Here is a 56412-nt window from a genome sequence, read left to right as displayed (position 1 = left end):
TCGAAGGGTGCGTCCGTCTCGAAGGTGGCCTCGCGCTCGCACAGGGCGGCGAATCCCCGAACGAGTTTGAAGTCGGGTGCGTCGGCCTCGAGGTCGGCCAGTGCGTCCTCGAGCGTTCCCCGCTGCTCCCCGACGTGACCCTGGAACGTCCCGATGACGCGGGCGGCCAGGGGTCGGTGCTCGCGGTCGGCGAACTGGAGGTGATAGCCACCGCCGGCCCGGGAGACGCGGAGCAGTTCCTTGCGCAGCATTCACTCGAGGTGGGTGGGCAGGGGGCAAAAATCGTCCGTTCGACGCCACGGAGGCGGAAACGACAGATCGGGGTGAATCGATTGCATCTATTACTATAAAATCTATATCCATAACCTGATGCCGCGTTTCGCATGTCGGAAACGATTGAGACTAGCCGTCCCAACGACTCGCTCCCGACGGATACCCAAAACGTTTCCTCCGTTCGTGACGTTCGTCTCGAGCACATGAATCGCCGAGTTTGTCGTCGCGCTCCGCAACGCGGACCCGCCGGCCGAGTCGCCTCGCGGTCGATCACTCCCGTCACGTCAACGACCGACGCTCGAGTCGAGGAGGCCCGGTGACGATGCGACCGACACAAATCGACGCCGCGGTGGACATCGCCTACGGCGTGTTGATCTTTCTGGCAATCGCCCTCATCGCGACGCTCGAGAACTCGCGAATCGGAATCGCGTTCGGGATCGGGGTCTTCGTGGCCTACGTCGTGCACGTCGTCTGGAAGATGGCCCGGTTCGACCCCGAGTGGATGACCGAGGTCGTCGAGGAGACGGTCGAACAGACTGTGGGTGAGACAGTCGAACAGACGGTGGGCGAGACGGTAGAGGAGACGGTCGGTCAGCAAGTCGGCCAACAAGTCGAAGCGTCGCTCGAGGAGACCGTCGAGAAAACGGTCACTCCGCAGGTCGAACGGACGGTCGAGCAGACCGTCGAGGCACAGGTCGGCCAGCAGGTCGAAAAGAGCGTCGGAGCGGCCGTCGAGGAATCCGTCGGCAAGCAGGTGAGCGAGGTGCAGGCCCAGGTCGAGTCGGTCGAAGAGCGCGTCGACCGGCGACCACGCGAGGACCAGGTCGAGGAGCTAATCGAGGAGTCGGTCGACAAGGCGAACGACGAACGGAACGACGAGGAGCGGTAGGCGCCTCGAGTTCGCAGAACGAGTGCGTTGGATCTACCCCTCCTCCCTGTAATATACCACCACTTCGGGACGCTGGGGCTCGACGAGCGACCCCGTCGGAAGGCGTATCGCTGATTCGGTGTGAATGCTCTCTCGAGATTGCAGCGCTTCGGCGACCTGTGGCGGGTCGGTGCCGACCGGATAGCCGACCGTGACGACGACGCGTTCCGGTTGACGAGGTGGGACCGGATCGGTGTATTCGATCGTCACGTCGATGAGCGTGAGGTCGGCATATTCGGGCGAATCGAGCACGGCGGCCACGTCGCTGGTGACGTCCTCTTCGTACATCCCGGTTCGGTAGGTATCGTAGGTTACCCCGCCGAGAATCACCGAAAGCGCGACGATCGTGACGACGAGTACGACGGCGCGTTTTTTGGTGGAAACGCGCGCTTCGTCCTGCTGAAACCAGTTCTCCGGCCGATAGCCCTTGTACCAGAGAACGGCGAGACTGGTGATATTGATCACCAGAATGTTGACCAGAACGAGGACGCCCGCGGCAAGTGCGACGTTCGGGAGGCCCCACGCGATACCGATGCCGACGACGCCCAGTGGCGGAACGAGTGCCGCTGCGATCATGACGCCGACGAGAGCGGCGGACGTGCCCGCAGTGAGCGTCCACGCTCCCGCTACCCCGGCGCCGACCGCGATGACGAGTGAGAGTATATCGGGGCTTAGCCGGCCCTGGATCTCCGAAATTTCGAAGATTTCGATCATCGGTGAGACGAGTCCGGTCGTCCGGGCGACGAACGCGAAGGCGGCGGCCGTGACGACGCCGATACCGAGCCCGATCGCCTGGAGCTTGATCCCGCGACGAAACAGCGCGCGATCGTTGATGACCGTGCCGACGCTCGCACCGAGGGCCGGTCCGATCAACGGCGCAATCACCATCGATCCGACCACGACCGCCGGTGAATCGAGTAACAGGCCGGCGGTCGCGACGACCACACTCATAACCGTCATAACGAGATACGTGCTAAACCGGGGAGTAAGGTCCTTCGCCTGGGCCTGGAGCTCCTCACGGGAGATGCGCGCGGTGTTCTGCGCGTACCGCTCTTCGAGAGCGTCGTACTTCTCTGAGACGACGGTTTCTGCCTCGAGGATCACTGTGTACGAATCCTCGTCGATCCCGACGTCTCGAAGTTCGTCGAGGACAGATTCGACTGCGGGAGCCGGCAACGGGAACGTAATGACGACCGAGGGCTCATCACGACTCCCCTCCTCAACGAGGGTGAACGCGATATCTTCGTCCTTGAGCGTCTCCTCGACGGCTTCACGCTTTTGCTTCGGGATCAAAAGCTCCACGAGTCGCATGGTGTCACGACCACAATGCCGTGGATAAACGTTTGTCCCGACTCTAAGTCGCGTCGACGAAAAGGTTCTGGAGTGACTGGACTCTGCTCACCCACGTCCCGATTGAATCACCCCTCTATTGGTCGTCTCTCAAGTCCCGAACTCACCGAGTCACCGGACGACCGTCACGGGAACTGGCGACCGCCGGAAAACCGTCTCGGCGACGTTTCCGACGATGACCCGGTCCACGAGCGAGCCGCCGTGGCTCCCGAGGACGACGACGTCGTAGTCTTCGGCCTGGTTCACGATCGCCCGCGCGGGATGGCCGAGTTGCACTGTCGTCGTGATCTCCCGCTCGTGATCCGCCGCGATGGTTTCTGCGCGCTCGAGTACTGGTTCTGCACTCGCATCGGCGGCCGCCTCGAGGTCGTCGGCAAGTGCGAGTCCGGCCGCTTCGCCCCACATCGGCGACGGTTCGCCGACGACGTGGAGTACCGTCACCTCCGCGTCGGGGTACACCTCGAGGGCGTGCTCGAGGGCGTGTTCGGCCATCTCGGAGTCGTCGACCGGGACGAGAATGCGCGAAATCATGCCGGAATTTACGGTGGGAACCCGGATAAAGGGCACCGCGCCTATTCAGTCGACGCCGCGCTGTCGTTCGAGGAAGCCGAATGGTACAAGGTACTAATCGCGGGTGAAGGTGATCAGGTGCTGATCGGGACCACCACGAAGAATAGATAGGAGAGAATCGTCGCGAGCGACGGGCCGATGATCCACATCGAGACGTACTTCATGATCGCTCGCGGGTTGAACAGATCGCCCGCGTTCAGCACCTCCGGCGGCTCTCGCTCTCCGATTTTCGTCACCGGCGTCTCCGGTTCTGCGGTCAACGCACCCATCTCGATTTCGACGTCGGTGTTGCCACGAACGACGTCTCGAGCGGCGATCGGACGCGTTGCCCGTCCCCAGCCGAGGCCAACGATGGTCATCACCGATCCCATGACGAGGCTGATCGGGATGCCCATGTACGAGAGCGTCGTCGTGATCGTCGAGGCCGTGAGCATCACGATCAGGGCCGCCAACAGCGGTATGTCGCTGAGTTCGCTCCCCACGGACTCCATCGTCCGTCTCGCAATGGTGAAGCCGCCGATTCCAATCGCGACCGTAGCGATGATGATCGCGGTGTCGTCCGGAAGGGCGTTGCTGCTGACCAGCGGGGCGACGGCGTTGGGGACGTTGCTGGCGCCGGCGCTGAACGCCATATAACAGCCGACGACGAAGACGACGACCGTCCCGGCCAGTTCTTGTCGAGTCGTGTTCGGCCCGAGACCGGGTTTGGGGAAATCGCCGCTTCGGTCGAGGGCGAGCAACGGCCCCGGCGTCTTCCGGATCGCGTACCGCCGATTGAGCTCCGGGTAGACGTAGCGGCCGAGCACTGCCCCAACCCAGAGGCCGACGACCGGGGTGACGATCCACCAGGTCACGATTTCGCCGATCGTCACGAAATTGAGCGTGTCCGTCGCCAACCCGAGGCCGGCGATGGCCCCGACGGTGGTCATCGAGGTGGGGACGGGTACGCCGAAGACGTTCGCCACGAGGATGCCGAAGCCGATGAAGAAGAGCACGGCGACGCCGGCCTCGAGGCTGATTTCGGTCGTGATGATTCCTTCGCTGAGCGTGTCCATCACGTTTCGGCCGACCGTCCACCCGCCCAGGAAGACGAAGAACGTCATCAACGCCGCGGCGGTCGTTTTCTTGAGCAGTCCAGCACCGACGGCGGGCCCCCAGGCGATCCCCGTCGACGACCCGCCGATGTTGAACCCGACGAACAACGAGGCGACGACGCCGACGACTAACACGGCAGAGAGCATCACGGGACTGTACCGGGATCAGACTGAAATAGATTGTGAGACGGGAATTCGAGAGCGGGGTTCGAGGCCGCGATATTTAGACGAACGGCGAGACTCGATTGAATAATGAGTGAGGTTGACAATGAGCGAGATGAACGATGAGCGAGGCGAACGATGAGCGAGGCGAACGGTGAACCGCGGAAGAATGGTATCGCGACTCGTCACTCCCCCTCGTCGGTCCGTTCTCGACCGTTCCTCGGATCCGCACCGCTCGAGTCCCCGTCGTGGTCCTCGATATCGTCGCCGTCTTGGTCGCGTTCGTCGTTGAGACTCGAGTCGCTCGAGTTCCTCGAGTTGGTCACGTCATTCGGGTCGCTCGGGTCGTCGACGACGATCGTGACGGGGTCGGTCACCGCCTCGTCGTTCGCCTCCTCACGGTCGAGGAGTCTGTCGAGGGTGAAGATTGTGTTGAGTTCACGCTGGACCTGATCGAGTACGCCGCCGACCAGCTCGCTCGGCTGGATCGCCGTGTACTCGTAGGGATTGTTGCCGGCGCCGCCACTCGCCCGTTTCTGCCGGCTGACGCGGTCCTCGTCGTGCAACTCCGCCAGCGCCTCGCGAACCGTACTCGGGTACAGTCCCGTGCCTCGAGACACTTCCTCCGACGTGCTCCCGGGGTTGGCCAGCAAGTGGATGTAGATCTTCGCTCGCGTCTCGGTGTCGAGAATCCACGAGAGGAGGTCGACGATCCGCTGGTCGACCTCGTCGGCGGCCTTCGTTCGATCGGTGACGCCCGCTTCGCTCCGTTGTGTGTCGTCAGGTGACGCCGCCGAATCTCGTGGCGACGCGTCGTCCGCCCCGCTCTCGCCCGCCTCGAGATGGGCGTCGGGGTCGTCGGATACCCGACGCTCATCGGTATTGTCGGAAGTCATGTGTCCTCTCGACTAGGACAACGGTCACGGCGGTGTTAAACGTTTGTGGGGTCTTGACACCGCTTCGGGCCCTCCACTCGAGGCATAGTTCTATGCTATCAAGGCGCATACTACAGGTATGTCTACGGAACCACCGTCACCAGAAGAACGAGCCAAGCGAGTGTGGTCGCTGGGCTCCTATCCCGACATCGCGCCACACTTCCTGTCGATGGCGGCTCACCTCGTCGACTCCACTGCCGTCACTGAGGGCGATACCGTCCTCGACGTCGCGTGTGGAACGGGGAACGTCGCCCTCACCGCCGCCAGACGCGGGGCAACCGTGACCGGTCTCGACCTCGTTCCGGCGATGCTCGAGGTGGCTCGAGAGAACGCGACGATTGCCGACGTCGACGTCGAGTGGCACGAGGGGACCGCAACGGACCTGCCGTTCGAAGATGGTGCGTTCGACGTGACGCTCTCCTGTGTCGGCCACGTGTTTGCAGAGCCGCCCGACGCTGCCGCACGCGAACTGCTTCGCGTCACGCGTTCGGGCGGGGCCGTCGGGTTTACCTCGTGGACGCCCTCGAGCGTCGTCCCCGCGATGGGCGCCGTGGTTCGCGAGTATCTGCCTCCGAATCCGGACGCCCCGGACCCACCGTCACTGTGGGGTGATCCCACCGTCGTTCGCGACCGAATTGGCAGCGGAGTCGACGAGACTACATTCGAAACCGCCTCGGTGGTGATTCTCGCTCTCTCACCGGCGCACTACTGGGAGCACGCGACGACCGAGTCCGGACTGTTCATCGTTGCACTCGAGTCCGTCGACCAGGCGGACCGTCCTGTGCTCCGCGACGAGACCGTCGAGACGATCGGGCAGTTCTTCAACGAGCGCCGAAACTGTGTCTCGATGGAGTACTTGCTCACGAAGGCGACCGTGGCGTAACCACTCAGAACGAACGGTCTCGAATCGTTCCCGTCTCGAGGTCGAGAGTAGCGATACGACGTCCCGACATAGGTGGGCGCGATCGGGGCACGACGGCCCTCCAGAATCGATCGACTTCGACTCGTTTTCCTTCGAGTTCGCGCCCGAGTCCGGTCAGGCCTCGACCAGCAACGACTCACAGAGGGCGTCGGCGCCCTCCTCCTCGTGAATCCGTCGCTGTCGCTCGGCACCGCTCTCGCGGTCGTACACCCGCTGGATGCCGTCGATCCCGAGTCGCTCACACTCCCGGTCGACCAGTTCGCCCAGCGAGACGGTTCCCTCGAGGTCGCGGTCGATGAACGAGGCGTCGTGGCCGTGGCGAATCGCCCGCCACTTGTTCTCGTCGAGCAGTTCGCGCCGGTGGCGGCGGGCCGTGCCGGGGTCGCCGTCCTCGTAGGCCTCGGCGAGACTCGTCACGAGCGCGTGGGTGTACTCGACGAACGCCATCACCACGTCGGGGTCGGCCTGGCCGTCCGGCGTGCGAATTTCGACCGTCCCGTGGCCGGTGTGAGGGCGAACGTCGAACCAGAGTTCGCCGCGGTCCCCGATCGAGTCGGTCTCGAGCATCCGCCGTTCGTAGGCGTCGAACGCCTCGAAGTCCTCGAAGTACGTCGGCATCCCGGTGTTCGGCAATCCCTCGAAGATTTTGGCGCGGGCGGAGTGCAAGCCGGTGTCGAACCCGTCCCAGAACGGCGAGTTCGCCGACAGCGCGAGCATGATCGGGACGTACCAGCGCAGTTCGTTGGCGATCCACACCGCCTTGTCCGCGTCGTCGACGCCGACGTGAACGTGGACGCCGGCGGTCGTGTTCCGGTGTTGCGTGTACTGAATGCGATCCAGTTGCGATCGGTAGCGCGGCTTCTCTGCGTGTTCGAGTTCGCGCCAGCGCGCGAGCGGGTGGAGGCCGGCGGCGGCGATCTGAAAGCCGTGATTGTGAGCGTGCTCGAGGAGCGCTCGACGCACCTTCAGCAGGGTGTCTTCGGCCTGCGACGGCCGTTCGATCAACGGCGTCTGTGTCTCGATGACGCACTTGAAGAGTTCGTGATCGAGACGGTCCTCGAGTACGTCCGGAGGGTCGTGTTCGTACACCAGTTCGTCGCTGCCGCTCGTCGGGCGCCCGCGATCGTCGACGACGAAGTACTCCTCTTCGATCCCCAGCGTCCCCATTCGCGTGAACGATTCCGGCGACCCGCGTTCCATTGCCCCACTGTTCTTCATCCGGCAGTAAATACCGTTTGGAGTCGGCACGCTGGGGCGGTTTCGGTTTCGAGCCCGCTAACGGGCCGAATCCGCGGTCCTCACTCCGACCGCGGTCGGGCCACGACCCCAAGGTGATCGACGTGGTACGCGTCCAGGCGTCGCACCTCGAGTACCTCGTAGGACTCCTCGAGTTCTTCGCGAATCCGGTCGAACACCGCATCGGGATCCGCGGTCACGTCTTCGCTCCGAGCTTTCACCGCGAGGAGGAGCCGCCCGTCATCGGCCAAAAATTGGTGATTTCGGTTCGCGACGTCGGCCTGCCCCCTGGTAGCGACATCCTGGACGACGACGTCGACGTTCGACTCGACGACGTGGGCGTAGGTCTCGGGTTTGCGGGCGTCCTTCAACAGCGGAAAGAGCCGTGGACGGGACGCGGCAGCCTCGAGCAAATCCCGCGTCGGTCGCGGGGCGAACTCGATGGCGTAAGTCGGCCCAGAAAAGTCGGCGACGTGGCTCACCGTCGTGCCGCTGGCCGCCCCCAGGTAGAGGACGGTCTCACCACCCTCGAGGCCCGTGTCCATGCCGAGCTCGAGCATCGCGCCGAGTTTCGACCTGGACGGGTCCCAGGCCCGCCACGGGCCGTCGGTCGGCTCGCCGTAGACGGGTTCGCCGCGCGTCGAGAGCCGTTCTCGGCCGCCGATCTCGCGGCGTTCCACGCCCTCGGGAAGCGATGGCGACGCGTCACTCATCGTCGCCACCTCTGTCTCTACCCCCATCTCTACCACCGTCCCCGTCGCCCTCCGCTCGAGCCCGAATCGTCTCGAGCCGCTCGGCGAGTTCGGCCTCGAGTTCCGGGCGATAGTCCCCGGAGTAGTGGTCGATCCGTGCCGCGATAGTGAGTTTGCCGGCGAGGGCGCGAGCGGCCGAGCCGCGGTCCTCGAGGCGGGTCCCGCGGACGGCCTCGTGGGTGAAGATGATCCCGTGTTTGGGCGAGGTGGCGTGGCCCCGAAGATGTGCGAACAGGGCCTCCTCGGCGCCGAGCACCTGCACCGTCCCGGATGGTTTCTTCGCCAGCGTCTCGAGGCCGCCGGCCAGCGAGAGTAGCCGGGCGGCGAGCAGTGGCCCGGCGAGCGCCGAGAGGTTGGGGGCGACGGTCGGTGCCCGACGCTCGACGTACGCCTCGAGGGAGTCGGCCTCGTCGGCCAGGTCGGTCACACGAGCGGCCAGTGACTGGATTGGGTCGCCCACGTCCTTCCCAGGCGTCTCGTCCACGTCGTCCCCGGACCGCTCGCCCCCGGCCAGCGACCGCGCGTACTCGACGCCCGACCCGGCGTCGGGGTCGACCGTCCCCGCCCACTCGGCGAGCCGTTCGGCGAGTTCGTTCGCCGTCCGCCGACAGTCGTCGAGCGCCCTGACCGCGTGGACCAGCTGCTGGTCGTCGGCTCGTTCGCGTTCCCTGACGGCCGCCGTCGTCGCCTCGACGGTCGCCTCGTGGAGCGCGTCGTAGTACGCCGACCGATCGGCAGCGAACCCCGCTTCCACCGCCTCGGTCGGCCAGTCCGCCGGTTCAGCGGCCGTTCCGGTCCGAACCCGCGCTCGAGACGCCTCGAAATCGCCGTCGACGAACCACCCGTCGCCACTCATGCGTTCCTCTTTCGGCCGGTTCCGATTAACTCTTTCAACTCGCGGGCGCGGTCATCGTCCGTGGAGCGTTCCGTTCGTGCTCACACGTGGAGCGTTTCGTTCGTGCTCATTCCGTCGATGTTCGTTCGTACCCACGCTGCCGAGTAATTCGTCCCACTCATCTGACGGCAATCGACCGAAAACCCGGCCCCCTTCCCAACCGACCTAAACCGCACTGAATGCATTTTTCGATGAGATACTGGCGAACGCAACCCCTAAGTCACCCGGGGCTGAACGTCACGAATGTTCACATGGACGAGTACGTCGACGAGTTGACGACGCTGGGGCTCTCGAGTTACGAGGCTCGAGTGTACGTCGCCCTCGTAGAGAACGGCGTGATGACGGCCGACGACGTGGCGACCGAGGCGGACGTCCCGATCGGGCGGATCTACGACGTGCTCAACTCCCTCGCGGACCGGTCGCTCGTCAGAGCAGACGACGGCCGTCCACGGACGTACGCCCACGTCGAACCGTCGAGGGCGATCGACCGCGTCCTCGGGCGCCGTCGAAACGAACTCGAGGCGAAACGCGGCGAGTACGAACGGACGGCCTCGAGCGCCCGCCGGAACCTGACGGCGCTCGTCGAGGAGGTACAGACCGAGCAGTTCGCGACCAGCGCGTTTCACGACGTCTCCGCCCGCGACCTCCTGGTCGAGCGCTTCGGATCGGCGGCCATCGAGATCCGTATCTACGTCGACTCGGTCACGTTCCGGTCAGAGATCTGCGACGCGTTCGTCACACAGTTCGAGGCCTGTCTCGACGACGGGATCGACGTTCGACTCCTCGCGACCGAGTTCGATCCGTCGTCACCGCCGCTCACACGGTTGCTCGATTCCGGGTTACGTATTCGTCGAACGGAGACCGTTCCTAACCAGCGGTTCGTCGTCGTCGACGATCGGGAGGTCTGCGTCGAGGTCCTCGATCCGGTTTCCGCCGACGACCTCCTCGCCGTCGTCAACTTCCGGGACGACGGAATAGCTACCGACCTCGCCTCGAGTTTCGACGAGTGCTGGCGACGGACGGGACCAGGATACTGACCCGATCACACGTCAAACGAACTACCCGCAGGGCTTAGATTCCGAACGTCGCTCGCAGCATATCCCGCGTTCCCGGCCCGAGACCGACGGCGACCACCGTGATCAACAGCAAGATGGCGTACCGGGGGCTCTCCTCGAAGATTGACTCGTCGAACACCCAGATGATGAAGACGGCGGCGACGACTTTGACGAGGAGGAACGGCCACGCTGCGCCGATCACGTCGACGACCGACGCCGGGAACACCGCTTCGGTCGTGGTGACGATCCACTCGTTGACCGGGTGTTTCGGACTGTACCCGAGGCCGAACACGCTGGCCCAGTCGAGGCCGATGACGTTGGCGATGCCGTCAACGCTGTGCGCCCAGATGACGATCGCTCCCATGAATCCGGTTCCTCGGTTGAGATCCGGTGCGAACCGCGTGATCGCCCCGTAGGTGACGGCGGTGACGACGGTCGCCCCGACGAGCGTGATGAGGGGGATGAGCGGGTGAAAACTCGCCAGTTCGTGGGTCGCCGCGAAGTAGCCGAGGTAGGCCACGGTCACCGTCAGCGCGGCCGTCCCGATTCCGGCGAGAGGGTACTCGTAGCCCGAGACGTATCCGTTTCGATCGAGCCAGACCGAGAGGACGACGGCGAACAACGCGACCAGGAAGACGGTTCCGTAGATGAACGGACTGATGAGGGCGGCCACCCAGGGGAGTCCGATGGGCATCTCGCCGGTCTCGACGAGCGCCCGGACGTTGGCGTCCTCGACGACCCGCAGCGCCCCGCCAAACAGCATGAACGGGAACAACCCGTAGAAGCCCGCGCGGTAGCGATCGATCTCGAGGCGCTTGATCAGGAGGATGATCCCGACGAGCATGAGCACGAGCGTCGGGATGTACCCCGCGTAGGACTGCCAGGTGTAGCCGGGGCTGGCCTCCGGTCCGGTCGTGTTCGGCCCACACTCGGCCGGTGACCCGCCGTTCCAGGCGATACAGCCGTAGTTCTGGGCGTCGGCGGCGACCGGCCCCCAGTAGTAGTGCCAGAGGATTTCGGCGGCGACTCGGTGCGGGAATACCACCGCCGCTAGCGTGATCAACGCGACGATCGATCCCACGACCGCTAGCCAGATTCGTCCTGCGCCGTAGCGGTCGACGTACGCTTCCATACCACCACACCGGAGTGGTCGTCGCTTACCGTTTGCGGTTTTTCGCTGTGTGAGCAACCCGGACCGCCGTCACCGACGACCGCTACGATCGGATCTGCAGCGCTCGAAACGGTGCGAGAAAACGCTCGACCAGGAGCGTGAGGTGATGGCGTACCCAGACCGACGTTGGAAGGGTGTCTCGGTCGACGGTGTAGGCAGGCAGAGTCTCGAATTGTGTGGAAGGGCAACCTCGAGTACCAGAAGCGGTGCTCGAGAATTCACATCGGCAGTTCCTGGCTGTCGTAGGTCGTCCCGAGAATAACCATGGTCTGCGACCGCGAAAAGCCGTCCATCTGCGCAATCTGGTTGAACATCAACTCGCGCAGGGCGTCCGCGTCGGCGGCGTAGACCCTCATCATGACGTCCCACTCGCCGGTCGTGAGGTGGACTTCCTGGACCCCCTCGATGTCGGTCAGTCGCTCGAGGGTATCCTGTTCGCGCCCCTGTTCGACCCGCAGACCGACGAGCGCGGAGATGCCGAGACCGATCGATTTCGGCTCGACTTTCGCGTGGTAGCCCTCGATGACGCCCGCGTCCTCCAGACGATTGACCCGATCGTGCACGGTCGCGCTCGACATGTCGATCTGGCGGGCGATTTCGCTGAACGGCGTCCGGGCGTTTTCCTGCAGAATCCGGAGGATCGCCCGGTCGGTGTCGTCGAGGTCCATACTACCGATGGACGTCAGGTCGTCAAAATTCTTTGTACATCCGCAACTCGACCAATGTCGTCTCGTTTATGGGTCTCCACTCGAGACTCGTCGTATGAGCGTTATCACCGAGTTCACCGTTCCCGCGGATGCGTTCGCGCTCGAGCACACGCTCGAGACCCTCACGGACGCGACCGTCGAGGTCGAGCGCCTCGCGACCCACAGCAGGGAGTGGGTGATGCCGTTTCTGTGGGTGGCCGTGGACGAAGACGACCTCGAGACCGTGGAGACGACGCTTCGAAACGATCCCTCCGTCGACGAGTGCACCCTGCTCGATTCGGACTCGAACGTCCACTACTTCACCGTCGACTGGGACGAACCCGTCCAGCACCTGGTGGACCAGATTGTCGACCGCCACGGCGTCATGCAGGAAGCGGAAGCCGCAAACGGCACCTGGTACCTCAAACTCCAGTTCGTCGACCGGGAGGCACTCGAGGAGTTCCAGACGTTCTTTCACGAGCAGGGCTACGCGTTCGAACTCCAACGGATGTACCCTGGCTCCGCTCCGAAGGAACGAGAGTACGACCTGACGCCCGAGCAGCGGGAGGTGCTCGTGACCGCGCTTCGGATGGGGTACTTCGAGGTCCCTCGCGAGGCGCAGATCGAGGACCTGTCGGCGGCCCTCGACATCTCGACGAACGCCGTCTCCGAGCGGTTGCGCCGCGCGACGGGGAACCTGACCAGGAACGCGCTCGCCGTCTCACTCCCCGCTTTTGGAGACGTGGCGGTCGAACGGTAGCGAGTCTGCCCCTCGAGGCCGATTGCGAGTCGCTACGTCTCGATGGCTCGCGTCGCCGCGAGTACCTCGTCGTGGACCTCGTCTTTTCCGTTGGAAGCGACTAGCCCCCGGGAGTCGTAGCGCCAGGGTTCGCCCTCGATGTCGGTGACCGTTCCGCCGGCCGTTCTGATCAGGTGGACTCCAGCAACGGAATCCCAGGGGTTCGCCCTGTGGTTCGTGATGACGCCGTCGAGCGCGCCCGCGGCGACCATCGAGAGGGCCGCCTGCGCACAGCCGTACCGGCGCATGTCGCCGAATCGATCGACGATCTCTCTGGTCGCAGCGGCGTACTGGTCGCGCTGGTCGAAGTCCCACCAGATGGTCGGACAGACCGCGCAGGTCTCGGGGTCGTCGCGGTCGCTGACCGAGATGGGCTCGCCGTTGCGGGTGACGCCGTCCGGTCCCGCCCGGTACGTATCGCCCAGCGCGGGCATGACGACCGCCGAACCGACTGGCTCGCCGTCCACGACCGCGGCGACGGCCGTCGCGAAGATTCGGATCCCGCGGACGTAGTTGTTCGTCCCGTCGATGGGGTCGATGATCCAGGCGGGCCCCTCCGGTGGGACCGTCTTTCGCTCGTCGTCCTCCTCGCCGACGATCGGATCGTCGGGGTAGGTCTCTCGGATCATCTCGATGACCGTCCGCTGGGCGTCCCGGTCCGCCTGCGTGACGACGTCAGTCTTCCCGCCCTTCAACTCGACCGGGATATCCTTCCGGAATGAGTCGTGGGCGACCTTGGACCCGGCCTCGGCCGCTCGAGCGGCGACCGCGGCACGATCCGCTGGCGACCCCACTTCGAGACCCTCCTCTCGTTCGCTCATACCTCGTCTTCGGTGGACGAACGGTGAAATGGATGCCGGTTCAGGGTCGTTCGAGCACGAATGCATATCGGGATCGCTCGAGAATGGATGCCGAATTGGGGTCACTCGAGAATGGGTGCCGATACGGGGGCGCTTGAGACGCCAGATTACGGAAACGCAGAAACGGGGTACACGTACGCTGACCGCACTATCGAACCGTACCCCGGTCGACCGAGCATCCACCCGGGAAGTAGACGTCACCGAAAAGACATATATGCGACCGACGAGAGTGGAAGATATGAACCGCCGCCGATTCCTCACCGGGGTCGCGATGGGATCGGTTAGCGTCGCGGGCTGTCTGGGAACGGGAGAGAGTCCCGCCCTCCCTGACGGGATGACAGTCGAGACGCACCATCGCGTCGGCAGTCACCTGGCTGACGACGGTCTCGAGCCGTCCGGGGAGCGACCACACTCGTACCAGACGATCATAACTGATCGGTCGACGGCTCGAGAGCGGATGCGAGACGGAGACGGAGGCGAGGGCGAGGGCAAGAACAAGAACGAGATCACGGAATTCGTCGCGGAGACCGATTTCGACCGATCGTACCTCGTCGTCGTCGTGGCACGAGCCTGGTCGAGCCAGCACTGGCTCGAGGTCCGAGATATCGAACGAACCGAAGATGGTATTCACGTCTCTATCGCCTCCGATTCGGACGAGCCGACCGTCGACGACGCCGCAGTCCACTCGCTAGCGATCCGGATTACCGACGAGGGCGACGAACCGGACGCCGTCGCCGTATCGATCGACGACGAGTCGATGGGGACCACCGAAAACACCTCGTGACCGGCCACAGACGCCCTTCGGTCACGGCGACCGGAGCCGTTCGACGCGCTCGAGTGAATCCGCCTCGGACGGCGTCTTGTCCTCCCTGATCCCGAGAAACCGTGGGAATCGGAGTGCATAGCCCGAACTGTACGTCGGCGAGGTCTGGATCTCTTCGTAGCCCACCTCGAACACGACCACTGGCTCGAGGTCTACGTCTTTGCCGTCCTCGGCGCGGATGTACGGCTCGAGGCGCTCGGTCAGTTCTGCGAGGGTCTCGTCGGTGATTCCCGTGGCGACCTTGCCGATGGTCTCAAACGCGCCAGCTCCGGACGCGTCCGTCGTCCGAACGGATAGCAGGAACGTGCCGAGGAAGGTTCCGCGTCGCCCCTCGCCCCACTCCGCGCCGGTGACGACGCAGTCGAGCGTCTCGACGTCGGGTTTTCGCTTCAGCCAGTGCTTGCCCCGGCGGCCCGGCGAGTACGTCGAGCCGGGATCCTTGAGCATGATCCCCTCGTGTCCGGCCTCGAGTGCGTCGGCGTCGATCGATTCGATCTCGTCGGGGTCGTCGGTGATCCGGAGGAGCGAGAGGCCCTCGGGCGTCTCGTCCCCTTTCGTCTCGGTCGCTCCCGTTTCGGCGGCGTCCTCGGACGCTTCGGGCGCTTCGGACACGCTCATTTCCGTTTTGGGGTCATCCTCGGCCGAGAGCACCGCCTCGAGTCGCTCGTGGCGCTCCGTGAGCGTGACGTCAAGTAAGTCCTCACCGTCGGCGTGGAGACAGTCGAAGAACACTGGCCGGACGGCCACGTCCTCGCGCGCTTTTGCCACGTCGTGTTTTCGACGGAACCGCCGGAGCACCTCCTGGAACGGGAGCGGATCCCCGCCGTCGTCGACGGCGACCACCTCACCGTCCAGGATCGTCGGTACCTCGAGGGTCGCCTCGGCGAACTCGACGACCTCCTGGAGCGCGTCGGTTACGTCCTCCATATTCCTCGAGAAGACGCGCGTCGTCGGGCGTTCGTCTCCCGAGATCCCGTCGGACGCACCTGTCGTCTCGACGCCATCGGGCGCGTAGTGCAACTGGACGCGCGCACCGTCGTACTTCCACTCGACGGCCGCCTCGTCCCAGGCCTCAAGGGCGTCGGTCACGCTCCCCGCCTGGGCGAGCATCGCCTGGACCGGGCGCCCGACCTCGAGGGTGAGCGCGTCCAGTCCCTCGAGTCCTTCGTCTCGCGCGACGACGGCGACGCGGCCGTAGTCGTTCGAGACCTGCAACGCGCGCTCGACGCGGTCGGCGGGGACGCCGAATGCCTCGGCGATGGCGTCGCGGACGGTCCCTTCCCCGACGCCGATGCGCATCTCGGAGAGGACGAGGCGAGCGAGGTAGCGGGCTTCATCGGCCGCACACCGGTTGAACAGCGAGAACAGGAGGTCAACCTTCGTGTCGTGACTGCCCGAGCCGTCGGTTTCGGCCAGTTCCGTGAGCGTGTCGGACACCGTCGCGACGGTGAGTTCGTCCTGGCCGCCGCCACTGCCGCCACTGTCACCACCGCCACCGCCGCCGAACGCTCCCAGCCCCCGCTGGCCACCGAACTCGTAGCTCGCGGCGACGGCGCCGATCTCGCCGACCTCGGCGACGGCTGTCTCGACGTCGTCCGGGCCGACGTTCGTCCCGGCCGCGCGAGCGATCGCCTCGTAGCACGTCCGCGGGCCGATGTCGAGTTTCCGGGCGTCCCAGGCGGGGAAGACCCGCCCCTGGACGAAACGGGCGACGACCTCGAGGTCCGGGCCGGCCGCCTCGAGGAGCGATCGGACGTGCGCTACCGTCTCGAGGTCGGCGGGTTCGGCCTCGATAGTGGCGGCGTGGTCGGCGAACGTGACGAAGTCCATGTCGTGGGAGTAGGCGACGGCGGTCGCTTAAGGGGTTCGAGATTGTGTCGGTCGCCGGAATGGTCGGACAGTCCCCTTCCAGACGTCGACTGCTACTAGGGCTTGTGGGTAAACAGCACGGGTTTCCCGTCTTCGACGCCCGTACAGATGTCGAGCGGGATGGTCTGGTTCAGGCTCGTGTGCTCGTCCTTGCAGACGACCATGTCGTCGAAGGGCTGGTCGCAGGCCGGACACGCCAGGCCGACTGTGTTCTGGTACTGCTTGATCGACTCGTTTTCCTCGCGAAGCGTCGCCGAGGAGACGTACTTCTCGAACTGCTCCATGGGCTACGTGGGAAAGAAGGGAGGTAAAGTGTTTCCCTGGTAGTCCTCGAGGATCAGAAAACACCCCAGAGACACCCAGGTCGAAAATTCCGACGGAGAGATCGCCGGTTACTGCACCGCAGCACCCGCACCAGCGCGATCAGTAGGTCGTGTTGTTCGACAGTTCGAGGCTCCAGGAGCCGAGGTCGCGCACGCCGTTGACCAGCCGACTGTTGCGAATGGAGATCTTGCGACTCTGGTCGTACAGACAGGCCGCTTCACGGCCGTTATACGACTCGGCGTCGGCTTCGAGGTAGCTCGAATTGGATCCGAGTTCGACGATGGGGAAGTGGCTGGCACGCAGCGTCATGTTCCACACTGAGAGGTCCTCGCTCGTGTTGACGATGGCGTTCCGCTTGGCGCCGTTTCGACCAGGCTGGTCGATCTCGCACGCGGCAAACCGGACGTTGGGCCGTTCACAGCGAATCCCGTCGCGGAGGCCGCTCGCGTCGCCGGCTTCGCCGTCGATGGAGAGGTACTCACAGTGGACGCGGTCCGTGTTGTTGGAGCTGCGCAGCCAGAGCGGGTAGCCCCCCGCGGCGTTGTGGGTGATGTTCGTGCGGGCGATGGTCGTCTCGCCGGCGCCGGGAGAGACGACGATGCCGTGGTTGACGTCGTTGCCGCTCATCTCGATCGTCGTGTTCTCGATCCAGGCGCTCTCACAGTTGCTCAGCACGGAGATTGCGTGGTTGCTCGGACTCGGATCGCTGACGCGGATCGCGGCGCCCTTGATCGTGACGTCACCCCGCTCGACGCGGATGCCACGATGGCTGGGGTACTTCTCGTCGACGTCGTCGATTTCGATGGTGGGCCACCTGACGACGCTGTCAGAGCCGCCGATCCGGATGCTCGCGGAGGTGCTGTTCTGGTAGAGACCGCCGTGAACGATGACCTTCCCGGAGCCGTTACAGGCGTAGAGGCCACTCCCGGGGAAGCCGCCGAGGTGACACCGCCTGAACGTCAGTTCGCCGGCAGTCTCGTTCGCGAGGATGCCGATCGGCCCCCGCGTGCTCGTCTTTCCGGCGTGGGGCGTGTTGCTGGCGTTCTCGCCGCCGTCTGGTGCTTTGAAATCGACGACGCGACCAGTCCCGTTCGACCCGATCACGTCGAACCGCGCGGGGCCCATGGTCCCGCTGTCGTGTTCGCCCTTGACGTAAATGTCCTCGACGTCGAGGCGATCGGTGACGACGGTGTCGATCGTTCGGATGCCGGTATTCTTGGCGGTCTGGTCGACCGTGAATCCCTCGAACCGAAGCTTCTTGCCGGGTCGGGAGAGTGTTCCCAGGCGGAAGAGGCGGTACTGGGGACCGTCGAAGTTGTAGTAATTCGCCGGGACGAGCGTCGCGTCGTTGCCGACGAACGCCACGTTGTCGAACTTCGTGAACCGGAGCTGGCTATCCATCGCGTAGCGCCCGGGTGGGAAGTAAAACAGCGTGTTGTCCTTCCGAAGGTTCCTGAGCACGGGGGTGATCGATTTGTTTCCGGTGTTGTCGGCGCCGGCTTCGACGACGTTGACGACGTGGCGGTACTCGCCGTCGTACTTCGTGTACGAGCCCGAGGCCGCGGCAGTCGAAGAGAGACCGAGCGTAGAGATACCCGCAATGGCCGCACCCTTCACGAACGCCCGCCTCGGGGGCCGGCGGGTGTCGGTTTCGGTTGGCTGCTCAGATTCGGAGGGGCGTCCATCGTCTGCGTCGCGTTCGTTTGCTATTCCAGTCATGAAATTCAATTATACGTACTGGTTCTAGTGGAAAGGAGGCTGTAGCTAGCCACCAAGCCATGCGACTGAGTGACAGTGGCTAGAATAGCAAAATAGGCCCTCGAGTCTCAGTCCGATTCGAAGATGAGTTCGAAGAATTTTCGCTGGGCGGCGCGGAGGTGATTGTTGAACGTCGGTTGTGAGACGCCGAGTGCGTCACTGATCTCGCTACCGGTGCTCTTTCGCGGCGACTCGAAGAAGCCGCTCTCGTAGGCAGTCTGGAGCACCTCTCGCTGGCGATCGGTCAGTATCTCGTCCATGTCCGCCGCGAACCCGCTCGTCGTTCGGCGGTCCCGGTCTCGAGGCTGTTCGCGTCGCGCCAGCAACTCCGAGTGGTCGTACGTCGCCTGGATCGTGTCGATGAACAGTCGAACGTTCGCGCTCTCCGGGAGGGCGACGACGATGGTTCCGTGTCCGCTTTCCGCCCTGAATCGCTGAGGGATGGCGCCGTGACCGAGGAGCGTTCCGAAGAAACTCGACTCGTCGACCGTACACTCGAAGAGGCACTCCTCGTCGTTTTCCGAAATGAGTCGCGTATCGTCCACCGTGAACGCTCGCTCCATGTGCTCGAGGACGGGTTCCGGCGGCGTCTCGTGGGTGGTGAAGAAGACGCGGTACCCACCGTCCGAGCGGGCGACCACGCTCTCGAGTTCGACGACACAGCCGACCTCGGCAGTCACCGAGAGGAACGGAATGGAGTCGTCCCGAATCTCGAATTCGACCTCGACGAACTCGTCGCTCACGAGCGCTTTCTTGCTCTCGACGGCGTTGATCGCGTAGGCGATGGTCTCGCCGAGTTCAACGAGAACGGTACGCTCCAGCTCCCCGAACGTCTCGAGCTGGTCCGAATACACCGTCAACACACCGTAGCGCATCTCGCGGTACACGAGCGGGATCGCGATGCAGGCGCGATAGCCGCGCTTGAGCGCCTCCCGACGCCACCGGGGGAGTGGCGGCTCGCCGAGCAGGTCCTCGACCACCTGCGGTTCCTGCGTCTCGTTTGCCAGTTCCGTCGGTTCCCGTTCGCTCGAGTCGGCGTTTTTTGGATCGATCGCTTCGAGGTACCCCTCGTTGGCGCCGCCCCACTCCTGGGGAGTCACCGCGTCGTGCACCGCGTCGTACTCGCCGATCCAGGCGAAGGTGTACGGTCCGGCGGTCGTCAACTGGGTGCAGACGGCCTGTTCGATCGCCGTGCGCGAATCCGCCGCCACCAGCGCCTGGTCGATGTGACGGATGACGTCGTTGACCTGGTTCAGTCGCGTGAGCCGCTCGTTCTGTTCGTGCAGGCGTTCGTCGCGTTCGATCAACTGGTGTTCTCGTTCGGCCCGATCGAGCGAGGACTCGGCGTTCGTCGCCAGGAGGCGAGCCAGCGACGGTTCCGTGCTCGCGGCCAGTATCCGGGCGAGCGACAGTCGCTCGTCGTGTACGTCGTCGCTCGTCCTCGAGCCGATGACGAGGACGCCGTGTCTCCCGAGTGGAAGGACCGCGACGCCGTAGGTGTCGATGTCGATGTCGGCGTCGGCGTCGGCCCCGGACGCGACCGCCATCTCGTCGTGAACCGTCACTCGTTTCTCGGCGAACGCCTGCCACGCCAGTTCGGCCTGCGGGTCGAACATCTGCTCCGCGTCGACGATCGTCTCGGCCAGCGCCGTCTGTGCGCGTGGCCTGAGCGTTCCCGTTTTGTCGTCGTAGACCGCGATCATCGTGATCGGGAGGTCGAGCGCCGATTCGGCCGTCTCGACCACGGTATCACAGACCTCTCGTACCGTCTCCGCCCCGAGCAACTCCCCGGTCGCCTCGACGAGTCCCTCGAGTTGCGCCTCACGCCGGCGTCGCCGTTTCTCCTGTTCGACCCGGTCGAGGGCCGCCTCGGCGGTGGCCGCGAGCAGCCCGGCGAGCTGGCGGCTGTCCGCGTCGAACACCCCGATCTCGTCGGAGACGGCGACCATGACGCCGTGAGACCCGAGCGGAAGCCAGATGCCGCTGGGAAACGCCGCCTCGAGACCCTCGTCGTGACCGGTCATACCGTCGTCCATCACGATGGTCTCTTGCTCGACGAACGATCGCCACGCGACCGAGTCGTCGTCGGAGCTCACGGGCGACAGGGCTCCGAACCGGTTCTCGACGTACTCGGTCGTCGCGGCCGGCGAGAGCCGGGTTCCGTCCGCGCTGGCGAAGTACACCCCGGCGCCGGGAATGCCGAGGACTTCGTTCGTCGTCTCGAGGATCAGTTCGCATACGTCCTCGGCGGTCTCGGCGTGGAGCAGTTCCCGACTCGACTCGTGGAGCGCCGTTAGCGTCCGTTCGTGTTCTTCCCGCTCGAGAGTGAGCGCGAGGAGCCCCTCGTTCGTCTCCCTGAGTTCCGCTTGCAGCGCCTGGATCATGTCCCGGTCTGCGTCCGAGGGCTGTTCGTCACCGTCCTGGCCGCTCATCGCGACCCCCTCGTGACCACAAGCACGGTCGCGTCGTCGTTCTCGTCCGCCAACTCCGCCAGGAGTCGGTGGGCGAGCGTCGAACTCGGTTCGTCCACGAGGTGGACGAATTCGTCCCACTTCCAGAGCGACCGTACGCCGTCAGAATACAGCGCCAGGGCGTACTCGGGGTCCCACTCGTTTTCCCTGATCAGCGGTTCCGGGGCGTCGTTCCCGAGCACTCCCCGTCGAGTCACGAACTCGAGTGGTACCGGGGCATCGACCTTGTGTGAGATGTTACCGACGCTGGCGTACGAAATCGTCTCTCTGGACCAGTCGAAGCGAGCGAGCGCCATGACGACACCGCGCGTCCTGGCACACACCCGTTCGACGCCCTGAAAGATGGTGGTGAGCGACTGGTCGAAGTGGCCCGTGACGTACCGTTTTGCCGCCGCCGCGGCGGTGTGAGCATCGCGTCCGTGCCCCAGTCCGTCGATCACGCCGACGAGGGCGTTGTCTCCCCACCGTTTGATGACGAACGCGTCGCCGTTCGGATCGCCGCGCGAACGGGGACGCGTCGCCGCTCCAAACGTGAGCGGGAACGGCTTCTGTGACCGTGTTCGTGTCTGGAATTCGCGTTTGGCGACGATGTGTGTTCCGGCGTGTGAGTCGGGGCGAGGAACGACCTCGAATTCGTCCATGAGCCGATCGACTGCCCCGAGGCCGGACCCCAGGCTCCCAGCCGTCGAATAGCCATCGGTGATCGCCCGATCGACGTCGCCGATTCCCGGCCCCGAGTCCTCGGCGTGAATCTCGAGACCGCGATGGTCGTCTGCCGACGTGGGCACGAGCGTGATCGTCCCTTCGCCGGCGTGTTTGACGATGTTCGAGGCCAGTTCGTGGATCACGAGGACGACCTCTTCGACGGTCGACTCGTCGAGTTCGAACGCTGCAAGGATCGGCTTCGCCCGGCGGCCGGCGAGGATGACGTCGGCCTGTTTGGAAATCGTGATCGACGTCTCGTCGTCACCCGTCATTGGCGACCACTCGTGGCACGTACTTGCGGATGGTGACGGTCGTCCCCGTCTCGGCACTCGTGTCGATCTCGAACTCGTCCATCATTTTCCGGGCGCCGGAGAGGCCGTGGCCCATTCCGCTCGACGTCGAGTACCCCTCCTCGAGGGCGCGATCGACGTCCGAAATCCCCGGGCCGTCGTCGTCGAAGACGATCTCGACGACGTGTCGACTCCCCTCCGAACGGACGCGCCACTGCATCGTCCCGACCTCGGCGTAGAGATAGATGTTCCGGGCGAGTTCGGAAACCGCGGTGACGATCCGGGTGGTGTCCGTTAGCCCGAAGCCCACGTTCGAAACGACCTCTCGAATCGTGGTCCGGGCGGTGACGATGTCCGATTCGGAGGCGATCTCGAGGACCCCTTCTTCGCTCATCATGTAACTCACCCCGAATCTATGTCGAGGGCGTCTAGCGCCGCATCGATACTCCGGGCCGTCTGCACACCACCGAGGTCGAATCCGAGTTCGGTCACCGTGATAGCGATGGCGGGGCCGATGCCGACGAGAATCGGTCGAACGCCCATCAGTTCGACCATCTTCGCCGTCTCGACGATCACCCGGGCGAAGAACGAGTCGACCGTTTGCACGTCGGAGACGTCGAGCACGACTCCCTCGATGCGTTCGAGGTTTGTCTGGTTGATACGCTCGAGAATGCGTTCCTGAAGGTCGTCGATCGTACTGTCCGTCGGGTGTGGAGGGAGGGTCGTGATCAGCGTTCCTCGCACCTGAATAACGGTGACGCGATCTGTGTGGGTCATGTTACGTTGATTGAGACGCGTTCGTCACGATGTCGATGTTCTGGGTGAGGTGCAATCCGAGTTCTAACCCCTCGCTCAACGTGGATCTGGTTCGGATGTCGTCCATCGTGATTCCGAGCTGGACCAGCGTCTGGGCGATGTTGGGGTTGATTCCGGTGATGATGACTTCGCTACCCAGCAGCGACACGGCGTTCACCGTATCGGTGAGGTGCTGTGCCGTCGCTGTGTCCACGTTCGGAACGCCGGTGATGTCGATCAGCGCGATCTCCGCTCCGTTCTCCGTGAGTTCGGTGAGCAACTCCTCGGTGAGTCGCTGTGCACGAGCCGTATCCAGCGTTCCGACCACCGTCGCGAGGGTGATGCAATCCCAGATTTCGACGATCGGCGTCGACTGTTCGAGAATCGCCTCGGCCTGTTCGGCCGTCTTCCGCTCGAGTCGCTTGCGCTCGGAGATGTCGGTGACGTAAGCGATAAACTCACCGTCGTCGACGGTTCCGGAGATGAGAACGTCCACCGTTTCCCCGTCGTTCGCGATCAGTTGCGTCTCGAATGCGTCTACGCGACCCGTTCGCTTGAGTTGTTCTTCGAGTCGCTCGCCGTCCTGTGGATCTGCGTATTCGATGGACGAGATCTCCGAACGTAACTGTTCGACCGAATCGAAAGAGAGCATTCTGGCGAGTTGCTGATTGGCGTACTGATTCTCCGAGTCGACCTGGGATGCTTCGAGATCCAGATCGTCGACCGGAACCCGAAAGATGCCGATAGGAGCATTTTCGATTAATTTCTCGTAGGGGGGATCACTCGGTGACATCCGTAATCCGGTAAAAGTACAAAATCTGGCCTATTAACGTTTAGGACGATTTAGGTGTTATATTTCCGTCACTACTGCTGGCTGCCGATGGGCGTCTTCCTCGAGAAGTCAGTTTCTGGCTCAAACGACTCGTAGACCGTTCGATGGGGAATCCGTTCAGTTGGCAGGAGAACAACGAAATCCGACTACCTCTCACATTCGGTGATGGTCCGATTTTGAAGAGTGTATTGGTGGCTTGCCAATAAACCGCTCGCGCCAACGAGTAGGTGCGCTCTCGAGACGTTCCCTCTCGAGCTAGTTGAAAGCGCGAAATACCAGACGCCACCCGCCCCCTTCCGTGGCGCAGTCGCACCGCACCGGGCCAGTCGTCCGAGAACGCAGGCCACCACTCGTCGGAGCGCGTCGAACACTCGAGTACAGTGTCCGCTCGAGGGATAACTGCATTTAACCCACTGGAAAGCAGACCCGGTGGTATGGGAGCCGAGGAACTCGCGTCGCGTCTCGAGGAGGTGCTCGCCGTCGATGCCGAGTCGTTTCGCGACCGCGCGATCGAGGAAGCCGACGTCATCGTCGAGGGAATCGAGTCGGGCGCATTCGACAACCCACAGGCGATCGTCGGCTTCGAATACGAATTCTACGCCATCGACGCCGAAACGGCCGCGCTCAAGCGCGTCCCTCGGCGACTCCTCGAGTTGATGGGCTTCGAGAAGGAACTCGGCCTCCACAACGCGGAGATGACGACGAGTCCGCAACCGCTCAACGCCGACGGGCTTCGCGCCCAGGAGTCGGAGATTCTCGCCCGCCTGCGCGCAGCCGAAAACGTCGCGAACGCGGAGGGGATGCGTCTGGTCAGCGACGGCCTCTGGACCCTTCCGCCCGCGGGCGAATCCGCCTACGAGTACCTGACGGACACGGTCGAACGGACGCTCGAGGTTGGCAATTCCTCGGTCGCCAGCGGCGAAGCGGGCACCAACTCGCGCACCGTCACGCTCGCAACGAACATGAGCGACGCCGCGCGCTACCACGCGATGGCCAACACCGACCGTGCCGAGGCCGCCGGGATGGTCCTCGACTGCCCGCACGTCTCGCTCGCCGCCGAGACCGCGATGCCGGAGAGCCTCATCACCTCGATCCAGCCCCACTACCAGGTCCCCCACGCCCCCGACCTGCCGACGTACTTCAACTACGCCGTCAGGATCGCCGGCCCGCTGCTCGCACTGGGGGTCAACTCGCCGTTCCTTCCCGCCGACCTCTACGACGACGGGGCGGCCCCCGAGGACGTCCTTCGCGACGCCTGGATGGAACACCGGATCAGCATCTTCGAGACCGTCCTGAACGACCCTTCGGCCGGGGCCGGCAAAGTCCGCTTCCCGCACGACCTCGAGAGCGTCGAGGAGGCCGTCGAGCGAATCGCCACCGACGACACCCTCGTCCCGATGCCGGTCGGCGACGGCGACCGGTTCGACGACCAGTTCGCTCACTTTCGGCGCAAGCACGGCACCTACTGGCGGTGGGTGCGCCCGGTCTTCGACGGCTCGAATCGGTCGGCGGCGAACGCCCGCATCGAGTTTCGCCCGATTCCGGCTCAGCCGACCGTCCGGGACTCCGTGGCCTTCCTCGTGGCGTACGCGGGCCTCCTGGAGAGTCTCACTCACCTCGAGCACCCCGTTCGCGAACTCGACTGGGAGATCGCCCGCGAGAACTTCTACGCCGCGATGCGCGACGGGCTGGCAGCCGACCTCGAGTGGATCACGAACGACGGCCAGACGACGAACGACACGGAGTCCGTCTACGCAGACCTCTTCGCACACGCCGAAGACGGTCTCTCGAGTCGCGGTCTGACCGACGAGGAGGTCGCGGCGTACCTCCACCCGCTGCGTCGCCGCGTCCGCCAGGGACTGACCCCCGCCCGCTGGAAGTACGAACTGGTGGCCGATGAGGTCGCCTCGGGGGAGTCACTCGCGGGCGCCCTCGAGGTGATGCAACGTCGGTACGTCGAACAGCAGGCCGAGACGCTGTTCGAGGGGAGTTTCGCGGACTGGACGTGACCCAAGCCGGAGTAAGATGGGAAGTCACGCTCGAGTCGACCGGGCAGTCGATGATCGGTGTCGGGCCACAACTGCTTAAGCCCCACAGCGGAAACTGACGCGTATGGTTACGTTCCTCTCCGGGGGTACCGGCACGCCGAAGCTGTTAGACGGGGCCGGAGCGGCGTTCTCGCCGGACGAGATTACCGTCGTCGCCAACACCGGCGACGACGTCGAACTCGGCGGTCTCTTCGTCTCTCCCGACGTCGACACGCTTCTCTTTCAGGGTGGCGGCGTCCTCGACCGCGAGCGCTGGTGGGGGATCAGGGGCGACACGCACCGCACGCACTCGGCACTGTCCGACATCGCCGCGGCGGCCGACCTCCCCGACGGCCCGCAGTATCTCGACCCCTCGAGACAGACCGAGGGCCGCGACATCGCCCGGTGGCGTCGGTTCTCGGGCATCGCGGAGTTCATGACGATCGGCGACCGCGACCGAGCGGTTCACCTTACGCGAACCAGCCTCCTCGATCAGGGGCACACGCTCTCGGAGGTCACGAAGGTCCTCGCCGACGGATTCGGGCTGACGATCGACGTCCTGCCGATGAGCGACGACGCCGTCGCGAGCCTGATCCACACCGAGGACGGCCTGATGCACTTCCAGGAGTACTGGGTCGCTCACCGCGGGGAACCGACGATCACGAACGTCGAGTTCCGCGGCTCGTCGAACGCCGAACCGGCGCCGGGGGTGCTCGAGGCGCTCTCCGACGTCGTCGTGATCGGCCCCTCGAACCCGGTGACGAGCATCGGGCCGATGCTCGCGTTGCCAGGCGTCGCGAGGGCACTGATGGAGACGACGGTCGTCGCCGTCTCGCCGTTCCTGGGTGACGAGGCCTTTTCCGGACCAGCGGCCGACCTGATGGAGGCCGTCGGTGCGACGCCGAACACGGCCGGCCTGGCGACGGCGTACCCCTTCGCCGACGCGTTCGTCGTCGACAACGAGGACCCGACCGAGTTCGATCGTCCGACGATTCAGACCGACATCCGGATCGACTCACCGGAGGACGCCGGTCGCGTGATTCAGGCCATCGACGAGGCGCTCTCGATCCTCGCCTGACCGATGTCATTGCACCCGCTCTCCCCATCGCTTTCGCTCTCCCCGCCACTCGCACTGGCCAGCCTCTCGGGACAATCGGACGCCGAGTGGGCCCTCGCGGCCGCCGAGTGGGCCGGCTGTGCGTTCCTCGGCGGTATCGCGCTCGACGGCCCGTCCCGCGAGGCCGCACGCGAACTCGTCGCCCGCGACCGGACCGAATTCCTCCCCGACGATCCGATCGGGTTCATCGACGACCAGCTCGCCGCCCTCGAGGACGAACCAATCCAGGCGGGTATCAACGTCAGGAGCGCCAGCGTCGAGGCCATCCCGCCCGTCGCTCGCGTCTGCCGGGAGCGAGACGCGTTGCTCGAGATCAACGCCCACTGCCGCCAGCCCGAGCTGTGCGCGGTCGGCTGTGGCGAAACGCTCCTGGGAGACGCAGACCGACTCGGCGAGTACGTCGCCAGCGCCGTCGAGTGCGGCGCAACCGTCGGCGTCAAGGTTCGCGCCGAAGTTCCGGGCGTCGACCTGCCGACGCTCTGTCGCTCGCTCGAGGCCGCCGGCGCGTCGTTCGTCCACGTGGACGCGATGGACTCCGAATCCGTCATCGCGGACGTCACCGACGCCTGCGACCTGTACGTGATCGCCAACAACGGCGTCCGCGACGAATCGACGGTTCGCGAGTACCTCGCCTACGGCGCGGACGCGGTCAGCGTCGGCCGACCCAGCGACAATCCGGTCGTCCTCGAGCGGGTGCGGCAGGCACTCGAGGAGGAATCACCGCCGATCGATCGATGACGTTCACACGCGCCGGTACGGCCCGAGTCGAGTCCCGTCGAGCAGGTACGACTCCGTCGAGGCGAGGGCCTCCGGCAAAAACGGTGCTAGAAACGACTGGTTCTCGCGATTGGTCCACGTCCCACCCGCCAGGTCGTTGAACGCCGGCACGACCACGACCTCGGGCGGGTCCGCGTCGCCCTCGAGCCACGGCAGTCCGTCGTAGGCCTCGCCGTCGCGCTCACGAAACGGCATGGGGTCGAGCTGTCCGCGAAGCCAGACGCGCTCGACGCGGGCGCCGCCGACGTCGTCCTCGAGTCGGACGGTGGGGTGCTCGTGGCCGAGGCAGACGATGTCGGCCTCGAGCACCGATCGATCTGGCCAAGTGTGACCGTGACAGCAGCCGAGGCCGTCGAGCCGGACGCCGCTGCCGTCCGTGATCTGAAGGGGTGTCCCGCCCAGCTCGCCCTCGACGGTAGCGTTGCCGTCGCCGTTGTCGTTCTCGAGGTCGCCAGGTTCGTCGTACCCTGTCCCCAGCCATCCCTCGATGGCTCCGTCGTGGTTGCCCCGGACCAGCGTCACCGAGACGCCGTCGGGAAGCGACTCGAACAGCACCTCGAGTTCGCCACGCTCCGCGCCGCCTGGGTCGCCGATGGCGTGCATCAGGTCCCCGAGGACGATCAGCCGACTCGCGGCGGTTCGCTCGAGCAGCGACCGCAGCCGGGTTCGACGCTCGTCCGCTCGACTGGGGACGTCGACGCCCCGCTCGTAGCGCAGTCCGACCTCGTAGCCGGCGTGGTAGTCCGCGATCACGAGCGCGCGCTCGTCGTCCAGTTCCGCGACGGCCGCCGGTTCGTCGGGCACGGGCTCGAGGCGAGCCATTGGCTCAAATGGCCTTCAGTTTGCCGTCGCCGGGTTCGTAACACTCCCCGCCCATCAGGGCGTCGTCGATGGCCTCCTCGACATCGTCTTCGTCTGCCCCGGTCTCGTCGGTGACGGTGTCGATCACGGCCGAGCGATCCGCGCCCTCGCCGTCGTCGAGGTCGGTCATCGTCTCGACGACGAGGTTTTGGAGGTCGACGTCCTCGAGGTCGGTCTCTTCGTCGTCGCCTTCTTCGTCCCCATCGTCTTCGTCGGCTTCCTCGGATTCCTCTTCTCCGCCGGACTCGTCGATCTCGTCGCCTTCCTCGGCCTCTTCGGTACTCTCTTCTTCGTCGAGTGCGGGTTCCGCTTCGGCGTCTTCGGCGTCTTCGACGTCCTCGACCGACTCGTCGCCCGTCGGCACGTCGATATCCGCCTCACCCGGCTCGTCGACGTCCGCCCCCGTCGAGAACTCGGTCCCGAACTCGGCCTCGAGTTGCTCGCGCTCCTCGTCGTCCATCTCGTACATGCCGGAGGCGTCCTCGAGTTCGTCTTCCTCGAGGTCGCCGTTCTGGCCGACGTCGACAGATTCCTCGTCGACGGGGTCCTCGTCGGCTGTCGAACCCGATTCCTCGGCGGTGGCAGCCTCGGTCTCGGCCTCGGCCTCGGCACCAGCGTCGAAATCGCCGAGTTCGTCGCCCGTCGAATCGGACTCCCCGGCATCGAAGTCGCCCAGTTCGTCGTCTCCGCTGGCGTCGTCGGCCCCGTCTGCCTCGAGGTCGGCGGATTCGGTCCCGTCCTCAGCTTCGGCCGTCCCCGCGGCGGCTGTGGCCTCCGCTGCGGCCGGCGCCTCGAGTTCGCTCCCCTCATCGGCCGGGTCGGACTCGAGGTCGGCGTCGCCATCCACGTCTACGTCCAGGTCGACGGACTCGGCACTCGCCAGCGCAGCGAAACTCGGCGCACCCGGTTGCGAATCGCTCGGCTGTCGGTCGAGCCCGCGCACCTCGTCGCGGTCCCCGGCCACGACCGCTGCTGCATCGAGTGCGAGGTCGCGAACCCCCTCGAGGTAGGCGGGCGTGGTCCCGTAGTGGCCCTGGGCGAGCGGGATGCCGGCAGCGAGGCCGCGTTCGACGCCTGCCTCGCGAAGGGCCGCCTCGAGCGCGTCACCCGAGGCCTCGAGGTCGGCCGCCGCCGCGTAGGTGCCGGCGCGCTCGAGGGTCTGTTCGGCCGCCGACACGACCCAGCGGTCCCGCGTCTCGGGGTCGACCGTGGCGATGCTCTCGGGGCGAATCGACGTGTAGACGACGTCCGAATCGTCGGGCTGGAACGTGCGCGCCTTGCCCGTGACGGCCACGAACGCCGGCGGATCGATCCGCTCGAGGAAGGCGAGTTCGTCGGGCTGGTACTGGCCGGCGTAGACGACGAACGCGCCGGTTGGATCGACGACGCGTGCGCGGAGCATCTCGTCGTTGACCGCCGTGACCTCCGTGAGCGCTCCGACGACGAACACCCGGTTGAGTCGCGCGCCGGTCGGGGTGATGACGTAGTTCGGCGCCCGCTCCTCGTCGCTCTCGGCGTGGGAGTAGTCGGCGTCGTCGAACTCCGCCGCGAACACCCGGTAGGCGACCTCGCGTCCCGGCACCTCCTCGTCGGCATTCGAACTCATGCGTCCACCTCCTGGGCTCGGTCCCGCCCATCCAGTAGCGCGTTCGCTCGCTCGACGGGGTCGTCGTCGCTCTCTTCGAACGTGCTGGCGTCGAGGTTCGCGCCGTACTCGTCGACCGAGAGGTGTCCGCGAACGCGGTACTCCGTGCCGACGACGTTCTCCCGGATGGTGTCCGCGACGGCCTCCTGGTCCATCGCCTCGCGGGCTTCGTCCTTCGCGTCCTCGAGGTCGCCGCCGTAGACGTCCTCGGTGAGTTCGTCGTCCAGGATCACCGTCACGGCCCCGGTGCCGTCGTCCAGTATCGCCTTCACCCGGAGGTCGTCGACGCCGTCGACGTCGCCGTGGGTGCGACACTGCCCCTTCTGGATCACGCGGTTGCACTCGGGACAGCGCTGGATCAGCCCGGAACCGTCGCGGACGGCCAGCAGGTTCCCGACGAGTTCGACGTCGTAGACGCCACCCGTCGCGACGGCCTCCCCGATGGGGAGTCTGGGTGCGTCGGCGCCGACGTCGACGTCCGCCTCGAGCGCTGTCACCGTCGAGAACTCCGAGACGTTCACTTCGGGCACGCCGCGGAACTCGCGCACGTAGGCGTTCTCGATTCGAACCGAGGCGCCTTCCTCGATTTCCGGGACGGGATCCCAGTTCGTGAACGGCAGTCGGCCGCTCTCGTCACCGAAGACCCCGCTGAGGATCTCGGTCTCGCCGTCTCGACCGTCGATCGTCCGTTCCTCGCACTCGAGGACGGCGACCTCGATCTTCTTCGCGCGGTCGCCCGTCCGGAGGTCGGCCAGATCGGCGTCGCCGCCGACCTCGTAGGGGATTTTCAGGGACTCCTCGAGGAACGACAGCGAGGTGCTCTCCCCGAGGTTGAGCTCGGGTTCGCCGTCCCACTCGCGGACGCCGGCGTTGCCCGCGGTGATCGTATCGCCCGGCGAGAGGCCGAAGTCCTCCCAGGCTGTGAAGTCGATCACGCCGGTTTCGTCGGCGAGTTCGCCCTCGACGATGACGTGGTCCGAGCCCTGATAGCGGATCGACCGCTCGCCCGCGCTCAGGACGACGCCGGTGACCGTCACCGAGCCGTCGTCGGGCGTGATTTCCCCGATGTCTCTGGCCGAAGGCGTGCCGCTCGAGCCGCCACTCGAGCCGTCGCCGTACTTGCGACGGAGGCTCTGTGTGGCCTCGTCGAGTGGAACGCTGTACTCGAGTAAGTTCTGCAGGTCTGCTTTGACCTCCTCTTTGTCGACGCCGAGATCGGAGGCGAGATCCTCGGCATGGGTATCGATATCCATCGGGTTCACTTCGAACGGAGAGGTAAAAAGCGTTCCCGGAACGGAGTGAAAGTAAACGTCGTCGTCGAGGGCCGGGGATGGGAACCGGTTCGAGCTGCCGCGCCCCACTGGCGTTTCCGCAGGTCTCGAGTCATTTGGACCCATTGACATCCTTCGTCGGTGAGATGATTGCTTCGGTTGCACCCAATACAGAGCGTCGATTGACCGCCAACGAACCCAAATCCTCATAACACCTTGATACAAAACAGCACGCAATGGGGCATTTTTCACGGGGAATCACCTACATCGGGGGCCAGCGCTTCATCTTCAGTCTCGGAAGTGTCTACCTCGCAGGTGCTATCGGATGTGTACTCCTCACTGTTAGTGGGATCCATACGTTCGACGACCTCCTCACCAATTGCGTGCTACTTGGTGCAAGTGGGATCGTTCTCGTGTCTGGTGCTTATCATCTCCCACGCACCGACCTCCGCCCCGACCTCTACGCAGACGTCGCCAGTTGGTGTGTCCGGGCCGTCGGCGCCATGCTCGGTATCGTTCTGTTTAGCGCATTGACGGGGGGAGTCAACGACCCCATTGCTGGCTTCGTCGTACTCCCGGCGCTCGCCAGCATTGCTGGGCTCGGCCTCGGGTACAAGGATGCACGGGCCAAGACCCGTGCGTTAGACGCCGAAGACCGCCAGCGTGAACTCGAACGGGCAAACCGCAAACTCGAGCAGGCGAACCGCAACCTCGAACGGGCAAACCACGACCTCGAGCGCTACGAAACGATCGTCGAGACCGTCAACGATGGCATCTATCTCGTGGACGAAGACGGCTACTTCACGCTGGTCAACACGCCTACTGCGAGATGGTCGGCTACGACCGCGAGGAACTGCTCGGCAGCCACGGCTCGCTCGTCGTGGACGAAGAAACAGTCGAGACGGCGTACGACTATCAAGAACAGATGGTTATGGATGAGGAGCCAGAGGAGACGCTCACGTTCGAGGCTGACGTTCACACCGCAGACGGGGAGACCATTCGGGCGGAAGCTTCGTTTGCAATTATTCGGGACGATAGCGAGTACGAGCGAGTCGGCGTTGTCCGCGACGTAACCGAGCGGAACGAACGCGAACAGCAACTCGCCGAACAGAACGATCGACTGGACAGGTTCGCGGGAATGTTGGCCCACGAACTCCGGAACCCCGTGAGTATCGGCCAGATATACAGCCGAGAACTCCCGACAGAAACGAAACCAGAAGTGACGGAGTACATCACCGAAGCGTTCGACCGCATCGAAGACATCATCGACGCCATGTTGGTTATCACGCGGGGGAGCGACGCGCTGTCCGAACCAACGCCAGTCTCAGTTCTGGAAACGGCACAGGAGACGTGGAGCGAGGTGGACGCCCCCGAGGCGAGAATGGAGGTAACGGTAGACCAGATGATCGAAGCTGATAGCACGTATCTCCGCCATCTCTTTCGGAATCTGTTCGAGAACGCGGTCAAACACGGCGGGGCGGACGTCACAATCACGGTCGGTGACCTTCCCACCGGATTTTTCGTCGCCGACGATGGGGTCGGAATCCCTCCAGCCGACCGCGATGAGATTTTCGACGAGGGATATACGACGGCAAGCACGGGAGCTGGGATGGGATTGGGATTGACGTTCGTCAAAGAGTTGGCAGACGTGTACGGTTGGACGTGTTCGGTGACGAAAAGTGAGACTGGTGGGGCTCGGTTCGAATTCGAGAACGTGTCGATGACGCAAACTGCCACTGACTAGCCGACTAATTCGCCCCTCACGTTGCTCACGTCAGTTACTGTTAGGCACGACGAACGTCGACGGAGCAATCCGTTTCGGTCTGCGCTGCGGTGAACGCTTTACCGCTCGAGCCCGTTAAACGAGCATGGCCGATACCCTGACCTGCCCGGAATGCGGGAATGCGATTCGCTCACGAGAACACCTGGAAGCGGGCCACGAGGTCGCCGAACTGGAACCGGACGAGGGCGGACTAACCCTCTACGGAAACCGCGACCTGTTCCTTTGCCGGAACTGCAAGCGTCCTCTCGGCGTCGGGCACTGAGCGCCACGACTCTCCATTGGTTTCCCGGACCGATGGTCAATTCTCGACGTCGACGAGCCTCGCGGTGCTTTCTTTACCCACCGCTCCGGAGAGAGCGTATGCACGTCGTCGTCAACGCCGCGATGAGCGCCGACGGAAAACTCTCCTCGAGGCGACGGGAGCAGGTCCGCATCAGCGGCGAGGCGGACTTCGACCGGATGGACGCGCTCCGGGCGGCGAGCGACGCCGTCGTCGTCGGTGTCGGGACGGTGCTGGCCGACGACCCGCACCTGACCGTCAAGGACGACGAACGGCGGCAGCGACGGCTCGAGGCTGGCGAATCACCGTCGCCCGCCCGCGTAGTCGTCGATTCGAGTGGTCGAACGCCGCCCGACGCGGCCGTGCTCGACGACGCCGCCGAGACCTACGTCTGCGTAACCGAGGACGTACCCGCAGAGAACGTCGATGGCCTCGCCGAGCGCGCGACGGTCGTATCCGCGGGAACGGGCCGCGTCGACCTCCCCGAGGCGTTCGCCGCCCTCGAGTCGGCCGGGCTCGAGTCGATCATGGTCGAGGGTGGGGGCGAACTCATATTTTCGCTAGTCGCGGCCGACCTGGTCGACGAGTTGCGGGTGTTCGTCGGTCCGCGGCTCATCGGCGGTCGAGACGCCCCGACGCTGGCCGACGGCGAGGGCTTCGTCGCGGACTTTCCGGAACTCGAACTCGAGGACGTCGAGCGACTCGACGGCGGCGTCGTCCTGTCCTGGCGGCTCTCCTGATCTAGCGACGCTCCCGCCCTGTCACTCGAATCGGACGCGGCTGTGTGATTCGTTCCCGCAACACTGGCACAGCCAACAGGTATATACACCACCGTGTTCTGCACCCACCAACGACCGGTGCACGACGTGAGCGCTCTCCGCACACACTCGGTTCGACCCCTACTCGCCCTGTCCCTCGGCGCCTTCGGCGTCTCGGGACTGGTAACCGCAGGAACCGCTTCTCTGGAACCCACGACGCTCGAGACGACGCTGGGCGCCGCCCTCGCCGTCGTCGGCGTCTACGGCGTCGCGTGCTACGCACGACGCGTTTCCAGACCGACGCTGGCACGCCTCTCGATCGGGCTCTGGCTCGCGTTCATCGCGATCGCGGGCCTCCACCTGCCGGGGCTCGAGGCGACCGGTGCGGCCCTTCCGGCGTCCACCGGCGGTGTCGTCGCCGGGTTCACCGCACTGACGTGGGCGACGCTCGTCGGCGCCGCTTCGACGACGACGTTCCTCGCCTTCCAGGAGTACAACGCCGGAACCGACGCGATTCCGGCCGAGGAATCCGTCGTTGAGCAGGATTACGACTACTAACGTCGCCGTTTTTCACCCCCTCTCGAGCAGCGATTCCGAGCGACGGGGAGGGAGGCTCCGCGCCGAGACGCTGATCGACGATGAGTAATACTATAAAAATGATAGTATATTGGTGCACATTCGATAGTATGAGTTCAGGGCGATGCGCATCGAATCCCCTGCGAACCTGTGTCCCGCTCCATACAGGAGTCGGCACTCGAGCCGCCGCCGTCGCAGCCTGCCACGGCTATCGAACTCGATAGCTCACCGCGATTCCTTCCCCCAGCGGAAGCACCACCGTTTCGAAGTCCGGATCGTCACGAACCGTCTCGAGGTACGTCGCAACGCCTCGCGTGTGTTCGTTGACGTCGTCGGGATCGCCGCCCTCGACGATCTCGAGGAGTTTCTCGAACTGGATGATCCCCGCTCGCATCGCGTTGTCCGCGACGATCACGCCACCGACGGAGAGCTTCGGCTTGATGGCCTCGAACGCCTCGGCGTAGCGGTGTTTCTGGTGGTCGATCAGCGCGACGTCGAACGGCCCCTCGTAGTCCTCGATCGTCTCGAGCGCGTCGCCGAGTTCGTAGCTGGCGAGGGCGTCGTAGCCGCCGCGATCGAGGTAGGACTTCGCCAGCTCGAGTTCGTCCGCGTCGACCTCGGTGAGGACGATTTCGCCGTCGTCGGGGAGTGCCTCGGCAAACCAGTACGCGGAGTAGCCGTAGCCGGAGCCGAACTCGAAGATGCGCTCGGCGTCGGCGAGTCGAGCGAGCAGGCGGAGAAAGCCGCCGACTTCGGGCCCGACGTGGGGGAACCCCTCGGCGGCCGCGTACTCGTCCATCTCGGCGAGCGTCTCGTCCGGTTCCGGGCCGGTCGCCCGGACGAACCGGGCGATTTCGTCTGCAAGAACGTCGACCATGGTCGGTGATACGCTGCGACGCGAATAAAAGACGGGGTGAGACGGACGCCCGAACGACGTATCGACGAGACCGATTATCGATACTTCCATATACGACCCCGTCGGATCCGAACACATGACGGTACATTGGCATCTCTCGAACCACACCCGGCATAGTTCTTCCAAAAACGTTTCAATACCCACCGTTGACAGTTCACCCACTCCGCGATCCCTCCACTAACTATCCGCAATGGCCCTCCTCACCGTCGTCTTCGTCACTGGATTGATCGTCGCAACCGGTCTCGTCACGACCTGTGCGTTCAGCACGAGTCTCGAGCAGTTCCGTCACGCCGTCGCCGACTTCGACCGACGACTCGGCGACATCGCGCCGTACCTCGCCGTGGCAGGGCTCTTTTTCGTCGCGAAGCAGGCGACGAACGGTCTCAGTCTCCGCATCTCCCGTGCACTCGGCTGGGATATCACCGACTCGCTGTACGAACTCGAGGGACTGTTCGTCGCCGACCTGCAGGCAGCGGTTCCCGAGCCGCTCATTGGGTTCTTCTCGGCGATGTACATGTTCGGATTCCCGTACCTGCTCGTCGTTCCGCTCGTACTGTACTTCGTCCACGCCTCGAGCCGTCACCTCAAGGGATTGCTCGTCGCCTACGTCCTCAACTACGCGGTTGGGGCGGTCCTGTACACGCTCTTTATCGCCTACGGGCCTCGAAATCGAGTGCCACGGCACGTCTCCGGGTTGATGTACGACGTCTACCCCGAGACGCAGACGTTGACGGCCGCGGTGTCCTCCAACACCGACGTCTTTCCGTCGCTCCACACCTCGCTCGCAGTCGTCGTCGCGTTGTTCGCCTGGCGGACTCGAAAGACGTACCCGCTGTGGACGTACGTGTCCACGATCACGGCCGCCGCAGTCGCCCTGTCGACGATGGTACTCGGCATCCACTGGCTCACGGACGTCGTCGCCGGCCTCGTGCTCGGCACCTGGAGCGTCGTCGTGGCGACGCGCGTCGTCGAGACGTTCGAAGGCGAATCCGACGCGCCGTCGCCGCTCGAGGACGGCGAGGAGAGCGTCGCTTCCGAACTCGGTGATTGAGGTGATCGGCGTCTCGTATCGGCTCCTACCAGTGACCGATGGTGATGGTCGAACGGGGGACGGGACACCTGACCTCTGGCGACGAACGGATCAGGCGACCGTCCAGATCCCCATCGCGGCCGTCGAACTCCCGCCGATGAGCACCGGGAGCCAGTAGACGGCCCCACGGAAGATGAGGACGGCGGCGGTGATCTCGGGAAGGGGGACAGCGGTCGTCGGGACGAGCAGGAGGACGAACGCCGCTTCGATGCCCCCGAGGCCACCCGGGAGCGGCGCGGCGCCAGCCAGATTCGCCAGCGGAATCGCGAAGAGCACGACGGAGACGTGGACGCTGTACCCGACGGCAGCGAACGCGGCGAGGAGGGCCGCCGCCTGGAAGAGCCAACCGAGAAACGAGAGGCTGACGATGAACGCGAGCTGTCGGCGACTCGTCCCCACCTGGCGGAGGTTAGCGAAGAAGTGCGCCACCCGCCCCGCGATCTCGCGCTCGAGTGCCACCGGGTTGAGACGCCCGCCGCCGAATCGGCCGGCTACCTTCGCGATGGTCGCCGGCACGCGCGCCTCGATACGCTCTCGAACGGCCCACCCGAGCGCGAGTGCCAGCCCGAGAACGGCGACGAGCGCGATCGCACCCGTCAGTGCGTTTTCGAGGCGTTCGCCGACGGTGGCGGTCGTCGCGTAGTAGCCGACGCCCACGAGCGCCAGGAGGACGGACGGGGCGACGTTTGAGACGTCGACGGTGGCGATGCCGGCGAGGCCCGTCTCGTACTTCGCACCCGTGCTCCGCGAGATGAGCAATGCGGAGAAGGGTTCCCCGCCGGCCTGTCCGAACGGCGTCACGTTGTTCGCGAAGACGGCTCCCGCGTAGACCAGGAACGCCTTCCCGACGGTGACGCCGACGCCGAGGGTCTCGAGCACGGTTCGGAGCATGAGGCTCCAGGAGGCGAGCCAGGCTAGCCCGAGGACGATCGTCGCCGCAACGAACGCTGGGTCGGCCGCCAGTAGCGCGTCGACGACGTACTCGGCGCCGACGACGACGAGCAGGACGACGAACACGGCGAGCGCGCCGAACGCGCCGAGGAGCAGGGCCCGCCGACTCCCAGGTGCCATACCTGAGAGTACGGACCGATACCCTTGAACGTCCTGATTCGCCTCGAATAGGGCGCAAGTAGCGGTTTTTTGCCGCCAGCCGACGAACCAGTAAAGATACGTCGATTGGATAGCAAACGGGACATAACAGATGAAAGACCAGCGTCTCCTCGACTCACAGTGGGATTACTGTCTCGTCCTGGACGCGTGTCGGTACGACGTGTTTAGCGAGGTGTACGACGAGTACCTCGAGGGCACGCTCGAGAAGCGCCGGAGTACGGGGTCGTCGACGCCGGAGTGGGCGTCTCGAACGTTCACCGGTGACCACGACGTCGCGTACTTTTCGGGGAACCCGTTCATCAACGACCTCGGGATTCCGCTGAACGAACTCAAGTGGGGGGCCAGCTGCGACTACGAGTGGACGGCAAACGAACACATCAGCGACGTCGTCGACGTCTGGAAGCACGGGTGGGACGACGACCTCGGGACCGTCCCGCCCGACAGCGTAGCGGAGTCGTTCGCCGAGCGCCACGACCTGGTCGAGGGGGCCGATCGGACGATCCTTCACTACATGCAACCCCACGCGCCGTACCTCGCCCGTGGCACGGGGCAGAAACTGAAACAGATCCAGAAGGGTATCCGACGGCAGGACGAAGCCGACGAGGACGAGGAAGACGGGGGCGTCCTCGACTCCCTCGGCGAGACGGTCAGGCCGAAGGTGGAGTCGACCCTCGAAGGGAGTGAACTCGCCCAGAAGGCCGGCCTCTGGCTCGAGCTCGACCCGGCGGACCTCGTCCGCAACGGCACCCGGGACGCGGCGATGGCCCTCTACGAGGAGAACCTGCGAATCGCCCTCGAGTCAATCGCGGCCCTCGTCCCCGAACTCGAGGGCCGGGTCGTCGTCACCGCCGATCACGGGGAGGCGTTCGGCGAGGAGGGCGTCTGGGAGCACCACATCGAAACGCACATTCCGGCGCTCATGGAGGTCCCGTGGCTCGTCCTCGAGTGAGTCGGCGGGGCGGTCCGTCGACGGGGATGAAGCAGTCGCCATTGGATCGGCCAGCATCGAACCAGTCGCCACCAAACGGGTCGGCAACGAGAGGTGACCTCGCGTGAAGGTCTCCCACTACTTCGAGTTCGAAGCGCACGTCACAGGCGGCATTCGGGAGTCGGTCGCCCACCAGCGCAAGATGCTGGATCGACTCGACGTCGCGTACACGACCGAGCCCCGACTCGACGTCGACGTGTTTCACTGCAACCTCATGGGGCCGCGGTCGGTCTGGTACGCCCGGCGCGCTCGCTCGAGGGGAGTTCCGGTCGTCGCCAACACCCACGTTACCGCCGAAGACTTCGGCGACAGTTTCCGGTTCACCAACGCGCTGGCGAAGCCACTGCGGCCGTACCTCGAGCGGGCCTACGGCCTGGCCGACGCGCTCGTCTGTCCTTCGGCGTATAACCAGCAACTGATCGAGTCGTACGCCGACGTGCCGACGACCGTCATCTCCAACGGCGTCGACGTCGAGAAACTCAAGGGGTTCGAGTCGCTCGAGGAGACCTACCGGGAGCGCTACGACCTCGAACCCCCGGTCGTCTTCCTCGTCGGTCACGTCATCAAGCGCAAGGGGCTCGAGACGTTCGTCGAGACGGCGCGGCGGCTGCCGGACGTCGACTTCGTCTGGTTCGGCCCCGTGGATCGATCATTGAAAGGCCGGGAGACGCTCCGCCTCGTCGACGAGGCCCCGTCGAACTGCACGTTCACCGGCTACGTCGAGGACATCCGCGGCGCGTTCGCGGCGGGTGACGTCTTCTTCTTCCCGACCCACGAGGAGAACGAGGGGATCGCCCTGCTCGAAGCGATGGCGGCCGGCAAACCCGTCGTCGTCCGCGACATCGAGACGTTTGCATGGCTCGAGGACGACGAAGACTGCCTGAAAGTCGACGCGGACGGCACCGAAGGATTCGAGACGGCGATCGAACGGCTTCGCGATCCCGACGTCCGCCAGCGGCTGGGCGACAACGCCGCGAAGCGAAGCGAGGCGTTCTCGCTCTCGGCGGTCGCGGGTCGCTACGAGACCCTGTACGCGGAGGTGACCTGAATGAAGATCGGCTTCTTCACCGACAGCTACTTCCCCGGGATCGACGGCGTCACGTACACGATCGACCTCTGGCGGGCGGAACTCGAGGCGAAGGGACACGAGGTGTACGTCGTGTATCCGGACGGCGAGTACGAACCGGACGAGAACGAGATTCCGGTCCGGTCCCTGCCGAACCCGTTCTACCGCGGGTATCGGATTCCCCTGTTCAAGCGAACCTCGAAACTACCCGATCTCGACGTCGTTCACTGCCACGGTCCCGCTCCGGTGGGCATCCTCGGGCGCTACTACGCCAAGAAGCACGACGTGCCATCGATCTACACCCACCACACGCCACTCGAGGAGTACTTCCACCAGAGCGTGAAGTCGAAGACGGTCGCTCGCGGCCTGAGCAAGCTGTACGTCCCCTGGGAGAACGCCCTGCTCGGGAGTTTCGACGTCGTCACCGCCTCGACGAGTCGGATCAACCGCGCCGTCGAGTACATCGAACTCCCTGTCGGCATCGACATGGAGTTCTTCCAGCCGACCGACGAGGACTGGTATCCCGATCCGGATCAGACCGTCGTCGGCTACAGCGGCCGGCTGAGCATGGAGAAGAACGTCGACGAGATCCTGCGCGTCGCCGCCGAACTGCCCGACTACGAGTTCGTCATCGTCGGCGAGGGGCCGTACCGCGAACCGCTCGAGGCCCAGGCGCCCGAGAACGTCACCCTGCGGGACTTCCTCCCGCGCGAGGACGTCCCCACCTTCTACTCCTCGATCGACGTCTTCGTGACGGCCTCGACGGGCGACACCCTGGGCCTGTCGACGCTCGAGGCGAACGCCTGCGGAACGCCAGTCGCGGCCGCCGACGTCCCGCCGTTCGACGAGACGATCCAGCCCGAGAACGGCGACCGGTTCGCCCTGGGTGACCTCGAGGCGATGGCCGAGGGGATCGAGTCCTGTCTCGAGACCGACCGCGACACCCGGGCGGCCGTCGAGCGCTACGCCATCGACCGGACGCTGGTCCACCTCGAGCAACTGTACCACAACGTGCCGCTGACGACGCCGGCGGCGTCCGCGCTCGAGGATTTGCAGTGGGGGCCGTCTCACGAGGACTGACTGGGATTGTTCGGCGGCTGTTTGCCGGCCTCTTGTCGGGGATTCGACGCTGATCGTCGGTATTCCGAACACCGCTCGACTACGGCTCGAGTGGGGCCCGCACCCGACGACACGGGCAATCAACGATCGGCAATCAGTACCCCTATATGACGAAGGTCGGAACGGTTCTCTATGGACGGAAAGCGAGTCCTCGTCACCGGCGGCACGGGGTTCATCGGCTCGAACCTCGCGAACGCGCTCGCCGCGGACAACGACGTCGTCGCCCTCGACAACGGCTTCCTCGGCACGGTCGACAACCTCGAGGACGCGGTCACGTACGTCGAGGCGGACGTCCTCGACGACGACCTCCCGACCGACGTCGACGTCGTCTTCCACCTGGCGGCGCTCTCGAGTCGACAATTGCTCGAGGATCATCCGCGGGAGGGGACGCGAGTGAACGTCGAGGGGTTCGTCAACGTCGTCGAGCAGGCGATGGCCGACGGCTGTGAGACGGTCGTGTACGCGTCGACATCCTCGATCTACGGCGACCGGACCGAACCGACTCCCGAGAACGTTCCCATCGACGCCTCGACCGGCTACGACGCCTCGATGCTCGCCAGGGAGCGCTACGCGGAGTACTACAACGACTTCTACGACGACCTCGCGCTGGCTGGCATGCGATTCTTCTCGGTCTACCAGGGATACGGCGGGGCGGAGAGCCACAAAGGGACGTTCGCGAACACCGTCTCGCAGTTCGCCGAGAAGATCGCCGACGGCACCCCGCCGGTCCTGTGGGGCGACGGCAGCCAGACCCGGGACTTCACGCACGTCGAGGACGTCGTCCGTGGCCTCGAACTCGCCGCCGAGAACCGACTCGAGGGCGTCTACAACCTCGGGACCGGGGAGTCGTACTCGTTCAACGAGGTGGTCGACCTGCTCAACGACGCCCTCGGAACCGACGTCGAACCGGTCTACGAACCCATCCCGCTGACGAACTACGTTCACGACACCTGCGCCGACAGTTCGACGTTCAGGGATGCGACTGGATGGCGCCCCGAAATCGACTTCGAGGACGGCGTCGAGCGGGTCTGTCGGCCGTACCTCGAGGCTGACGAAACCGGCGAGCGATAACGCCTGAACTCCGGAAATCGCCAAAAGGCCCTCAGACGTCCCGATCGACGACGAACTCGGTAAACTCGACCAACTGCGCTTTCGGTCCCGGTGCCAGCTCGACCGGCAGGTCCTCGAGCGCCACCCGTGCCTGTTCCGAGAACTCGAGTGCTCGTTCGCGGGCGTACTCGATGCTCCCCACGTCCTCCAGGATCGCGAGTGCCTCGGCGATTTCCTCGTCGGTGTTGGCTTCCATTCCGAGGATCTCCTCGAGTCGCCCCGCTCGGTCGGGGCCTGCGGTTTCGATGGCGTGTAACACCAGCAACGTCTTCTTTCCCTCGCGGATGTCGTTGCCGAACTCCTTACCGAACTCGCCAGCCCGCCCCAGCGAGTGCTCGACGTCGAGGATGTCGTCGCCGATCTGGAACGCGATGGCCGTCAGTTCGGCGTACTGGGCCAGCCCATCCTCGACGGTCGTCGACTGACCGGTGACGATCGCCGCCAGACGGGCGACGATCCGGCTCAGACACCCGGTCTTGCAGGCGCACATCTCGAGGTACTGCTCGGTCGAGATGCGGACGCCGCGGTCGTTGTGCCAGCAGATGTCCATCCCCTGTCCGAGGTGGGTCCTGTTGAGTTCATATAGCAGCATCTCGTAGGCCCGAAGTCGCGTTTCTGGGCCGAGGTCGGCGGGATCGTGGGTCAGAATCTTCAGCGGGAGAAAGTACATCGCGTTGCCGGCGTTCAGGGCGACGTCCTCGCCGTGGACGTGGTGGAGCGCCGGTTCGCCGCGTCGAATCGACGCTTCGTCTTCGACGTCGTCGACGATGATCGTCCCGTTGTGGAGGATTTCGGGAATACAGGCGTAGGGGAGGAACGCTTCGGGATTCTCACCGAGCGCCTCGACGAACACCAGAAACAGGACGGCTCGCCATCGTTTGCCGCCACGATCGAGGAGGTCCCAGAGCGGATCGGCGAGCGCGCGCTGGATCCCCTCCGGATCGTACGCGAACGTCGGCTCACCGAAGAACGCCTCAAGGTCGTCGCCGTCGACCTCCCGTGGGAGAATTTCGGCGATGGCGTCGTCGATCACCGGCCGCCACTCGGCAAGCGCCTCTCGCATACGTCTCCTCCTCGCTCGGGGTGGACAAAAAGCTTCAGTTTCCGATGAAATGGTCGTCGTCCGGGCGGTGAACGCGGGAGAACAGCGCAGATCAGCGAGTGACGGCGCTCGCTCGAGTCCGGTGACGCGTGCTCTGTGACGACAATTGCTCGCGCGACGACAGCAGCCGAAATGGCGCCGACGCACCCCGCTACTCGAGTCCCTCGACGTAGGCGACGTCGGCCTCGGTCGCCTCCGGATACCGGCCGTCGAGCGGGAGTTTCCACCCGTCGAGGACCGATGGGTCGTTCTGCGCGTTCGTCATCGTAATCCGGACCTCGAGCAGGTCGACGCCGTAGAAGTCGTTCGGGACGCCGTGGAGGTACTGCAGTGCGGTGACGAACAGGCTTCGCATCCCGTCCTCGTCCTCGAAGTCGACGTGCTTGTAGACGCCGGCGGCGACCTGTACCATGCCGTGGAGGAACCGGCTCTCGACCGTTCCACGACCGTAGTTGTACCACTCGTCTTCGAAACAGTCGTGACTCGCGTGGTAGTCGCCGGCGTTGAACAGTCGGACGCCGTGAACCGTCGCCCGCCGGAGCGTTCCGTGTTCCCAGCGGTCGAGTTCGGGCCGCCAGCCCGTCGGCGCGCTCGAGTCCGACGGCGGGTCCACGTCGGGGGCTCGTGTGTGTTCGTCCACGGGGGGATAGATGAGGGGCAGGGTAAAACGTCTTGGCGCCTCCGCGCGAACCGCCGACCCGTTCCCGACGTCGTAGATTGGCCGGAGCGCTTATAGGATTCGATTGACGAATGGGAGTAATGATCTATCCGTCGCAACGGTGTGTGGCGTGTGGCGAACGGCTGTTCGCCCACGTCGACGGCGGGGTCGTGTGTCACAATTGCGGGGCCCGGTACGACCAGGACGATTCCGACGGACGGGGCGAGTCCTCGGACGGTCCTTCGTCCCCCGACTCCGGCGGTTCCCGGGGGAGCGAGACGGAACTCGTCGTCGAGCCAGTTTCGCACATCGACCCGCCCGAACCGACCGAGCGTGCTCACGAACGGGACGATAAACGTAACCGCAACGCGACGCCGATTCTCCTCGAGACGCCGTCGTCTTGAGTCGTTCCTTGGTTTCTCGCGAGGCGAGGTGTCGCACTCGTCTTCTAACGTACGTCTCGTTCTGTTCGGCGATACATTGCTGTCGCCGCCGGCCGATTCCCGCGACGTAATGCCGTACTGTCGCTCCGTTCTCGCGACACACCGTCGTTACCGTCACCGTCACCGTCGATCGTCTCTCCGCGGATCGTTGTTCAACTCGTCGGCCTCGCCCCGAGCACTCGCCAGGTAGATCGCACTGTTGACGAGGCCGATGTGGCTGAACGCCTGCGGGAAATTGCCGAGGAGTTCGCCGGTCTCGGGTTCGATTCGCTCCGACAGCAACCCGAGCGGCGAGGCGTGCTCGAGCACGGTGTGGAAGATGTCCTCGGCCGCGTCGATCCGGTCGGCCAACACGAGCGCGTCGACGAGCCAGCAGGTGCAGAAGACGAACGTCCCGTGGACGTCGGGGACGGCCTCGCTCCCCTTCGTTCGGTAGACCAGCCCCTCGTCGGTCGCGAGCTCATCCAGGACGGTGTCGAGCGTCGCCGTCACCCGGGGGTCGTCCGGCGGGAGGAACCCGTACAGCGGGATCAGGAGACAGGACGCGTCGAGTGCGGTGTCCGTGTCGAAGTGCTGGACGAACGACCCCACACGCTCGCTGTAGCCGTGCTCGAGGATCGCCTCACGGACCGCCCGGCGTTCCGATCGCCAGCGCTCGAGCGGCGCCTCGACGTCGTGGTCCTCGGCGAGCGTGATCCCGCGCTCGAGGGCGACCCAGCAGAGGAGCTTCGAGTGGACGTAGTGACGCTGTTCGTCGCGGTACTCCCAGATGCCGTGATCGGGCTCCGCCCAGACGGCGCAGACGTGATCGACCAGCGCTTCGATCGCTTCCCACTCGTCGTCGTCGAGGTCGCCGTCGCGGACGAGCGTCTCGTAAATCGCCTGCACGATGGCGCCGTAGATATCGTGCTGGTTCTGGGTCGCGGCCGCGTTGCCGATTCGAATCGGCGTCGAGTGGCGATAGCCCGAGAGCCCCTCGAGCTCGTGTTCGGTGAGGTCCGCCTCACCGTGAACGCCGTAGACGGGTTGCATCTCGCCCGGCGACTCGGTGACGATGTCCCGGAACCACTCGAAGTAGTCGCGGGCTTCCTCGTCTCGACCCAGGTTGTGCAGGGCCTGGACCGTGAACTTCGCGTCGCGGATCCAGTTGTACCGGTAGTCCCAGTTGCGATCGGTGCCGTACTTCTCCGGGAGCGACGTCGTCGCTGCAGCGTAGATGCCGCCCGTCTCCTCGTTGATCAGGAGTTTGAGCACCAGCCCCGATCGGAGGACGTACTCGCCCCAGGGGGTGTCGTCGACGAGCGGGACCGCGTCGTCGATCAGCGAGTCCGTCCAGGATTGCCAGTAGTCGACGGTCGACTCGAGGGCGTTTCGACAGGATGCGATCGACGCTGATTTCTGTCTCTGTGGCTCTTTTCCTTCCCCTTCCTCTTCCCCTTCGCCGTCGCGTCCGCCCACCCCGTACCGGAGACAGAACCAGACCTCGTCGTCCGCGACCAGCGTTCGCGTGCCGACGACGCGATCCTCGAGCGCGTTCGGTTCGAACTCGCCACAGACCTCGAGGACGAGGTCGTCCTGGCGCTCGATCCAGTCGGGGCTCGCACTCGAGTCGCCGGTCGCCACGTAGCCGGTCTCCGTCCGCGAGACGGTCGTCGGCGCCTGGCCGTACTCGAACCGCGGCTCGAACTCGAGTTCGACGGTGAGCGTCCCGTCCGTACACCGGACGCGTCGGTAGATCGCGCGCTGGTCTCGGTCGTCGTGGTTCTGGTCGCCGTCGTGTTCGCGGTCGTCGTCCCTCCAGACCGGCATGAAGTCCGTCACCTCGAGCGTCCCCGAGCGCGTCGAGAACGTGGTCTCGAGGACGTTCGTCCGATCGCGGTAAGCCTGTTCGACCTCGTAGCTGTCCGTCGGCCTGACGGCGAAGTGACCGCCTCGTTCGTCGTCGAGCAGGCGGGCGAACACGCTCGGTCCCGCGGCGTGGGGAAAACAGCACCAGTCGATCGATCCGGATAGATCGACAAGGGCCATCCGGTCGTCGTTGCCGATGATTCCGTACTCGGTGAGTGGTGTATATCCCATGTTCATCTGGTCCCTGCACCGGTCGTTCGTCGAAGCCGTCGCATCTACCCGACCCGTTCCACGACGTCGTGGATAAACGTGGCTCCTGAAATGTCTGCCCGACCGTGCACGGCACGGGAACGGTTTCGACCGCCTTCCGTATGCGTCCCCGACTTATACGGTCACCCTCGTTGAAACCGCACTCATCTCGAGACGGTTTCCGTCTCCGGAGTGATCCACATGACGATCGGCTACCACGCCTCCCACGAGCAGTTCGCCCCGAGCGAGTTGCTCAAGTACGTGCAACGCGCCGAGGAGTACGGCTTCGAACACTGTCTGGCCTCGGACCACTTCCACCCCTGGAGCGAGCGACAGGGGGAGTCCGGGCACGTCTGGTCCTGGCTCGGCGCCGCCGCACAGGCGACGTCGATGACCTTCGGGACGGTCAATGCACCGGGCTACCGGTATCACCCCGCCGTGATCGCCCAGGCCGCGGCCACCCTCCGTGAACTTCACCCGGAACGCTTCTGGCTGACTGTCGGCAGCGGGCAGCTGCTCAACGAGGGCATCACCGGCGTCGACTGGCCGGTCAAGGACGAGCGCAACGCCCGCCTCGAGGAGTGCGCCAACGTAATGAGGCGGCTCTGGGACGGCGAGGAGGTGACCCACCAGGGCCAGGTGACGGTCGAGGCGGCGAAACTCTACTCGCGTCCCGAGACGCCGCCGCCGCTCGTCGGCGCCGCCCTCTCGCCCGAAACCGCCGCGTGGCTCGCGGAGTGTGAGTGGGCCGACGGCCTGCTCACGCTCGGGACGCCCGACCACGAGGCCGACGCCGAGCGCGTCCGAGCGTTCAAAGAGCGGGCGCCGGACAAACCCGTCTACCTCAAAGTCCAGCTCGCCTACGACGAGACGGACGAGGCCGCCCTCGAGGGGGCGTACGACCAGTGGCGAACAAACTGCGTGCCGGGGCCGGTGACCCAGCAACTTCGGACGCCCGGCGACTTCGACGAACTGGCCGAGGGCGTCGACAGGGAACAAATCGAGGAGAACGTCCGCGTCTCGGCCGACCTCGACGAGCACGTCGCGTGGCTCGAGGACGACTTCGACCTCGAGGTCGACCGGGTGTACCTGCACAACGTCACCACGAACCAGACGGCGTTCGTCGAGGACTTCGGGGAGCACGTGCTTCCGGCGCTCGAGGACGAGGGGTGAACGAAACCGTAGAGTATTCAAGGGCCACCTGCCTACTCGCTAGCGCGTGCGAGGGTAGCCAAGCGGCCAACGGCGGCGGACTCAAGATCCGCTCTCGTAGGAGTTCGTGGGTTCGATTCCCTCCCCTCGCATCGTAAGATGCGGAAGGTCCTGCGGTAGAGATCTTCCCTCGCAAAATCCTTCGGACCACATCGCCAGGGAGCGACGTCTCTCGACTCGAGCCGAGCAGACCCGTTCATCAGGTGCCTTCCTCGAACCGGGCAACCCCTCCACTCACGCGCCTTCTTCGAGCCGAGCGTACCGATTCTCGAATCGCTCCCGACACGATGGGCAACAGAAGTGGTAGGCGTCCCCACCGATAGTCGCCGATTCGCCCTCGCTGTCGACGGTGTTCCCACACTCCGCACAGGTCAGCGCGAATGCGGTTCCGCCGAGCGATGGGCGCCACTCGACGTCGTCCATCAGCGTGACGCGATACTCGGACGTGTCGTCGCCGAGCAACTCCTCGAGCCAGCGACGGACGTTCCGTCCCTCCGCGCGGGCGTAAAACCAGACGTTACCCTCGGCGGTCACGAAGAGGTGTTCGACCGCGTCGGCGTCACCGATCCGCTCTCTGAGCGAATCGACGTCCGCGCTCCCAACGTCGACCTGGACGAAGACGGGAACGCCTCCCCTGATCGTCGACCGGTCCACGTCGATCGTGAACCGGTTGATGACGCCGGCCTCCTCGAGGCGGGCGACGCGGTCGGAGACGGCCGGTCCGGACAGTCCGACCGTCTCTGCGATGTCGCTGAACGGGCGGCGTGCGTTCTCCCCTAGGAGCGACAGGATCTCCACGTCGATTTCGTCGAGCGTGTGCATACTCAGTCTAGCGATTCGTTCCCTAATAGCGCGTCGATAGGGTGCTATACTCGGGGTCCGTACGTGTCCGACCCTACGCGGGAATCCCCTCGTCTGTAGCCGGAGATAATTGCCTAAATACATCACTCATACACATATTATTTTTGGCGATTTTCAGAAAACGACGACTGTACGCCTCTTTACTATTTTCGGGTGAGGCGGGGTTCGTATGGTTCCCAGACCAGTCGATAACAGATGACAGAGCGTCCCCCCAAAGGAGTAGACGAATCGCCATCCGTCGTGTCGCGCCGGCAGGTTCTCCAGGGAACGGCGGGTGCCGGTCTACTCGCACTCTTCCCGACGGCGAGTGGTAGTGCTGACGAGACGACTGAAGTCGTCGTCCGCGCCGAGGACGTGGACGTTCCACTCGTCGCATCCGATTCCGTCGTCGACGAACTCGAGGCGACGGCCGAGCAGAGCCAGGCCCCCATCGTCGAGTACGTCGAGGAAACGGACGGCCTCGCGGTGAAGAACCGCTTCTGGCTCGCGAACGCGCTCCTCCTCGAGGTCGACACCGGCGTCGTCGACCTCGAGCAGGTGACCGCCCAGGAGGGCGTCTCGGAGGTTCACCCCAACTTCCGCTACGAGATTCCCGAGCCAGACGTCGGAACCGCCAGCGAGGAGACGGGCGACGTGACGTACGGCCTCGAGCAGATCGATGCGCCTGCGGCCTGGGACGCGTACGATTCACGTGGCGAGGGCGCCCGGATCGCGGTGCTCGACACCGGCGTCGATCCGACGCATCCGGACATCGACCTCGAGCCCGAGCACTTCGCCGAGTTCGACGGCGACGGCGAGCAGGTCGGTTCAGAGCCCCACGATTCGCACTACCACGGCACCCACGTGAGCGGGACGGTCGCGGGTGGAGACGCTTCCGGTACCGCGATTGGCGTCGCCCCGGACGCGACGTTGCTCGGCGGGCTCGTCCTCCCTGATGGAGGCGGGTCGTTCGCCCAGATCATCGGCGGCATGCAGTGGGCCGTCGAGGAGGACGCCGACGCGATCAACATGAGCCTCGGGATTACCGGCTACGTGGGCGAGATGATCGAGCCAGTCCGAAACGCGGATCGGGCAGGCACGGTCGTCGTCTCCTCGTCGGGCAACAGCAGGGTCGGAACGTCCGGGTCGCCCGCCAACGTCTACGACGCCTTCGCCATCGGAGCCTCCAACGAGGACGAGGCGATCGCCGAGTTCTCGAGCGGCGAAACGATCTCGACGGCGGACGACTGGGGGCACCTCGCTCCGGACGACTGGCCCGAGAGTTACGTCGTTCCGGACGTGTCGGCGCCGGGCGTGGACGTAACCAGCGCGTTCCCGGTCGACCACGCGAACGGCCCGTACCACGCGATCTCCGGGACGTCGATGGCGTCGCCCCACGTCGCGGGCGTCGTCGGCCTCATCAGGTCGGCGACTCTCGAGGAAGCCACGCCCGAGCGGGTGAAACGCGCCCTCGCCGCCACCGCCTGGAAACCCGAGGGCGAGTCGGATGACCCCGATATTCGGTACGGGCGCGGGATCGTCGATGCCTTCGCTGCCGTCGGTCGCGTCGCCGCCGATAGCGGCGTCACCGGGACCGTCACCGACTCCGACGGCGCCCCCATCGACGATGCAACTGTTACGCTCGACAGGTTCCCGGTCGAGACGAACGCCGACGGCGAGTTCCAGGTCCGGGCGATCCCCGGCACGTACGAACTGACCGCCGACGCGTTCGGCTACGCCGCCGACACCGTCACCGTCGAGGTCGACGACGGCTTCCAGTCGGTCGACTTCACGCTCGGCGACAGCCTCGCAATCGCCGTCGTCGACGGCCAGCCCGAGGGCCTCGAGGCCGGCGAGTCGTTCGACGTGACGGCCAACGTCGCCCACGTCGAGTCGGTCACCGTCGAGCAGGTCGGAGACTACGTCGGCGAGGCCTGGCTCGAGATCGACGGCGAGCAGGCCGCGTTCGGCGACCGCGTCGACTTCGAATCCGCCCGCTCGGACGAGATTACGTTCACCATCGGGACCGAATCCGACGGCGTCGGCAACCTCGAACTCGAGCACACCTTCGCGGGCCTCGGTGACTCCGTCACCGTCTCGACGGGGCCGACGTTCGTCTACGACGAGCCGGTTCCGATCGGGATCGTCGACGCCGGGAGCGGCTACGCGGCCGACCTCGAGGCGATTCTCGCCGAGGCGATGCACCCGCGATACCGGTTCGATCGACTCGAGCCCGCGGAGGCCCTCGACGCTGCCGAGAGTCACGAACACGAAGGCTACGTCGTGCAGAATTTGGGCGGCGACCCTGACCTCGTCGCCGACTTCGTCGATATGGCCTCGGCGCCCGAAATCGGTGCGGTGTACCTCGACCAGTTCGGCGAGGCGAGCGACGCCGTCTCGCAGGTGTCCGATGCGACCGGCGACCCGCGCGAGACGAGCGAGGTCGCCGCCCAGGTACCGTATCCGATCGCGTACCCGATCGAGTACGACGTTTCGGTAGCGCACCCCGTGTTCGAGGGAATCGCCGCCGACGGCGAGCGCGTCACCATCACCGAACCCGACCCCGTTTCGGTCGGCATTGGCGTGTACTACAGCGGGTTCCACAGCTACTTCGAAGGGTACAGCGGCGGTGTCGCCGGCTCGACGGTCGCCTCGACGGCCGTCGCGTCCACGGAGACGGGCGACGGCCTCGCGATCGACGACCTCTCTCGAGTCGCCCACGCGTCGTCGCTCGGCCTCGGGACGTTCGTTGACCGTGACGCCGTCACCGACGCCGGACGATCGCTGCTGGGCAACCTCGTTGCCCACGCCGCTGCGACGCCGCCGATCGACGTCGTCACCCCGCCGGCCGAACGGGTGGCCCCCGGCGAATCGGTTACCCTCGAGGTCGCCGTCGAGAATCTCGAGGAAATGGAAGTCGGCGTCACCGGACTGCAGTTCCTCGACGAGGGTGACCTCTCGCTCTCGATCGATGGAGAGCGCGTCGCCTTCGACGACCCGCTCGAGTTCGACGCCTACGACGGGACGGTCGAGATAACGGTCGACACGTCCCAACGGATCGGCGAGTTCGCGATCAGCACCCGATTCGTCACGCTCGGCGACCGGGATCAGGAGATCGAAACGGCGGCGACGTTCCGACCGACCACCGTCTACGAGTCGCCGCTGCGCGTCCCGGAGCAGGTCGACGACCTGCAGGCGGCCGTGGACTTTGTGCGCGAGGGCGACACCGTCGAACTCGCCGACGGCGTCTACGAAGTCGACACACCCGACCGAGGCTTCCAGACAGGCCTGTACGTCGGTACGCCCGGTATCACGATCCGGGGCGTCGACGGTGCGACACCGTCGATCGTCCACGAACGAGACCTCCCGGGGCCGCGCATTATCCACCTCGGTGCCGACGACGTCACGCTCGAGAACGTCGAGGCGAACGTGATCGACGGCGAGGTCGATTCGAAGAACGCCATCGGAACCGGCGTGCTCGCCGGTGATGGCACCAGCAATGTGACCATCAGGAACGTCACCGCGGCCGGGACATTCGGCGTCCAGCTCCACGAGACGACCGACGCGCTCGTCGAGGACGTCACCGCGTTTGGGACGGTCGTCGGCGTCGGCACCGACTCCGGGTTCTTCGGCACCGTCGACGGCGCGACGATCCGAAACGTCACCGTGACCGACAGTCCCGACTACTCGTTCCAGGGCGGCGTGATCGTCAACGGCGCGACCCGCGTCACCGTCATCGACTGCCACCTCGAGCACGAGGACGGCGACCAGGCTAGCGTGGCGCTCTTCGGCCCCTTCGACGGTGGCGAGGACTGCCGCATCACGAACAACACGATCGTCGGCCCCGACGAGGAACCCTATTCGGACGACCGGAACAACGGTATCTACGTCGACGGCGTCGATGTCGTGGTCGAGGACAACCATATCGTCGACTCCTACACAGGGATTCGAGTCGCAGAGTACGGGTTCGGTATCGACCCACCAGCGGTGAGCATCGAACGGAACACCATCGAAAACGCCGGGATCGGCTTCCGGCAGTTCGGCGACACGGCGCTGTTCGCGTTCAACGACGTCGGGGCCGCGACCGGTCTCGACCTCGGACCCGGCTACTTCGGCCTCGACGCCGACGCGGTCCTGGCGCGGTACAACGACCTCTCTGCCACCGACCTGCCGTTCCGCGGTGAACCCAGCGACGGGTGGAACGCCCCCGAGGGACCGTTCGACTGTCGCGAGAACTACCTCGGTGACCGGAGCTACGGCGATACGATCGTGGATGGCGACGTCGTGTACGACCCCTATCTGACCGTGCCGCCAGCGGACCTTGAGTCCGCAGACGTGGACGCGGATGCAGGAGCCCTCGCCGTCGACGCGATCGAACCGACGGAAATCGCGACAGACCTGTCCCTCGATCCGGGTGGCTCGTACGCCATCGGTTTCCCGGGACCGACCGATCAGACGATCTACGACGTCCTCGGCGTCGACGGGTACGGCGAGTTCGCCGGCGAAATCGAGATGTGGAACCACGACGCCGGCAAGTGGAAGTCGGTCACCGGCGACGGGAACCTGCAGTACGCCGACACGCTCTACGCGTTCAGGGTGACGCCAGCGGAAGGCGTACGCGCCGAGGTCCACTTCCAGCGAGCGGACGACCCGCCGGTCGGTCCGGACGGAACGCCGCCGGGCCACCGCGATTCCGACCTCGAGAAAACCCACCTCCAGGATGGCTGGAACTTCGTCGCTGCACCGGCGTACGGCGACGAGGAAGACGTCTTTGAGATGGACGTCGTCGACTCGATCGACGACTCGCTGCACGCACCCGGCGGGCAGATCGGCGACGGCCAGAAGACAGCCTTCACCGGCTACCTGGTCGAGGCGACGGACGATCACTGGCTGGACGCCGGGATCACGGCGTACGACCCGACGATGACGGAACTCTACGAAGGGCTCGGTCTCGACCCGCAGATTCACGCGAATCCCGGCCCCTCGGCCGACGCTGGCGGAATGGATCGGACGCTCGAGAGCGTGCTCGAGGCCCCCGGCGACGAGGAGATTGCCGTCAAGCGGGTAGCCGCCTTCGTCACGGAACGGCTCGCGACCGTCGACCTCGACGCCGACCTGGACGATGTCCTCGAGGAGTTCTCGACGACGGCGGAGACGACGGCCGCGGAGACACCGTCGGCGCACGCCGACCTCGTGGCGGAGGCGACGGATCTCGCGGCCGAGGAGGCCGTCGAGACGCTGATCCAGGCGGAGTTCCTCGACGAGGAGGGTGACGAAACGGACCCCGATCGAACCGTAGAGTCACACGCGGAGAAACGCGGGGGTTCGACGCTCTCGAGGATGCGACGATCGGTCGCCACGGACGACTGAGCATCCGGTTTGACGAATCTCCGCGGTGCCCTCGATTGGACGGGGCTCCGCGGTGCTATCGGTCGGTATAAACACCAAATCGCCCGTCGGTTCTCGAGTGACGAAGCGGAATCGTCGCATCGTGCGCAACGGAGGGTGTCCGTTCACGTTGCCGGAGCGCGTTCGCTTCTTTCGCGAAGTGGGTCACCGCCCATCCGTTCGCCGGCGTGTCTTATTACGCCTGAATAAACCAAAACTCTCGGTGATTGTTTTACGAGATTGTTAGATTAATCCTAGGGAATATTCTCATCACCCTCACAGAATGTAACCCAAAATAATATTACGAAATCTTCGAAAGGTGTGGTGTGGTTGATAATGAGTAACAGTGTGGAGCGGACGAATCGCCCGGACGACGAACTATCGGATTCTCGAGGGCACGGCCGTCGGGAGTTTCTTCAGACCACGAGCCTGCTCTCGCTCGGTTTGTTCCTGTCGGCCGACCCGACGCGGGGCGAAGGCTCCAGGCCAACCGTAATCCAGGCCGAGAAGCACCGATCGAATCTGTACACGCCGGAGCGGCGAAACGCGGCGCTCGAGAACGTCCAGAACTACACCTGGGCGGCCGACCGGCGAGCGTCGGCCGTCGAAACCGCGACCGAGTACCTCGAGACCTACGACGGGTTTGACGGACTGTGGCAGGCCGTTACCGGGCAATCCGTTCCCCGGAGCGTGGCGCTCTCCACGATGGCCGAGGGTGATCGCCCGCTCAACGACGCGGGCGTATACGAGTCGTTCGACGAGGTTCCGTTCGAGGCCGAGTCGACGCGACGGCCGTGGGAACTGATCGACTCGACCCCAGGCGTCGAGCGCCAGGACGTGACGTTCGCGACCGACGAACCGTGGACCGTCGTCGAACCCTCGAGCGGCGGCGTGTTCCCGACGAACGACTTCGCCGCCTACCGCGAGAGCGGTCTCGACGATCGCGGCGTCTTCGACCCGGACCTGGCCGACGACTCGCTGTTCGTCAACGAGCGACGGCCCGACAAACCGGACGACTGGGGCGTCGACGACGGCACTGGCTGGGTCGACGAGGACGGCTACCTCGGCGTCGAAGGCGCCCGCTACCACTTCGTGGCATACTACAACCGGATTTACCGCTGGGAGCAACTGCTCGAGGCGCTCAGGGCGTTTCGCGACGCGTACCTGTTCACCGAGGACGCCGAGTACGCGCGGGCCGGACTCGTCCTCTTGGACCGCATCGCGGACGTCTACCCCGAGATGGATCTGTCCACTCACCGTTATGACGACGGCTACGCCGGCGTCCACCAGTGGACCGGCCAGGGGAAAATCTGTGGCTGCGTCCAGGAGACGATCACCGTTCGCGTCCTCCTGAGCGCGTACGACGCGTTCCTCCCCGCGACGGACGACGCCGAACTGCTCGCGTTCCTGGACGAGCGGGCGACCGAGTACGAGATCGGCTCGAAAGGAACGGCCGACGACCTCCGCGAGAACGTCGAATCGAACGTCGTCCGAGCGGTGTTACCTGCCGTGAAATCCCACCAGATTCACTCGCCGTCGGGCGGTCACCGAACGGCGCTCGCGATGGCTGGGGCCGTCCAGAACGACCCTGATGGGTACACCGGTGACGTCCTCGAGTTTCTCCTTCGACCTGGTGAGCGGACCCACCGCGACGACGGCTCGTATTGGGGCGAGTGGGGCGTCACCGGCGGCAGCCTGCGCGCCGAACTGGTCGACGCCGTCGATCGGGACGGCAACGCGCCGGGATCGCCAGCGGCCGCCGAACGGGCGTATCGGGCGCTCGAGCGCGTGACGGCCGTCCTCGAGGGGTACGAGGGAGACAACGATCCGGCGCTGGCCGACCACCCGAAACTTGAACGAGCGGCCGGCGGCCGACTCCCGCAGGTGCTTCGCGAAGCGTACCTGCCCAGTATGGGGGCGATGGGACGAACCGGCACGCCGTGGCTGCCGATTGAGACCGAAGCGATGACGACCGCCCTGGAGTCGTTCGGCGACGGCCAGTTCGCGAAGGGGGCGTTCCTCGCGAACGGGTACGGGTACGACGACCTCCACGGCAGCATCTTCAGCCCGGACCCGGCGGGCACTGCGAAGGCGGTGCGCGAGGTTATCGACGCCGACGGGCCGCTGGAACTTTCGAGCACGAACCAGGCGGGAACCGGGTTCGTCGCGCTTCGGGACGGCGACCACTACATCCGCGGCGGCTACCGCGTCGTCGACCAGTTCCCCTCGATGATCGTCCTCGAGCACACGACCGACTACACCGTCTACAGCAACAGCGGCACGGTCCAGTTCGAGGCGGACACGGTGGGTCAGTCGATCACGTTCCAGTTCTCGATCCCGGTCGCCGAAACCTACGAGTTCAGCCTGAAGCCGTTCAGGTCGTCGGGGTACGGCACCTACGACGTGCTGATCGACGGCGAGCGGATCGCCGAGTACGACTTCTACGACGAGGTGACGGGCGCTAAAGAGTTCACCGTCCTCGCCGACGAGGTCGACCTCTCGAGGGGCGAACACCGGATCACGTTCGAGAACACTGGCAAGCGACCCGCCGCCACGAACTACAAAATGGGCGTCATCGAGTGCAAGTTCCTCGACGAGCGCGCCCAGCGCGAGGAGGAACTCG

49 protein-coding genes, 1 tRNA gene and 1 pseudogene (2 of these 51 cut by a window edge) are annotated in these 56412 nt (G+C 65.1%); 23 read left to right on the top strand and 28 right to left on the bottom strand.

Going from position 1 to position 56412, the window contains the following annotated elements; all coding sequences use genetic code 11:
- Positions 1-251 carry the start of a DUF790 family protein gene (locus J1N60_RS12965; RefSeq protein ID WP_312908033.1) on the bottom strand. Its footprint begins 1258 nt before the window's first position, so only the first 251 of its 1509 coding nucleotides appear in the window; its start codon is at positions 249-251; its stop codon lies beyond the left edge, outside the window.
- Positions 252-595: 344 nt separating this feature from the next.
- Here J1N60_RS12965 and J1N60_RS12960 point away from each other — a divergent pair, with 344 nt between their 5' ends.
- Positions 596-1162: a hypothetical protein gene (locus J1N60_RS12960; RefSeq protein WP_312908031.1), complete on the top strand. Its 567-nt coding sequence runs from the start codon at positions 596-598 to the stop codon at positions 1160-1162.
- Positions 1163-1195: 33 nt separating this feature from the next.
- On the opposite strand, the gene J1N60_RS12955 is transcribed toward J1N60_RS12960, so the two are convergent.
- The 4 genes from J1N60_RS12955 to J1N60_RS12940 all read right to left on the bottom strand — a co-directional run bounded on the left by J1N60_RS12955 (position 1196) and on the right by J1N60_RS12940 (position 5273).
- Complete coding sequence (locus J1N60_RS12955) at positions 1196-2512, bottom strand: TIGR00341 family protein (protein WP_312908029.1); 1317 nt, start codon at positions 2510-2512, stop codon at positions 1196-1198.
- A 150-nt stretch (positions 2513-2662) separates the two neighbouring features.
- Complete coding sequence (locus J1N60_RS12950; RefSeq protein WP_312908027.1) at positions 2663-3082, bottom strand: universal stress protein; 420 nt, start codon at positions 3080-3082, stop codon at positions 2663-2665.
- A 113-nt stretch (positions 3083-3195) separates the two neighbouring features.
- Positions 3196-4362, bottom strand: a complete 1167-nt coding sequence (locus J1N60_RS12945) for an inorganic phosphate transporter (protein WP_312908025.1) — start codon at positions 4360-4362, stop codon at positions 3196-3198.
- A 200-nt stretch (positions 4363-4562) separates the two neighbouring features.
- Positions 4563-5273, bottom strand: coding sequence for a helix-turn-helix domain-containing protein (locus tag J1N60_RS12940; protein WP_312908023.1), 711 nt, complete (start codon positions 5271-5273; stop codon positions 4563-4565).
- Between the two features lie 118 nt (positions 5274-5391).
- On the opposite strand from J1N60_RS12940, the gene J1N60_RS12935 reads away from it, so the two are divergent.
- Positions 5392-6195 (top strand): class I SAM-dependent methyltransferase, encoded by an 804-nt coding sequence (locus J1N60_RS12935; protein WP_312908021.1) that lies wholly within the window; start codon positions 5392-5394, stop codon positions 6193-6195.
- Positions 6196-6348: 153 nt separating this feature from the next.
- On the opposite strand, the gene J1N60_RS12930 is transcribed toward J1N60_RS12935, so the two are convergent.
- The 3 genes from J1N60_RS12930 to J1N60_RS12920 form a co-directional block, all read right to left on the bottom strand.
- Complete coding sequence (locus J1N60_RS12930; RefSeq protein ID WP_312908019.1) at positions 6349-7434, bottom strand: glutamate--cysteine ligase; 1086 nt, start codon at positions 7432-7434, stop codon at positions 6349-6351.
- 98 nt (positions 7435-7532) lie between these two features.
- Positions 7533-8183: a fibrillarin-like rRNA/tRNA 2'-O-methyltransferase gene (locus tag J1N60_RS12925; protein ID WP_312908017.1), complete on the bottom strand. Its 651-nt coding sequence runs from the start codon at positions 8181-8183 to the stop codon at positions 7533-7535.
- A complete protein-coding gene (locus J1N60_RS12920) occupies positions 8176-9078 on the bottom strand; it encodes an NOP5/NOP56 family protein (protein WP_312908015.1) in 903 nt (300 codons plus the stop codon). The genes J1N60_RS12925 and J1N60_RS12920 overlap by 8 nt, the downstream gene beginning before the upstream one ends.
- Before the next feature lie 290 nt (positions 9079-9368).
- Here J1N60_RS12920 and J1N60_RS12915 point away from each other — a divergent pair, with 290 nt between their 5' ends.
- The gene (locus tag J1N60_RS12915) at positions 9369-10154 is read left to right on the top strand and encodes a TrmB family transcriptional regulator (protein WP_312908013.1); all 786 of its coding nucleotides are present in this window, start codon (positions 9369-9371) and stop codon (positions 10152-10154) included.
- Between the two features lie 34 nt (positions 10155-10188).
- On the opposite strand, the gene J1N60_RS12910 is transcribed toward J1N60_RS12915, so the two are convergent.
- Both J1N60_RS12910 and J1N60_RS12905 read right to left on the bottom strand, forming a co-directional pair.
- Complete coding sequence (locus tag J1N60_RS12910) at positions 10189-11304, bottom strand: DUF63 family protein (protein ID WP_312908011.1); 1116 nt, start codon at positions 11302-11304, stop codon at positions 10189-10191.
- A 257-nt stretch (positions 11305-11561) separates the two neighbouring features.
- Complete coding sequence (locus tag J1N60_RS12905) at positions 11562-12011, bottom strand: Lrp/AsnC family transcriptional regulator (RefSeq protein WP_312908009.1); 450 nt, start codon at positions 12009-12011, stop codon at positions 11562-11564.
- A 94-nt stretch (positions 12012-12105) separates the two neighbouring features.
- On the opposite strand from J1N60_RS12905, the gene J1N60_RS12900 reads away from it, so the two are divergent.
- The gene (locus J1N60_RS12900; protein WP_312908007.1) at positions 12106-12789 is read left to right on the top strand and encodes a helix-turn-helix domain-containing protein; all 684 of its coding nucleotides are present in this window, start codon (positions 12106-12108) and stop codon (positions 12787-12789) included.
- 32 nt (positions 12790-12821) lie between these two features.
- Here J1N60_RS12900 and J1N60_RS12895 read toward each other — a convergent pair whose 3' ends face one another.
- A complete protein-coding gene (locus J1N60_RS12895) occupies positions 12822-13649 on the bottom strand; it encodes an inositol monophosphatase family protein (protein WP_312908005.1) in 828 nt (275 codons plus the stop codon).
- A 277-nt stretch (positions 13650-13926) separates the two neighbouring features.
- Here J1N60_RS12895 and J1N60_RS12890 point away from each other — a divergent pair, with 277 nt between their 5' ends.
- On the top strand, positions 13927-14472 hold the full coding sequence (locus J1N60_RS12890; RefSeq protein ID WP_312908003.1) for a hypothetical protein: 546 nt from the start codon (positions 13927-13929) through the stop codon (positions 14470-14472).
- Positions 14473-14493: 21 nt separating this feature from the next.
- Here J1N60_RS12890 and J1N60_RS12885 read toward each other — a convergent pair whose 3' ends face one another.
- From J1N60_RS12885 to J1N60_RS12850, 8 genes are all read right to left on the bottom strand, one after another.
- Complete coding sequence (locus J1N60_RS12885) at positions 14494-16341, bottom strand: ATP-dependent DNA ligase (protein WP_312908001.1); 1848 nt, start codon at positions 16339-16341, stop codon at positions 14494-14496.
- A 95-nt stretch (positions 16342-16436) separates the two neighbouring features.
- Positions 16437-16664, bottom strand: a complete 228-nt coding sequence (locus J1N60_RS12880; protein ID WP_253435531.1) for a DUF7385 family protein — start codon at positions 16662-16664, stop codon at positions 16437-16439.
- 139 nt (positions 16665-16803) lie between these two features.
- Entirely contained in the window at positions 16804-18423 is a 1620-nt protein-coding gene (locus J1N60_RS12875) for a right-handed parallel beta-helix repeat-containing protein (RefSeq protein WP_312907996.1), read from the bottom strand.
- Between the two features lie 107 nt (positions 18424-18530).
- On the bottom strand, positions 18531-20894 hold the full coding sequence (locus J1N60_RS12870; protein ID WP_312907994.1) for a bacterio-opsin activator domain-containing protein: 2364 nt from the start codon (positions 20892-20894) through the stop codon (positions 18531-18533).
- On the bottom strand, positions 20891-21910 hold the full coding sequence (locus J1N60_RS12865; protein ID WP_312907992.1) for an ATP-binding protein: 1020 nt from the start codon (positions 21908-21910) through the stop codon (positions 20891-20893). Before J1N60_RS12865 ends, J1N60_RS12870 begins: the two co-directional genes overlap by 4 nt.
- Positions 21900-22322, bottom strand: coding sequence for an anti-sigma regulatory factor (locus J1N60_RS12860; RefSeq protein WP_312907990.1), 423 nt, complete (start codon positions 22320-22322; stop codon positions 21900-21902). The genes J1N60_RS12865 and J1N60_RS12860 overlap by 11 nt, the downstream gene beginning before the upstream one ends.
- A gap of 8 nt (positions 22323-22330) precedes the next feature.
- Positions 22331-22705, bottom strand: a complete 375-nt coding sequence (locus J1N60_RS12855) for an STAS domain-containing protein (RefSeq protein ID WP_312907988.1) — start codon at positions 22703-22705, stop codon at positions 22331-22333.
- Position 22706: 1 nt separating this feature from the next.
- A complete protein-coding gene (locus J1N60_RS12850) occupies positions 22707-23516 on the bottom strand; it encodes an STAS domain-containing protein (protein ID WP_312907986.1) in 810 nt (269 codons plus the stop codon).
- 473 nt (positions 23517-23989) lie between these two features.
- On the opposite strand from J1N60_RS12850, the gene J1N60_RS12845 reads away from it, so the two are divergent.
- The 3 genes from J1N60_RS12845 to J1N60_RS12835 all read left to right on the top strand — a co-directional run bounded on the left by J1N60_RS12845 (position 23990) and on the right by J1N60_RS12835 (position 27437).
- On the top strand, positions 23990-25564 hold the full coding sequence (locus J1N60_RS12845) for a glutamate-cysteine ligase family protein (protein WP_312907985.1): 1575 nt from the start codon (positions 23990-23992) through the stop codon (positions 25562-25564).
- Between the two features lie 103 nt (positions 25565-25667).
- A complete protein-coding gene (gene cofD / locus J1N60_RS12840; RefSeq protein ID WP_312907984.1) occupies positions 25668-26660 on the top strand; it encodes a 2-phospho-L-lactate transferase in 993 nt (330 codons plus the stop codon).
- 3 nt (positions 26661-26663) lie between these two features.
- Complete coding sequence (locus J1N60_RS12835) at positions 26664-27437, top strand: tRNA-dihydrouridine synthase (RefSeq protein WP_312907982.1); 774 nt, start codon at positions 26664-26666, stop codon at positions 27435-27437.
- Between the two features lie 3 nt (positions 27438-27440).
- Here the strand turns inward: J1N60_RS12835 and J1N60_RS12830 are convergent, their stop codons facing one another.
- From J1N60_RS12830 to J1N60_RS12820, 3 genes are read right to left on the bottom strand one after another with little or no spacing between them, the layout of a single operon-like run.
- On the bottom strand, positions 27441-28298 hold the full coding sequence (locus J1N60_RS12830) for a metallophosphoesterase (protein ID WP_312907980.1): 858 nt from the start codon (positions 28296-28298) through the stop codon (positions 27441-27443).
- A 4-nt stretch (positions 28299-28302) separates the two neighbouring features.
- A complete protein-coding gene (locus J1N60_RS12825) occupies positions 28303-29943 on the bottom strand; it encodes a hypothetical protein (protein ID WP_312907978.1) in 1641 nt (546 codons plus the stop codon).
- Entirely contained in the window at positions 29940-31235 is a 1296-nt protein-coding gene (locus J1N60_RS12820; RefSeq protein WP_312907976.1) for a Single-stranded DNA binding protein, read from the bottom strand. The genes J1N60_RS12825 and J1N60_RS12820 overlap by 4 nt, the downstream gene beginning before the upstream one ends.
- A gap of 254 nt (positions 31236-31489) precedes the next feature.
- Here J1N60_RS12820 and J1N60_RS20650 point away from each other — a divergent pair.
- From J1N60_RS20650 to J1N60_RS12800, 5 genes and pseudogenes are all read left to right on the top strand, one after another.
- Positions 31490-31834 (top strand): annotated as a pseudogene (locus tag J1N60_RS20650) (hypothetical protein); the annotation flags it as partial.
- A 248-nt stretch (positions 31835-32082) separates the two neighbouring features.
- Entirely contained in the window at positions 32083-32997 is a 915-nt protein-coding gene (locus tag J1N60_RS12815; protein WP_312907974.1) for a PAS domain-containing sensor histidine kinase, read from the top strand.
- 124 nt (positions 32998-33121) lie between these two features.
- Positions 33122-33298 carry a hypothetical protein gene (locus J1N60_RS12810; RefSeq protein ID WP_312907973.1) on the top strand — a complete coding sequence of 59 codons (177 nt, stop codon included), beginning with the start codon at positions 33122-33124 and terminating at the stop codon, positions 33296-33298.
- 98 nt (positions 33299-33396) lie between these two features.
- On the top strand, positions 33397-34056 hold the full coding sequence (locus tag J1N60_RS12805) for a 2,5-diamino-6-(ribosylamino)-4(3H)-pyrimidinone 5'-phosphate reductase (RefSeq protein ID WP_312907972.1): 660 nt from the start codon (positions 33397-33399) through the stop codon (positions 34054-34056).
- A gap of 126 nt (positions 34057-34182) precedes the next feature.
- The gene (locus tag J1N60_RS12800; RefSeq protein ID WP_312907970.1) at positions 34183-34632 is read left to right on the top strand and encodes a hypothetical protein; all 450 of its coding nucleotides are present in this window, start codon (positions 34183-34185) and stop codon (positions 34630-34632) included.
- 226 nt (positions 34633-34858) lie between these two features.
- Here J1N60_RS12800 and J1N60_RS12795 read toward each other — a convergent pair whose 3' ends face one another.
- On the bottom strand, positions 34859-35527 hold the full coding sequence (locus J1N60_RS12795; RefSeq protein WP_312907969.1) for an O-methyltransferase: 669 nt from the start codon (positions 35525-35527) through the stop codon (positions 34859-34861).
- A 229-nt stretch (positions 35528-35756) separates the two neighbouring features.
- Between J1N60_RS12795 and J1N60_RS12790 the strand changes: the two genes are divergently transcribed.
- The gene (locus tag J1N60_RS12790) at positions 35757-36617 is read left to right on the top strand and encodes a phosphatase PAP2 family protein (protein ID WP_312907968.1); all 861 of its coding nucleotides are present in this window, start codon (positions 35757-35759) and stop codon (positions 36615-36617) included.
- 90 nt (positions 36618-36707) lie between these two features.
- Here the strand turns inward: J1N60_RS12790 and J1N60_RS12785 are convergent, their stop codons facing one another.
- On the bottom strand, positions 36708-37727 hold the full coding sequence (locus J1N60_RS12785) for a lysylphosphatidylglycerol synthase transmembrane domain-containing protein (protein WP_312907966.1): 1020 nt from the start codon (positions 37725-37727) through the stop codon (positions 36708-36710).
- 130 nt (positions 37728-37857) lie between these two features.
- Between J1N60_RS12785 and J1N60_RS12780 the strand changes: the two genes are divergently transcribed.
- From J1N60_RS12780 to J1N60_RS12765, 4 genes are all read left to right on the top strand, one after another.
- Positions 37858-38715: a hypothetical protein gene (locus J1N60_RS12780; RefSeq protein WP_312907964.1), complete on the top strand. Its 858-nt coding sequence runs from the start codon at positions 37858-37860 to the stop codon at positions 38713-38715.
- A gap of 103 nt (positions 38716-38818) precedes the next feature.
- On the top strand, positions 38819-39802 hold the full coding sequence (locus tag J1N60_RS12775; RefSeq protein WP_312907963.1) for a glycosyltransferase family 4 protein: 984 nt from the start codon (positions 38819-38821) through the stop codon (positions 39800-39802).
- Positions 39803-40900 carry a glycosyltransferase gene (locus J1N60_RS12770; RefSeq protein ID WP_312907962.1) on the top strand — a complete coding sequence of 366 codons (1098 nt, stop codon included), beginning with the start codon at positions 39803-39805 and terminating at the stop codon, positions 40898-40900.
- A gap of 171 nt (positions 40901-41071) precedes the next feature.
- Positions 41072-42010: an NAD-dependent epimerase/dehydratase family protein gene (locus J1N60_RS12765; RefSeq protein WP_312907960.1), complete on the top strand. Its 939-nt coding sequence runs from the start codon at positions 41072-41074 to the stop codon at positions 42008-42010.
- Between the two features lie 31 nt (positions 42011-42041).
- On the opposite strand, the gene J1N60_RS12760 is transcribed toward J1N60_RS12765, so the two are convergent.
- Entirely contained in the window at positions 42042-43112 is a 1071-nt protein-coding gene (locus tag J1N60_RS12760; protein ID WP_312907959.1) for a polyprenyl synthetase family protein, read from the bottom strand.
- A gap of 190 nt (positions 43113-43302) precedes the next feature.
- Entirely contained in the window at positions 43303-43791 is a 489-nt protein-coding gene (locus J1N60_RS12755; RefSeq protein ID WP_312907957.1) for a DUF309 domain-containing protein, read from the bottom strand.
- A 119-nt stretch (positions 43792-43910) separates the two neighbouring features.
- Here J1N60_RS12755 and J1N60_RS12750 point away from each other — a divergent pair, with 119 nt between their 5' ends.
- On the top strand, positions 43911-44213 hold the full coding sequence (locus J1N60_RS12750) for a hypothetical protein (RefSeq protein WP_312907955.1): 303 nt from the start codon (positions 43911-43913) through the stop codon (positions 44211-44213).
- Positions 44214-44372: 159 nt separating this feature from the next.
- On the opposite strand, the gene J1N60_RS12745 is transcribed toward J1N60_RS12750, so the two are convergent.
- Complete coding sequence (locus J1N60_RS12745) at positions 44373-46331, bottom strand: glycoside hydrolase family 15 protein (protein WP_312907953.1); 1959 nt, start codon at positions 46329-46331, stop codon at positions 44373-44375.
- A 219-nt stretch (positions 46332-46550) separates the two neighbouring features.
- Here J1N60_RS12745 and J1N60_RS12740 point away from each other — a divergent pair, with 219 nt between their 5' ends.
- On the top strand, positions 46551-47522 hold the full coding sequence (locus J1N60_RS12740) for a TIGR03885 family FMN-dependent LLM class oxidoreductase (protein WP_312907951.1): 972 nt from the start codon (positions 46551-46553) through the stop codon (positions 47520-47522).
- Positions 47523-47570: 48 nt separating this feature from the next.
- Positions 47571-47653, top strand: a tRNA-Leu gene (locus J1N60_RS12735).
- Between the two features lie 142 nt (positions 47654-47795).
- On the opposite strand, the gene J1N60_RS12730 is transcribed toward J1N60_RS12735, so the two are convergent.
- Positions 47796-48383: an AsnC family transcriptional regulator gene (locus tag J1N60_RS12730; RefSeq protein WP_312907949.1), complete on the bottom strand. Its 588-nt coding sequence runs from the start codon at positions 48381-48383 to the stop codon at positions 47796-47798.
- A 234-nt stretch (positions 48384-48617) separates the two neighbouring features.
- Here J1N60_RS12730 and J1N60_RS12725 point away from each other — a divergent pair, with 234 nt between their 5' ends.
- Positions 48618-53771, top strand: a complete 5154-nt coding sequence (locus J1N60_RS12725) for a S8 family serine peptidase (protein WP_312907947.1) — start codon at positions 48618-48620, stop codon at positions 53769-53771.
- A 354-nt stretch (positions 53772-54125) separates the two neighbouring features.
- Positions 54126-56412 carry the 5' portion of a carbohydrate-binding protein gene (locus tag J1N60_RS12720; RefSeq protein ID WP_312907945.1) on the top strand. 1484 nt of this gene lie beyond the right edge of the window, so 2287 of the gene's 3771 nt are visible here — the first part of the coding sequence; the start codon lies at positions 54126-54128; the stop codon falls past the right edge of the window.

Source organism: Natronosalvus caseinilyticus, assembly GCF_017357105.1.
GTDB lineage: Archaea > Halobacteriota > Halobacteria > Halobacteriales > Natrialbaceae > Natronosalvus > Natronosalvus caseinilyticus.
The sequence above is the reverse complement of the archived record's forward strand: the minus strand, read 5'-3'. Positions and strand labels throughout refer to the sequence as shown.

What these genes read in the sequence shown, in the direction of transcription:
- J1N60_RS12930 (WP_312908019.1), bottom strand. Translation starts at nt 7,434, where the DNA reads ATGGAACGCGGGTCGCCGGAATCGTTCACGCGAATGGGGACGCTGGGG.
- J1N60_RS12880 (WP_253435531.1), bottom strand. Translation starts at nt 16,664, where the DNA reads ATGGAGCAGTTCGAGAAGTACGTCTCCTCGGCGACGCTTCGCGAGGAA.
- J1N60_RS12770 (WP_312907962.1), top strand. Translation starts at nt 39,803, where the DNA reads ATGAAGATCGGCTTCTTCACCGACAGCTACTTCCCCGGGATCGACGGC.
- J1N60_RS12870 (WP_312907994.1), bottom strand. Translation starts at nt 20,894, where the DNA reads ATGAGCGGCCAGGACGGTGACGAACAGCCCTCGGACGCAGACCGGGAC.
- J1N60_RS12760 (WP_312907959.1), bottom strand. Translation starts at nt 43,112, where the DNA reads ATGCGAGAGGCGCTTGCCGAGTGGCGGCCGGTGATCGACGACGCCATC.
- J1N60_RS12805 (WP_312907972.1), top strand. Translation starts at nt 33,397, where the DNA reads ATGCACGTCGTCGTCAACGCCGCGATGAGCGCCGACGGAAAACTCTCC.
- J1N60_RS12875 (WP_312907996.1), bottom strand. Translation starts at nt 18,423, where the DNA reads ATGACTGGAATAGCAAACGAACGCGACGCAGACGATGGACGCCCCTCC.
- J1N60_RS12925 (WP_312908017.1), bottom strand. Translation starts at nt 8,183, where the DNA reads ATGAGTGACGCGTCGCCATCGCTTCCCGAGGGCGTGGAACGCCGCGAG.
- J1N60_RS12810 (WP_312907973.1), top strand. Translation starts at nt 33,122, where the DNA reads ATGGCCGATACCCTGACCTGCCCGGAATGCGGGAATGCGATTCGCTCA.
- J1N60_RS12815 (WP_312907974.1), top strand. Translation starts at nt 32,083, where the DNA reads ATGGTCGGCTACGACCGCGAGGAACTGCTCGGCAGCCACGGCTCGCTC.
- J1N60_RS12955 (WP_312908029.1), bottom strand. Translation starts at nt 2,512, where the DNA reads ATGCGACTCGTGGAGCTTTTGATCCCGAAGCAAAAGCGTGAAGCCGTC.
- J1N60_RS12830 (WP_312907980.1), bottom strand. Translation starts at nt 28,298, where the DNA reads ATGGCTCGCCTCGAGCCCGTGCCCGACGAACCGGCGGCCGTCGCGGAA.
- J1N60_RS12725 (WP_312907947.1), top strand. Translation starts at nt 48,618, where the DNA reads ATGACAGAGCGTCCCCCCAAAGGAGTAGACGAATCGCCATCCGTCGTG.
- J1N60_RS12835 (WP_312907982.1), top strand. Translation starts at nt 26,664, where the DNA reads ATGTCATTGCACCCGCTCTCCCCATCGCTTTCGCTCTCCCCGCCACTC.
- J1N60_RS12865 (WP_312907992.1), bottom strand. Translation starts at nt 21,910, where the DNA reads ATGACGGGTGACGACGAGACGTCGATCACGATTTCCAAACAGGCCGAC.
- J1N60_RS12910 (WP_312908011.1), bottom strand. Translation starts at nt 11,304, where the DNA reads ATGGAAGCGTACGTCGACCGCTACGGCGCAGGACGAATCTGGCTAGCG.
- J1N60_RS12900 (WP_312908007.1), top strand. Translation starts at nt 12,106, where the DNA reads ATGAGCGTTATCACCGAGTTCACCGTTCCCGCGGATGCGTTCGCGCTC.
- J1N60_RS12740 (WP_312907951.1), top strand. Translation starts at nt 46,551, where the DNA reads ATGACGATCGGCTACCACGCCTCCCACGAGCAGTTCGCCCCGAGCGAG.
- J1N60_RS12730 (WP_312907949.1), bottom strand. Translation starts at nt 48,383, where the DNA reads ATGCACACGCTCGACGAAATCGACGTGGAGATCCTGTCGCTCCTAGGG.
- J1N60_RS12825 (WP_312907978.1), bottom strand. Translation starts at nt 29,943, where the DNA reads ATGAGTTCGAATGCCGACGAGGAGGTGCCGGGACGCGAGGTCGCCTAC.
- J1N60_RS12890 (WP_312908003.1), top strand. Translation starts at nt 13,927, where the DNA reads ATGAACCGCCGCCGATTCCTCACCGGGGTCGCGATGGGATCGGTTAGC.
- J1N60_RS12945 (WP_312908025.1), bottom strand. Translation starts at nt 4,362, where the DNA reads ATGCTCTCTGCCGTGTTAGTCGTCGGCGTCGTCGCCTCGTTGTTCGTC.
- J1N60_RS12780 (WP_312907964.1), top strand. Translation starts at nt 37,858, where the DNA reads ATGAAAGACCAGCGTCTCCTCGACTCACAGTGGGATTACTGTCTCGTC.
- J1N60_RS12855 (WP_312907988.1), bottom strand. Translation starts at nt 22,705, where the DNA reads ATGACCCACACAGATCGCGTCACCGTTATTCAGGTGCGAGGAACGCTG.
- J1N60_RS12845 (WP_312907985.1), top strand. Translation starts at nt 23,990, where the DNA reads ATGGGAGCCGAGGAACTCGCGTCGCGTCTCGAGGAGGTGCTCGCCGTC.
- J1N60_RS12895 (WP_312908005.1), bottom strand. Translation starts at nt 13,649, where the DNA reads ATGAGCGAACGAGAGGAGGGTCTCGAAGTGGGGTCGCCAGCGGATCGT.
- J1N60_RS12785 (WP_312907966.1), bottom strand. Translation starts at nt 37,727, where the DNA reads ATGGCACCTGGGAGTCGGCGGGCCCTGCTCCTCGGCGCGTTCGGCGCG.
- J1N60_RS12960 (WP_312908031.1), top strand. Translation starts at nt 596, where the DNA reads ATGCGACCGACACAAATCGACGCCGCGGTGGACATCGCCTACGGCGTG.
- J1N60_RS12790 (WP_312907968.1), top strand. Translation starts at nt 35,757, where the DNA reads ATGGCCCTCCTCACCGTCGTCTTCGTCACTGGATTGATCGTCGCAACC.
- J1N60_RS12860 (WP_312907990.1), bottom strand. Translation starts at nt 22,322, where the DNA reads ATGAGCGAAGAAGGGGTCCTCGAGATCGCCTCCGAATCGGACATCGTC.
- J1N60_RS12820 (WP_312907976.1), bottom strand. Translation starts at nt 31,235, where the DNA reads ATGGATATCGATACCCATGCCGAGGATCTCGCCTCCGATCTCGGCGTC.
- J1N60_RS12765 (WP_312907960.1), top strand. Translation starts at nt 41,072, where the DNA reads ATGGACGGAAAGCGAGTCCTCGTCACCGGCGGCACGGGGTTCATCGGC.
- J1N60_RS12745 (WP_312907953.1), bottom strand. Translation starts at nt 46,331, where the DNA reads ATGGGATATACACCACTCACCGAGTACGGAATCATCGGCAACGACGAC.
- cofD (WP_312907984.1), top strand. Translation starts at nt 25,668, where the DNA reads ATGGTTACGTTCCTCTCCGGGGGTACCGGCACGCCGAAGCTGTTAGAC.
- J1N60_RS12850 (WP_312907986.1), bottom strand. Translation starts at nt 23,516, where the DNA reads ATGTCACCGAGTGATCCCCCCTACGAGAAATTAATCGAAAATGCTCCT.
- J1N60_RS12885 (WP_312908001.1), bottom strand. Translation starts at nt 16,341, where the DNA reads ATGGACTTCGTCACGTTCGCCGACCACGCCGCCACTATCGAGGCCGAA.
- J1N60_RS12915 (WP_312908013.1), top strand. Translation starts at nt 9,369, where the DNA reads ATGGACGAGTACGTCGACGAGTTGACGACGCTGGGGCTCTCGAGTTAC.
- J1N60_RS12950 (WP_312908027.1), bottom strand. Translation starts at nt 3,082, where the DNA reads ATGATTTCGCGCATTCTCGTCCCGGTCGACGACTCCGAGATGGCCGAA.
- J1N60_RS12920 (WP_312908015.1), bottom strand. Translation starts at nt 9,078, where the DNA reads ATGAGTGGCGACGGGTGGTTCGTCGACGGCGATTTCGAGGCGTCTCGA.
- J1N60_RS12795 (WP_312907969.1), bottom strand. Translation starts at nt 35,527, where the DNA reads ATGGTCGACGTTCTTGCAGACGAAATCGCCCGGTTCGTCCGGGCGACC.
- J1N60_RS12940 (WP_312908023.1), bottom strand. Translation starts at nt 5,273, where the DNA reads ATGACTTCCGACAATACCGATGAGCGTCGGGTATCCGACGACCCCGAC.
- J1N60_RS12905 (WP_312908009.1), bottom strand. Translation starts at nt 12,011, where the DNA reads ATGGACCTCGACGACACCGACCGGGCGATCCTCCGGATTCTGCAGGAA.
- J1N60_RS12750 (WP_312907955.1), top strand. Translation starts at nt 43,911, where the DNA reads ATGATCTATCCGTCGCAACGGTGTGTGGCGTGTGGCGAACGGCTGTTC.
- J1N60_RS12935 (WP_312908021.1), top strand. Translation starts at nt 5,392, where the DNA reads ATGTCTACGGAACCACCGTCACCAGAAGAACGAGCCAAGCGAGTGTGG.